The organism is Methanoregula sp., assembly GCF_050010295.1.
Classification (GTDB): Archaea; Halobacteriota; Methanomicrobia; order Methanomicrobiales; family Methanospirillaceae; genus Methanoregula.
The window spans coordinates 285,306-340,416 of record NZ_JBEKLH010000002.1; the positions used below are offsets into that span (position 1 = coordinate 285,306).

The 55,111-nt window shown below is 57.6% G+C and carries 60 protein-coding genes and 5 tRNA genes (1 of these 65 running past the window's edge); 37 read left to right on the forward strand and 28 right to left on the reverse strand.

Annotated elements, in window-relative coordinates; translation table 11 throughout:
* Window positions 1-118 precede the first annotated feature (118 nt).
* Window positions 119-487, reverse strand: a complete 369-nt coding sequence (locus ABSB80_RS04335; protein ID WP_428368542.1) for a DUF488 domain-containing protein — start codon at window positions 485-487, stop codon at window positions 119-121.
* 326 nt (window positions 488-813) lie between these two features.
* Between ABSB80_RS04335 and ABSB80_RS04340 the strand changes: the two genes are divergently transcribed.
* From ABSB80_RS04340 to ABSB80_RS04350, 3 genes are all read left to right on the forward strand, one after another.
* On the forward strand, window positions 814-1,134 hold the full coding sequence (locus ABSB80_RS04340) for a hypothetical protein (protein ID WP_428368544.1): 321 nt from the start codon (window positions 814-816) through the stop codon (window positions 1,132-1,134).
* Window positions 1,135-1,335: 201 nt separating this feature from the next.
* The gene (locus ABSB80_RS04345; protein ID WP_428368546.1) at window positions 1,336-1,692 is read left to right on the forward strand and encodes a hypothetical protein; all 357 of its coding nucleotides are present in this window, start codon (window positions 1,336-1,338) and stop codon (window positions 1,690-1,692) included.
* Entirely contained in the window at window positions 1,689-1,916 is a 228-nt protein-coding gene (locus ABSB80_RS04350; protein WP_428368548.1) for a hypothetical protein, read from the forward strand. Before ABSB80_RS04345 ends, ABSB80_RS04350 begins: the two co-directional genes overlap by 4 nt.
* A gap of 249 nt (window positions 1,917-2,165) precedes the next feature.
* Here the strand turns inward: ABSB80_RS04350 and ABSB80_RS04355 are convergent, their stop codons facing one another.
* Window positions 2,166-3,326, reverse strand: coding sequence for a cystathionine gamma-synthase (locus tag ABSB80_RS04355; protein ID WP_428368550.1), 1,161 nt, complete (start codon window positions 3,324-3,326; stop codon window positions 2,166-2,168).
* Window position 3,327: 1 nt separating this feature from the next.
* Window positions 3,328-4,308: a PLP-dependent cysteine synthase family protein gene (locus ABSB80_RS04360; RefSeq protein ID WP_428368552.1), complete on the reverse strand. Its 981-nt coding sequence runs from the start codon at window positions 4,306-4,308 to the stop codon at window positions 3,328-3,330.
* Window positions 4,309-5,064: 756 nt separating this feature from the next.
* Here ABSB80_RS04360 and ABSB80_RS04365 point away from each other — a divergent pair.
* Both ABSB80_RS04365 and cysS read left to right on the forward strand, forming a co-directional pair.
* Window positions 5,065-5,137 (forward strand) — tRNA-Cys (locus ABSB80_RS04365).
* Between the two features lie 23 nt (window positions 5,138-5,160).
* On the forward strand, window positions 5,161-6,420 hold the full coding sequence (gene cysS / locus ABSB80_RS04370) for a cysteine--tRNA ligase (RefSeq protein ID WP_428368554.1): 1,260 nt from the start codon (window positions 5,161-5,163) through the stop codon (window positions 6,418-6,420).
* A 992-nt stretch (window positions 6,421-7,412) separates the two neighbouring features.
* On the opposite strand, the gene ABSB80_RS04375 is transcribed toward cysS, so the two are convergent.
* On the reverse strand, window positions 7,413-8,081 hold the full coding sequence (locus ABSB80_RS04375) for a nitrogenase component 1 (RefSeq protein ID WP_428368556.1): 669 nt from the start codon (window positions 8,079-8,081) through the stop codon (window positions 7,413-7,415).
* A 91-nt stretch (window positions 8,082-8,172) separates the two neighbouring features.
* Window positions 8,173-8,364, reverse strand: a complete 192-nt coding sequence (locus tag ABSB80_RS04380) for a winged helix-turn-helix transcriptional regulator (protein ID WP_428368558.1) — start codon at window positions 8,362-8,364, stop codon at window positions 8,173-8,175.
* Window positions 8,365-9,025: 661 nt separating this feature from the next.
* On the opposite strand from ABSB80_RS04380, the gene ABSB80_RS04385 reads away from it, so the two are divergent.
* The 13 genes from ABSB80_RS04385 to ABSB80_RS04445 all read left to right on the forward strand — a co-directional run bounded on the left by ABSB80_RS04385 (window position 9,026) and on the right by ABSB80_RS04445 (window position 19,260).
* Complete coding sequence (locus tag ABSB80_RS04385) at window positions 9,026-9,598, forward strand: hypothetical protein (protein ID WP_428368560.1); 573 nt, start codon at window positions 9,026-9,028, stop codon at window positions 9,596-9,598.
* Window positions 9,599-9,738: 140 nt separating this feature from the next.
* Window positions 9,739-9,810 (forward strand) — tRNA-Cys (locus tag ABSB80_RS04390).
* A gap of 1 nt (window position 9,811) precedes the next feature.
* Window positions 9,812-10,081, forward strand: coding sequence for a hypothetical protein (locus tag ABSB80_RS04395; RefSeq protein ID WP_428368562.1), 270 nt, complete (start codon window positions 9,812-9,814; stop codon window positions 10,079-10,081).
* Window positions 10,042-11,037, forward strand: a complete 996-nt coding sequence (locus ABSB80_RS04400) for a radical SAM protein (protein ID WP_428368564.1) — start codon at window positions 10,042-10,044, stop codon at window positions 11,035-11,037. Before ABSB80_RS04395 ends, ABSB80_RS04400 begins: the two co-directional genes overlap by 40 nt.
* A gap of 636 nt (window positions 11,038-11,673) precedes the next feature.
* Window positions 11,674-11,744, forward strand: a tRNA-Cys gene (locus tag ABSB80_RS04405).
* Window positions 11,745-11,769: 25 nt separating this feature from the next.
* On the forward strand, window positions 11,770-13,134 hold the full coding sequence (gene pscS / locus ABSB80_RS04410) for an O-phospho-L-seryl-tRNA:Cys-tRNA synthase (protein ID WP_428368566.1): 1,365 nt from the start codon (window positions 11,770-11,772) through the stop codon (window positions 13,132-13,134).
* Between the two features lie 164 nt (window positions 13,135-13,298).
* The gene (locus tag ABSB80_RS04415; protein WP_428368568.1) at window positions 13,299-14,600 is read left to right on the forward strand and encodes an O-acetylhomoserine aminocarboxypropyltransferase/cysteine synthase family protein; all 1,302 of its coding nucleotides are present in this window, start codon (window positions 13,299-13,301) and stop codon (window positions 14,598-14,600) included.
* Between the two features lie 93 nt (window positions 14,601-14,693).
* A complete protein-coding gene (gene metX / locus ABSB80_RS04420) occupies window positions 14,694-16,169 on the forward strand; it encodes a homoserine O-acetyltransferase MetX (protein WP_428368570.1) in 1,476 nt (491 codons plus the stop codon).
* A complete protein-coding gene (locus ABSB80_RS04425; RefSeq protein ID WP_428368572.1) occupies window positions 16,166-16,711 on the forward strand; it encodes a threonyl-tRNA synthetase editing domain-containing protein in 546 nt (181 codons plus the stop codon). Before metX ends, ABSB80_RS04425 begins: the two co-directional genes overlap by 4 nt.
* Window positions 16,708-17,199 (forward strand): DUF1890 domain-containing protein, encoded by a 492-nt coding sequence (locus ABSB80_RS04430; RefSeq protein WP_428368574.1) that lies wholly within the window; start codon window positions 16,708-16,710, stop codon window positions 17,197-17,199. Before ABSB80_RS04425 ends, ABSB80_RS04430 begins: the two co-directional genes overlap by 4 nt.
* Window positions 17,178-17,465: a DUF1894 domain-containing protein gene (locus ABSB80_RS04435; RefSeq protein ID WP_428368576.1), complete on the forward strand. Its 288-nt coding sequence runs from the start codon at window positions 17,178-17,180 to the stop codon at window positions 17,463-17,465. Before ABSB80_RS04430 ends, ABSB80_RS04435 begins: the two co-directional genes overlap by 22 nt.
* Before the next feature lie 20 nt (window positions 17,466-17,485).
* Window positions 17,486-18,598 (forward strand): tRNA uracil 4-sulfurtransferase ThiI, encoded by a 1,113-nt coding sequence (gene thiI / locus ABSB80_RS04440; RefSeq protein ID WP_428368578.1) that lies wholly within the window; start codon window positions 17,486-17,488, stop codon window positions 18,596-18,598.
* Between the two features lie 152 nt (window positions 18,599-18,750).
* The gene (locus tag ABSB80_RS04445; protein WP_428368580.1) at window positions 18,751-19,260 is read left to right on the forward strand and encodes a hypothetical protein; all 510 of its coding nucleotides are present in this window, start codon (window positions 18,751-18,753) and stop codon (window positions 19,258-19,260) included.
* Between the two features lie 106 nt (window positions 19,261-19,366).
* Here the strand turns inward: ABSB80_RS04445 and ABSB80_RS04450 are convergent, their stop codons facing one another.
* The 5 genes from ABSB80_RS04450 to ABSB80_RS04470 form a co-directional block, all read right to left on the reverse strand.
* A complete protein-coding gene (locus ABSB80_RS04450) occupies window positions 19,367-20,089 on the reverse strand; it encodes a 4Fe-4S double cluster binding domain-containing protein (RefSeq protein ID WP_428368582.1) in 723 nt (240 codons plus the stop codon).
* A 233-nt stretch (window positions 20,090-20,322) separates the two neighbouring features.
* Window positions 20,323-20,727 carry a pyridoxamine 5'-phosphate oxidase family protein gene (locus ABSB80_RS04455; RefSeq protein ID WP_428368584.1) on the reverse strand — a complete coding sequence of 135 codons (405 nt, stop codon included), beginning with the start codon at window positions 20,725-20,727 and terminating at the stop codon, window positions 20,323-20,325.
* 159 nt (window positions 20,728-20,886) lie between these two features.
* Window positions 20,887-21,459 carry a methyltransferase family protein gene (locus ABSB80_RS04460; protein WP_428368586.1) on the reverse strand — a complete coding sequence of 191 codons (573 nt, stop codon included), beginning with the start codon at window positions 21,457-21,459 and terminating at the stop codon, window positions 20,887-20,889.
* A 427-nt stretch (window positions 21,460-21,886) separates the two neighbouring features.
* A complete protein-coding gene (locus ABSB80_RS04465) occupies window positions 21,887-22,573 on the reverse strand; it encodes a DUF4013 domain-containing protein (protein WP_428368588.1) in 687 nt (228 codons plus the stop codon).
* A 305-nt stretch (window positions 22,574-22,878) separates the two neighbouring features.
* Window positions 22,879-23,013, reverse strand: a complete 135-nt coding sequence (locus ABSB80_RS04470; protein ID WP_428368590.1) for a hypothetical protein — start codon at window positions 23,011-23,013, stop codon at window positions 22,879-22,881.
* Between the two features lie 126 nt (window positions 23,014-23,139).
* On the opposite strand from ABSB80_RS04470, the gene ABSB80_RS04475 reads away from it, so the two are divergent.
* The 4 genes from ABSB80_RS04475 to ABSB80_RS04490 all read left to right on the forward strand — a co-directional run bounded on the left by ABSB80_RS04475 (window position 23,140) and on the right by ABSB80_RS04490 (window position 28,521).
* A complete protein-coding gene (locus tag ABSB80_RS04475) occupies window positions 23,140-25,776 on the forward strand; it encodes an aminotransferase class V-fold PLP-dependent enzyme (RefSeq protein WP_428368791.1) in 2,637 nt (878 codons plus the stop codon).
* A 132-nt stretch (window positions 25,777-25,908) separates the two neighbouring features.
* Window positions 25,909-26,709, forward strand: a complete 801-nt coding sequence (gene thiM, locus ABSB80_RS04480) for a hydroxyethylthiazole kinase (RefSeq protein ID WP_428368592.1) — start codon at window positions 25,909-25,911, stop codon at window positions 26,707-26,709.
* A 9-nt stretch (window positions 26,710-26,718) separates the two neighbouring features.
* Window positions 26,719-27,375: a thiamine phosphate synthase gene (thiE, locus tag ABSB80_RS04485; RefSeq protein ID WP_428368594.1), complete on the forward strand. Its 657-nt coding sequence runs from the start codon at window positions 26,719-26,721 to the stop codon at window positions 27,373-27,375.
* A gap of 108 nt (window positions 27,376-27,483) precedes the next feature.
* Window positions 27,484-28,521: a PAS domain-containing protein gene (locus tag ABSB80_RS04490; protein ID WP_428368596.1), complete on the forward strand. Its 1,038-nt coding sequence runs from the start codon at window positions 27,484-27,486 to the stop codon at window positions 28,519-28,521.
* 106 nt (window positions 28,522-28,627) lie between these two features.
* Here ABSB80_RS04490 and ABSB80_RS04495 read toward each other — a convergent pair.
* Together ABSB80_RS04495 and ABSB80_RS04500 are read right to left on the reverse strand one after the other, a co-directional pair.
* Window positions 28,628-28,699, reverse strand: a tRNA-Thr gene (locus tag ABSB80_RS04495).
* Between the two features lie 118 nt (window positions 28,700-28,817).
* Window positions 28,818-29,111: a DUF3467 domain-containing protein gene (locus tag ABSB80_RS04500; protein ID WP_428368598.1), complete on the reverse strand. Its 294-nt coding sequence runs from the start codon at window positions 29,109-29,111 to the stop codon at window positions 28,818-28,820.
* 272 nt (window positions 29,112-29,383) lie between these two features.
* Between ABSB80_RS04500 and ABSB80_RS04505 the strand changes: the two genes are divergently transcribed.
* Window positions 29,384-30,055 carry a CRISPR-associated protein Cas4 gene (locus ABSB80_RS04505; RefSeq protein WP_428368600.1) on the forward strand — a complete coding sequence of 224 codons (672 nt, stop codon included), beginning with the start codon at window positions 29,384-29,386 and terminating at the stop codon, window positions 30,053-30,055.
* A gap of 111 nt (window positions 30,056-30,166) precedes the next feature.
* Here ABSB80_RS04505 and ABSB80_RS04510 read toward each other — a convergent pair whose 3' ends face one another.
* Window positions 30,167-31,072, reverse strand: coding sequence for an ATP-binding protein (locus ABSB80_RS04510; RefSeq protein WP_428368602.1), 906 nt, complete (start codon window positions 31,070-31,072; stop codon window positions 30,167-30,169).
* Window positions 31,073-31,409: 337 nt separating this feature from the next.
* Between ABSB80_RS04510 and ABSB80_RS04515 the strand changes: the two genes are divergently transcribed.
* On the forward strand, window positions 31,410-31,778 hold the full coding sequence (locus ABSB80_RS04515) for a hypothetical protein (RefSeq protein ID WP_428368604.1): 369 nt from the start codon (window positions 31,410-31,412) through the stop codon (window positions 31,776-31,778).
* A gap of 34 nt (window positions 31,779-31,812) precedes the next feature.
* Here the strand turns inward: ABSB80_RS04515 and ABSB80_RS04520 are convergent, their stop codons facing one another.
* The 4 genes from ABSB80_RS04520 to ABSB80_RS04535 all read right to left on the reverse strand — a co-directional run bounded on the left by ABSB80_RS04520 (window position 31,813) and on the right by ABSB80_RS04535 (window position 34,089).
* Complete coding sequence (locus ABSB80_RS04520; RefSeq protein WP_428368606.1) at window positions 31,813-32,745, reverse strand: nucleotidyltransferase domain-containing protein; 933 nt, start codon at window positions 32,743-32,745, stop codon at window positions 31,813-31,815.
* Between the two features lie 9 nt (window positions 32,746-32,754).
* Window positions 32,755-33,327 carry an L-threonylcarbamoyladenylate synthase gene (locus tag ABSB80_RS04525; RefSeq protein ID WP_428368608.1) on the reverse strand — a complete coding sequence of 191 codons (573 nt, stop codon included), beginning with the start codon at window positions 33,325-33,327 and terminating at the stop codon, window positions 32,755-32,757.
* Complete coding sequence (locus tag ABSB80_RS04530; protein ID WP_428368610.1) at window positions 33,327-34,010, reverse strand: DUF5612 domain-containing protein; 684 nt, start codon at window positions 34,008-34,010, stop codon at window positions 33,327-33,329. The genes ABSB80_RS04525 and ABSB80_RS04530 overlap by 1 nt, the downstream gene beginning before the upstream one ends.
* Window positions 34,011-34,018: 8 nt before the next feature.
* A tRNA-Gly gene (locus tag ABSB80_RS04535) sits at window positions 34,019-34,089 on the reverse strand.
* Window positions 34,090-34,530: 441 nt separating this feature from the next.
* Here ABSB80_RS04535 and ABSB80_RS04540 point away from each other — a divergent pair.
* Window positions 34,531-35,481, forward strand: coding sequence for a hypothetical protein (locus tag ABSB80_RS04540; RefSeq protein WP_428368612.1), 951 nt, complete (start codon window positions 34,531-34,533; stop codon window positions 35,479-35,481).
* 354 nt (window positions 35,482-35,835) lie between these two features.
* Here ABSB80_RS04540 and ABSB80_RS04545 read toward each other — a convergent pair whose 3' ends face one another.
* Window positions 35,836-35,994: a hypothetical protein gene (locus tag ABSB80_RS04545; protein ID WP_428368614.1), complete on the reverse strand. Its 159-nt coding sequence runs from the start codon at window positions 35,992-35,994 to the stop codon at window positions 35,836-35,838.
* 242 nt (window positions 35,995-36,236) lie between these two features.
* On the opposite strand from ABSB80_RS04545, the gene ABSB80_RS04550 reads away from it, so the two are divergent.
* The 3 genes from ABSB80_RS04550 to ABSB80_RS04560 all read left to right on the forward strand — a co-directional run bounded on the left by ABSB80_RS04550 (window position 36,237) and on the right by ABSB80_RS04560 (window position 39,390).
* On the forward strand, window positions 36,237-37,022 hold the full coding sequence (locus ABSB80_RS04550) for an FHA domain-containing protein (protein ID WP_428368616.1): 786 nt from the start codon (window positions 36,237-36,239) through the stop codon (window positions 37,020-37,022).
* A gap of 87 nt (window positions 37,023-37,109) precedes the next feature.
* Complete coding sequence (locus ABSB80_RS04555; RefSeq protein WP_428368618.1) at window positions 37,110-39,140, forward strand: protein kinase domain-containing protein; 2,031 nt, start codon at window positions 37,110-37,112, stop codon at window positions 39,138-39,140.
* A gap of 52 nt (window positions 39,141-39,192) precedes the next feature.
* Window positions 39,193-39,390 carry a hypothetical protein gene (locus tag ABSB80_RS04560; protein ID WP_428368620.1) on the forward strand — a complete coding sequence of 66 codons (198 nt, stop codon included), beginning with the start codon at window positions 39,193-39,195 and terminating at the stop codon, window positions 39,388-39,390.
* A 3-nt stretch (window positions 39,391-39,393) separates the two neighbouring features.
* On the opposite strand, the gene ABSB80_RS04565 is transcribed toward ABSB80_RS04560, so the two are convergent.
* The 3 genes from ABSB80_RS04565 to ABSB80_RS04575 all read right to left on the reverse strand — a co-directional run bounded on the left by ABSB80_RS04565 (window position 39,394) and on the right by ABSB80_RS04575 (window position 41,987).
* Window positions 39,394-40,599 (reverse strand): deoxyguanosinetriphosphate triphosphohydrolase family protein, encoded by a 1,206-nt coding sequence (locus ABSB80_RS04565; protein WP_428368622.1) that lies wholly within the window; start codon window positions 40,597-40,599, stop codon window positions 39,394-39,396.
* Between the two features lie 400 nt (window positions 40,600-40,999).
* Window positions 41,000-41,461 (reverse strand): YbhB/YbcL family Raf kinase inhibitor-like protein, encoded by a 462-nt coding sequence (locus ABSB80_RS04570; protein ID WP_428368624.1) that lies wholly within the window; start codon window positions 41,459-41,461, stop codon window positions 41,000-41,002.
* A gap of 73 nt (window positions 41,462-41,534) precedes the next feature.
* A complete protein-coding gene (locus ABSB80_RS04575) occupies window positions 41,535-41,987 on the reverse strand; it encodes a YbhB/YbcL family Raf kinase inhibitor-like protein (RefSeq protein WP_428368626.1) in 453 nt (150 codons plus the stop codon).
* A 119-nt stretch (window positions 41,988-42,106) separates the two neighbouring features.
* Here ABSB80_RS04575 and ABSB80_RS04580 point away from each other — a divergent pair, with 119 nt between their 5' ends.
* The 4 genes from ABSB80_RS04580 to ABSB80_RS04595 all read left to right on the forward strand — a co-directional run bounded on the left by ABSB80_RS04580 (window position 42,107) and on the right by ABSB80_RS04595 (window position 44,422).
* Window positions 42,107-42,595, forward strand: a complete 489-nt coding sequence (locus tag ABSB80_RS04580) for a TrmO family methyltransferase domain-containing protein (protein ID WP_428368628.1) — start codon at window positions 42,107-42,109, stop codon at window positions 42,593-42,595.
* A gap of 9 nt (window positions 42,596-42,604) precedes the next feature.
* A complete protein-coding gene (locus ABSB80_RS04585) occupies window positions 42,605-43,498 on the forward strand; it encodes an Mrp/NBP35 family ATP-binding protein (protein ID WP_428368630.1) in 894 nt (297 codons plus the stop codon).
* A 1-nt stretch (window position 43,499) separates the two neighbouring features.
* A complete protein-coding gene (locus ABSB80_RS04590; protein WP_428368632.1) occupies window positions 43,500-43,808 on the forward strand; it encodes a hypothetical protein in 309 nt (102 codons plus the stop codon).
* Window positions 43,809-43,966: 158 nt separating this feature from the next.
* Entirely contained in the window at window positions 43,967-44,422 is a 456-nt protein-coding gene (locus ABSB80_RS04595) for a hypothetical protein (RefSeq protein ID WP_428368634.1), read from the forward strand.
* Window positions 44,423-44,448: 26 nt separating this feature from the next.
* Here ABSB80_RS04595 and ABSB80_RS04600 read toward each other — a convergent pair whose 3' ends face one another.
* From ABSB80_RS04600 to ABSB80_RS04625, 6 genes are all read right to left on the reverse strand, one after another.
* Window positions 44,449-45,762: a YcdB/YcdC domain-containing protein gene (locus ABSB80_RS04600; RefSeq protein ID WP_428368636.1), complete on the reverse strand. Its 1,314-nt coding sequence runs from the start codon at window positions 45,760-45,762 to the stop codon at window positions 44,449-44,451.
* A 58-nt stretch (window positions 45,763-45,820) separates the two neighbouring features.
* Complete coding sequence (locus tag ABSB80_RS04605) at window positions 45,821-46,117, reverse strand: hypothetical protein (protein ID WP_428368638.1); 297 nt, start codon at window positions 46,115-46,117, stop codon at window positions 45,821-45,823.
* Window positions 46,118-46,234: 117 nt separating this feature from the next.
* Window positions 46,235-46,945: a sugar phosphate isomerase/epimerase family protein gene (locus ABSB80_RS04610; protein ID WP_428368640.1), complete on the reverse strand. Its 711-nt coding sequence runs from the start codon at window positions 46,943-46,945 to the stop codon at window positions 46,235-46,237.
* Window positions 46,946-47,092: 147 nt separating this feature from the next.
* Window positions 47,093-48,529 (reverse strand): proline--tRNA ligase, encoded by a 1,437-nt coding sequence (gene proS / locus ABSB80_RS04615; RefSeq protein WP_428368642.1) that lies wholly within the window; start codon window positions 48,527-48,529, stop codon window positions 47,093-47,095.
* 12 nt (window positions 48,530-48,541) lie between these two features.
* The gene (locus ABSB80_RS04620) at window positions 48,542-49,108 is read right to left on the reverse strand and encodes a stage II sporulation protein M (protein ID WP_428368644.1); all 567 of its coding nucleotides are present in this window, start codon (window positions 49,106-49,108) and stop codon (window positions 48,542-48,544) included.
* The gene (locus ABSB80_RS04625; protein WP_428368646.1) at window positions 49,101-49,949 is read right to left on the reverse strand and encodes a DUF63 family protein; all 849 of its coding nucleotides are present in this window, start codon (window positions 49,947-49,949) and stop codon (window positions 49,101-49,103) included. The genes ABSB80_RS04620 and ABSB80_RS04625 overlap by 8 nt, the downstream gene beginning before the upstream one ends.
* An 11-nt stretch (window positions 49,950-49,960) precedes the next feature.
* Between ABSB80_RS04625 and ABSB80_RS04630 the strand changes: the two genes are divergently transcribed.
* The 4 genes from ABSB80_RS04630 to ABSB80_RS04645 all read left to right on the forward strand — a co-directional run bounded on the left by ABSB80_RS04630 (window position 49,961) and on the right by ABSB80_RS04645 (window position 53,960).
* Window positions 49,961-51,040, forward strand: a complete 1,080-nt coding sequence (locus tag ABSB80_RS04630) for an NAD(P)-dependent glycerol-1-phosphate dehydrogenase (protein ID WP_428368648.1) — start codon at window positions 49,961-49,963, stop codon at window positions 51,038-51,040.
* 12 nt (window positions 51,041-51,052) lie between these two features.
* Window positions 51,053-51,499 (forward strand): UPF0179 family protein, encoded by a 447-nt coding sequence (locus tag ABSB80_RS04635; RefSeq protein WP_428368650.1) that lies wholly within the window; start codon window positions 51,053-51,055, stop codon window positions 51,497-51,499.
* 359 nt (window positions 51,500-51,858) lie between these two features.
* A complete protein-coding gene (locus ABSB80_RS04640; protein WP_428368652.1) occupies window positions 51,859-53,070 on the forward strand; it encodes an MFS transporter in 1,212 nt (403 codons plus the stop codon).
* 176 nt (window positions 53,071-53,246) lie between these two features.
* A complete protein-coding gene (locus tag ABSB80_RS04645) occupies window positions 53,247-53,960 on the forward strand; it encodes a hypothetical protein (RefSeq protein ID WP_428368654.1) in 714 nt (237 codons plus the stop codon).
* Window positions 53,961-53,992: 32 nt separating this feature from the next.
* On the opposite strand, the gene ABSB80_RS04650 is transcribed toward ABSB80_RS04645, so the two are convergent.
* The gene (locus ABSB80_RS04650; RefSeq protein ID WP_428368656.1) at window positions 53,993-54,877 is read right to left on the reverse strand and encodes a DMT family transporter; all 885 of its coding nucleotides are present in this window, start codon (window positions 54,875-54,877) and stop codon (window positions 53,993-53,995) included.
* Window positions 54,878-55,076: 199 nt separating this feature from the next.
* On the opposite strand from ABSB80_RS04650, the gene ABSB80_RS04655 reads away from it, so the two are divergent.
* Window positions 55,077-55,111: the 5' portion of a hypothetical protein gene (locus ABSB80_RS04655; protein WP_428368658.1), read on the forward strand. It continues 1,051 nt past the right edge of the window; only the first 35 of its 1,086 coding nucleotides appear in the window; its start codon is at window positions 55,077-55,079; its stop codon lies beyond the right edge, outside the window.

The following is a 55,111-nucleotide window of genomic DNA, read 5'->3' on the forward strand; positions in this document are numbered from 1 at the left end:
AATTGGTACTATCGACGCAGCGACCTTGTTGGCAGAGATCGGTAATTTCTGATATCTTCCCGTTGGGTGGATCAGAGCAGGCGGCCATTTCTCATTTTTCAGCCAATCCCGCCGGGTTTTACAATGTCGTCTGGACCGTGGAAGGCGATCCCAGCTCAGGAACTTCGAGCCCAATCGTTTCAGAGAACCATTCCGCGACCAGCCCGCGGTGGCAGTGCGTCCGTTCCTTCTCGAAGCAGAGGAAGATGATATCGTGACCTGCCCCGGCAACGTCCAGGTCCCGTAGGATCTCCTCGGGATCGAGGTTCGAGAGGATCTCCTCCCGGTACCTTCTCTTATATTCTTCCCAGTCCCCGAGTTTCAGCATCCCGGGTGTCGGGGCGAGCCTGAAGTATCTCGTGCCGGTATACCCTCGGGGCGGGAAGCGGGCTATCGAGACCGCACCGGGCTCTTGGGCACTCCTCGCGAAGTAGCTGGTCTTCAGCATCCTGCAGGTATTTCACTGGCTGTCCTGAATATTTTTGCGGAACTCGCATGCGTCTCTTTCTCCAGTCGCGGCCCGGCAGGAAAGGGGTACCCCCTCTCTCTCAGTGATAGGTGGGGAGGGGGGTGGTACCTCCACTGAAGGAGGGGTAGGGGAGGCAGGTACCCCTCTCAGCACAAGTGGGGTGGGTACCCCCCCTGACCAGAATCTGCCAGGAAACCGGGTTCTCCGACAACAACTCCACGCGAACCCGGACATGTGTGCATGCAACCTGAGGGGGGTAGCTACTCCTCCCACTGAGGGACTGGTGGGTAGGAGGGGGGGTGGGGGTGGTCTGCACGGCCGGCATTCTCGCGGGGATCATTGCGGTCCCCGCCGGGTGCTGGTTTGCCGGGCGGAAGGAACTCCCTCTTGCCTTCATCGGCGCAGCGCTCCTGTTCCTGCCGCTCTTCGTCTTCCTGCCCTGGTTGATCCGGTACGCGATGAACACGGACACGTACGCCGTGCTGGACGTGTTCGGGAAGAATGAGCAGGTGAAGAAAGTCTTCTGGGCCCTCTTCATCGCCACCGCTGGCCTTGTGCTGGCACAGGTGGTTGACCCGCTCACGGCACAGAAAATCGTCGGGATCATCACAGGGATGGTTCCGTAAACAGAATGGCAGGGAGTGATCTCCCTGCCCCAATCTCTTACGATTTTGATCTGACATCCCAACCGGAACCCACAGTTCCCGCATATTGATCGTGTCCCGTCGGACGGGGAATTTTATTTATTATCAAGGGTAATAAATCAGTGTAATTTTTGCCGCTAAATTATACCTTATATGCATAAAAGCCAACATGTTATACCAACCATGCAGACAACAATAGACCGCGAGAAGCGCCGGGAATACCGGCAGAAACTTCTCAACAACCTTTCCGCCATCGTCACCGCGGTTGACGAACTTGACAGGGCGGCAGCTGAAGCAAGGAACCACCTGCACCTGCACGACCGGTTCTTCTTCCAGCATGCAGCGAACCTCACTGAATATGAAACGTATGGCACAAACGATGATCTGGTTGAACTCTATCTCGATACAACCCAGGTCCTCGGCCGGCTCGAAAAGGCCCGCGCTCACATAACCGCTGTCTGCAGCCTCATGCAATTCTATGATTATTCGTCGAATGCCATCTTTCAGGAATTTGCAGCGAGGGAGGCGGAACACCTGTGACCTACGGGACCCTCGGGTACGGGTTTTTCCGGGATACCGTCCAGTTCCGGCGAAAGGTCCTGTACTGGCATATCATACCATCCTGCACGGAACTGGGATTCAGGAGCCCGGGGATACCCGCTCCTGAATCCATGGCATCCTTTGCAGAAGGCAGCCGGATACAGGACCAGCTGATCTTTACGGCATCCGCTGCGGAGATGGTAAAATGCAGATCCCCGGCCTGATGGCATGCACCCTGCTGAAAATCGCTGGGCATTCCCGGATGTTTTTTATGCGTATGCCCCCGGAATTTTCGGGATCTTTAAAATCGTCAGTTCCCGCCGCGAATAAACAATCTGTTCCGGGGAATTAAAAAAGAGGTTCCCCCATCCATATCAGGTCAGCAGCACCCGATCAGCCCGCGACACTGCCGGTCCTGATGCCGGGTACCGGACCTGCACGGGGAAGAACAGAAACACCCGGGATCCCCCTTCTCACAGCGTTCCCAGTGCCTGATCGAGATCCGCAATGAGATCGTCTGCGTTCTCGATCCCCACGGAGACCCGGATCAGGGCATCGCTCACGCCCACGTTCCTGCGTTCTTCCTGAGGGACGGAGGCATGCGTCATCGTCGCCGGGTGCTCGATCAGGGACTCGACGCCGCCGAGGCTCTCCGCAAGGGCGAACAGGTGCAGGTTGCGGAGGAATCTCTTTGCCTCCGCTTTCCCGCCCTTCAGTTCAAAGGAGAGCATGCCCGAGAACCCGGTCATCTGTTTCCGGGCAAGTGTGTGCTGGGGGTGCGAGGGGAGGCCGGGATAATAGACTGCGGTGACGTTCCTGTGCGCTGACAAAAACCCGGCCACGGCAAGCGCATTCCTCTCGTGCCGCTCCATCCGCACCGCCAGCGTCTTGATCCCCCGGGCGACGAGGAAGCTGTCGAACGGGGAGAGGATCGCCCCCGCCGTGTTCTGGTGGAAGCGGAGGTTCCGGAAGAGTTCCTCATCGGATGTGATTAACGCCCCGCCGATCGAATCGCTGTGGCCGTTGATGTACTTGGTCGTGCTGTGCACTACGACATCCGCACCGAGCGCGATCGGCTGCTGGAAGTACGGGCTTGCAAACGTGTTGTCCACTACAACCAAAGCCCCTGCATCGTGGGCGATCCCCGCGATCTCCCGGATATCGCAGAGTCTCAGCAGGGGGTTTGTCGGCGACTCAAGCCAGACAAGTTTTGTCTCCCTGCGGATAGCCGCCTTGACGTTCTCCGGATCTCGGGCATCGACATACGAGAAATGAATGCCATAACTTTCCTGGAAGACCCGGGTGAAGAGGCGCCGCGTCCCCCCGTAGAGGTCGTCGAACGCGACCACGTGGTCTCCCGCTTTCAGCAGGCTCAGGCAGAGCGTGGTCTCGGCAGCGAGCCCGGAGGAGAACGCAAGGCCGTACCGGGCGTTCTCGATCGCTGCCAGTTTCTTCTCGAGTGCAAACCGGGTAGGGTTCCCGCTCCGGGAATACTCAAAGCCCCCGGTCGGCTCATCGACATCCCGCCGGGCAAACGTCGATGCCAGGTGAACCGGGACGACCACATCCCCGCTGGGGTGTCCGGTGAAATCCGGTTCCTCGCCGGCATGAATCGCCTGAGTATCAAAACCCATCTCAAATCACATCCCCAAATCCGTTGGTCTTCATCCATTCATCGTTGAAGATCGTGCTCAGGTAATTGCGCCCGGTATCCGGGAGCAGCACCACGAGCAGGTCATCTTCGGTAAGCCCCTGTGCAACCCGGGCTGCAGCAGCAACGGAAGCTCCCGCTGTCCCGCCGACGAGGAGCCCCTCCTCGCGGGCCAGCCTCCGCGTCATACGAAAGGCATCTTTGTCCTCAATAACAATCACGTCGTCTACAATGCCCAGGTCCACGGTCTTCGGGATGAAATCCTCGCCGGTCCCTTCCACTTTGTAGGGATGGGATACCTGCTCCGTCCCGTAAAACACGTGGTGGTAGATCGAGCCTTCAGGATCCACCCCGATGATCTGTATATCCGGGTTCTTCTCCTTGAGATAGCGCCCGGTTCCGGAGATCGTCCCCCCGGTCCCGATACCGGCGACAAAATGGGTGATATGGCCCCCCGTATCCCGCCAGATCTCCGGGCCGGTGGTGGTATAATGTGCGCCTGGGTTGTTCGGGTTCTCAAACTGGTTTGGTACGAACGATCCCGGGGTCTCCCGCGCCACGCTCTCTGCAACCTTGTAATAACTGCGTTCATCTTCAGGGGGAACGTTGGTCGGCGTCCGGATCACGTCCGCCCCGTACGCCCGGAGCAGGATCTCCTTTTCCCTGCTCATCTTCTCGGGCATGGTGAAGATCACCTTGTACCCGCGCGAAGCCGCGGCAATTGCCAGCCCCGTCCCGGTATTTCCTGAGGTAGGTTCAACGATCGTTCCCCCGGGCAGGATATGCCCGGCCCGCTCTGCCTCGGACACCATGTTGGCAGCAATCCTGTCCTTGACGCTCCCCCCGGGATTGAGGCTCTCCACCTTTGCGAGCACCAACGGCCTTATCCCGGCCGGCATCACGTTATTGAGCCGGACGAGCGGGGTGTTCCCGATAAGTTCTCCGATATTCTCATAATATCTCATCGTCGTCCTCCTGTTTCTTCTCGCTCCATTTCTCCTGCTTTGTCTTGGTGCAAACCCCGTTCTTGGGGAAGATGCAAGTGCACGGGACTTCCTGCTTCAGCCAATAAAAAACGTGGTGGCAGGTGTCCAGCGGGGCAGTTACTGCCGACAAGCGGGAAACGGAGAGGGAAGAGGAGATGAAAAAAGGGTGTCGGAACCACCGTGACGGCTGGGTATGCCCGTTGCAGCGGCAGCGAAGCCACGCATTATAAAGGTAGTAGTGCCGGGAATGCCATTCCCTGTTCCCGGTCCGGTCTGTGCAGGCATCATGTTCACGATCGTGATTTTTGGTTACTACATGTTCACCATGGGGTTATAAAAATGTAGGGATTGCGGTGATTCCCAATCCCCCTCATGCGTGGAATGGGTGAAGGTAGCGTCCGATGGAAATGATGCCATTCCCCGCGGGAGATTATCTTGGATATCGCCTGAGAAATGCAGATGATAGTATTAATAGGAGAGATATCGTCAAATACTGCCTGTATACGAGGTTTTTAATCGCCAGAATTATTTATATTCTGGAGGTAATGGAAGTGCACGGCATGAGGGTGATCACCCGATCATCACCGTCGACGTCCGGCATACCGTTGCCGGGAAGTTTCCGTTGCTTCAGAACCATTGAGGAGACAGCTGAATACGTCGGATACGTCCGGCACGATGGTAGAATGGATGCAGCGATCCGTTGGTGTGTGGCGCAACGAGAAGCAGTAAAACAGGGCCGGCGTGGCAGAACGGTTAATGCCTTCGCCTGCAGAGCGAATGTTTGGGGGTTCGACTCCACCCGCCGGCGTCCGATGCAGAGAGACTGATACCATGGAACTTTACAGTACGTTGTCGAGAGCAGTAGAACCCCTGGAGACCCTTCACCCGGGCCGGGTGTACCTGTTCGTCTGCGGTCCTACGGTCTATGATTACTCGCACCTGGGTCATGCAAGGACGTATGTAGTTTTTGACGTACTGGTAAAGTACCTCCGGTGGACGGGAAAAGAAGTGTTCTATCTCCAGAATATCACGGATGTGGACGACAAGATCATCAACCGTGCGAATGCAGAAGGCGTATCCCAGAATTATCTCTCGAGAAAGTTTGAGGCCGAATACCTCCGGGACATGCGCTCCCTGGGAATAGACGCGGTGAGCTACTATGCGCGTGCCACTACTCACATACCGGAGATTATCAATCAGGTAGGGCGTCTGCTTGCGCGTGGTGTGGCATATAGTACAGATTCCGGGGTCTACTTCAATGTGGATACCTTCGGGCGTAACGGGGAACTGTCCGGCCAGGACGGGACGAAGCGTGTCAGCCGCGTGACGGATAACTCAAAGAACAACCCGCTCGATTTTGCGCTCTGGAAGCTCGGGGAGTACGGCGAATATACTTGGGACTCACCGTGGGGCCGGGGCAGGCCCGGCTGGCATATCGAGGACACGGCGATATCCGAGAAGTACTTCGGGCAGCAGTACGACATCCACGGCGGGGGGCTGGACCTGATCTTCCCCCACCACGAGGCGGAGATCGCGCAGATGGAATCCCTGGAAGGAAAGCACCCGATGGTCAGGTACTGGCTGCACACGGGATTCCTGACAGTGAAGGGAGAGAAGATGTCCAAGTCCCTTGGAAACTTCATCACCATCAGAGATGCGCTCCGGACCTGGAACAAAGATGTGCTCCGGTATTTCATCCTCCTCTCCCACTACCGGTCACCTCTACAGGCAACCGACGAAGGAATCGGGAATGCGGCCCGGGCACTCGAGCATATCCGCGCTGTTGCACAAAAAGACAAGGGAGAGAACCGTAAGGGAAGGAAAGCCTTCACCGACGCGATGGATTCGGATCTCAACACCCCGATGGCACTCGCAGCAATCCAGACCCTCGCCGCGAGCGGGGATATTGCGGCCTTGAAAGAGTTCGGCGCGATACTCGGGATCAATTTCCTGCGCGAGACGAGTGCACCCCTGAGTGTCCTCCACGATATCCGGGCAGAGCTGCGTGCCAGGAAACAGTTTGAAGTTGCCGATATGATCCGCGAACGGATGGCCGCCGCCGGCATTACCATCACCGATGCGCCCCTGTGAGCGTTTTTCAGTCAGGGGATTGCAAATTTCATGCAGGAAGGAAGGGCGGATTACTTATCCAGCCATTCGTTCCGTTCAAATTCCGCCCTTGTTATCACGGTCCCGATGGTAAAACGGGGTTCTTTTGCTACTGGCGGTTCAACGGAGGGGGACGGCAGCTGATCTTGGGTTTCAGGGGGGGTTGGTATTGCAATCATGAGGAGTTCCTCCCGGGCGTACTCTTTTGCCCGACTGGTGAGTAGTCACTATCGGTCGTTTCGGTATCGGCCGGGCACGCATATGACTGCACATCGGTAAGCCTCCTGGTGTTCAGTGATGGAAATTGTTCCTCTGTCGGTCCCTCGCGTTTCTTCAGGCTCATGGGGGTCATCCGGAAAAACCGGGTCGGTCCGCCTGTCAAAAAATCCGGACGGGTGCCAATGAACCGCGGTAGTGTGGATACGGTATCTCAACTCTTGGAGGTCCGGGGGGATAAGGACTTCAAAACAGGCAATGCTTGCTCAAAAAATGACAGGAATGATAGGGACCGGAAAACCCGGGTCCTCCTGAGGTTGACGGCAGGAGGGGGCACCCATGCTCAGGATTCAGGAGTTCATCAGGATTCCACGGTAGGATGGGTAACCCGGATACGTTTTTACCGTGGACGCAGGTGAACGCGTGCGTCCTGGTAATGAGTACACTTTTCCGGAGCCCTGCAAAAACACTTGTGGCAATATACGGCGTTCCCGTCCCGGAGGGGCCCGTAGAGCCGGTACCTGCGCTGGCTGTGACGCCTTACGGATCGCAGGGACATACATAGTGCTTGGGGTGCACGCTATAATAATATCAGGAAATGAGCAAAAATTTCCTTCACATCCGAGCTTTCAGGAGAGAGATTCCCCTGGTCCGTAATGCAAAATACCGATATCCATCCTTCATCACCTGCCCGTGGAACCGGGAGGTCTGCCCGGACCCTGGTCCGGAAAAAAGTGTGGATACCCCCTGGTGCATCCTCAGAACGGAGCGACAATTGCGCTCAGCATATCCTCGATGAGTGTCGTTGCACCCCGGTAACCTGCATATCCCCGGTCGAGCACGACCCGGTCGGTCACAGGGAACGATACGCTCAGCCTCCATGCCCCGATCCCCCCTGCCGCTTCCTTGTCGAGAGAACTACCCAGGATAAATGCGGGCTTCTCCTTCTCCACCGCGTCCCGGATCTTCCACGAATCGGATTCATAGATGATCTTCGGGGTGATCCCTTTGCCGAGGTTCAGGATATCGTGGAGGGCTGCCCGGTGCTGTTCGGGAACCTGGTCCGTGACGACCGCAACCGAGGGGAGCCAGCCGATGTCCTGTACCAGGAAGCGGTTCAGGGCCACGGCATAATTGGCATCGCTGATCGTTGCAAAGTGCAGCTGGACATCGAAGTCCACGAGGAAGTCCGCGATCCTGTCGATGTACTGGTAAACCCGTTCCTCCTCCCGATTCGTAACTGCGGTTGTCCTGATCTTGAGAGCAGCGCCAACCTTCCTGACGAACGCGTTGGTAGTTGTCACCCCTATCGGCAGGGGATGCACGATATACGGCGTCCCGAAGCGCTCCTTCAGCCGCTCTGCAACGGAGACCCCAACCCATGGCGAGAGTACGATGTTAAGAGCCGCAGCACCGGCTTCTTCCACCGGAAGACCGTGATGAGGCGAAGGTGCCGGTATCAAAACCGCATCTGGTGGTATGGGATTTTCGTGCCTGTCGGACGCATGTGGAGCCGCATCATACAGCAACCACCTCCCTCTGTGGCTGGTTCAGGCCGTAGAGACTCTGGCGGGCGTCAATGAAATAATGACGCTCGATGAGGACCTTTTCTTCCTTGAGCCGGTTCAATGCGTACCGCACGGTCCGGGACGGCAGGGAGGTCTCGCGGATGAGATCCTTCTGTGTCAGCTGGCCGCCGTGTTCAAGCACTTTGTACACGAGCTTTGCCGATGGAGGCAGGTGCCCGATGTTTCTGGTGTTGTTATTCTCGTTTGTGTTTACGACAAAAACGATCCCTCATAGTGGATCACCATAACAACATGGCAATTCACAATTGTTAAGTATTTCGGTTCTCAGGATCTTGTCCAGCTCAGGGTTCACAGGCTGAAAACCAGATAATATCGCATTTTTTAACCATTTGCCAATAATTCTGGGTTTTTCTGGGTGTGAAGAACAAATCTGTAATTATGCATAGGGGTTATAATAGATCCCCTTCTCATTCCCGGCGCGCATCTATAACATCTTTGTTGCCCGGTTGAAGCAGTGGCATTGCGTGGTTATCTAGCTCATTATCTGGCATTGTGCGTCATGGGGGCACCATCCCGGGATCCGGTCCCGGGCAGAGGCTGAATCTTGTCCCATCAGGGAATAAAACAACGGCATTCCCCGCCGGGAAAAACCATAGTAAAGACGATTTCTGCGCCGGATCCTGCGGAAAATGGATCGTAATGACATGATCAAACGTTGGGGACGGTCCCTGAAATATCACCATGAACGAGCAAATATCGCCCTGTTCGTACACCAATCGGAGAGTTCCGTCAATAGTTGCCGCAGAGTAAAATGAGGTTCCGGCACGATCTGACACTATTGTATGGCTTCTGCCAAGAGCTTACCATCTTTAATAAGTTCCCAAGGTAAGCAATTTCAAGCATGGACGCCGGTAACCGCGTTCAATGAGTATTTTTCCCTTCTGGTAATAGAGAGGCAGGAATTATACTTCCTATTTTCTGATAGAAGCACTGATTCTGAACGCCGCTTCGTTTCCGTAAAAACCCAGATTATTTTTTCACATGCGGCATATTTTGCCCCAAGGTGCAGCATTATTGCAGGAACAGGAGAAATCCACATTGCATTTTCATCAGAAAAAGGACTTATGAAAGAAAACGGCAGAGAGTTCAGGAATACCAAGAGTTATCGCATCTGGATCGACAAAAACGGAACCGGGCATATACGAATAGTAAAACGGATCAACTTCAGCACATTTATTTCACTATGCCGTGAAACATACCTCGCAATTGACCGAACTACGGATTTGTCGATCAGGATCATTATCTACGTGCCGCGCTCGCTTTATGATGTAATGTCGGAAAATGTGCGGGAATTTATTATGTTCTGCCGATCCTGCACGGATGCAGTCTTCGAGCTGAGTGTAATCGGGGAATAATATGGATTTCCTGTATATCCCGGTTCAGCAATCCCAGTTTCAGTCCCGCAATTTTTTGCGGCAAAAAATGCCCGTAAATCAAACTATTAATAACAATTTGGTCAATGATAGAATGCATTGTCACAATTGTGAACATCATTGCCAAGGTGGCGGAGTGGCCACGCGGCTGACTGCAGATCAGCTACATCCCGGTTCGAATCCGGGCCTTGGCTCTTGGAGAGGTGTATCAACACCTCGACAATGAGAAGAACTGCGCAGCAGTTCTTCGAATTGAAAGAGATATTTGAGAACCTCGAAGAAAAGAAAAAGTGCTCGAAACATCTTCGGACTCCAAGATGTGTTCCAACACTTCGAAGGGGAGAAGAGAGGCTGAAAACCGTGTCTTTGAATTCTGGTAATTCAGCCTTGAGTGAAAAGCTCATCCTTCCCAGGAGGGTGGTTAAATGGACCGGGGCATTACTGCTGAAACAAAAGCTCTCCTGATCAACATCGGCAGTGCTGATATTGATCCCTGCCTCCTGCCTGCCGGTTTCAAAACAACAGCGACCGCGGGGCCAGGCGCTGGCGGGACCTCGTTTTTCATCCGTTCGGGCGACCATCGTGTCCGGCTTTCCATAAAACCGGACTCACCTCTTAAGGTAATCCCATGGAAAGAGGGGGTTGCGGTGCAAAAGGAAGGGCGAATCATAGCCTATGGTACATTGGAACTGCCACTCTGTCACTGCCCGGAACAGGCCTATATTACGGTCAGTGAGCGCTGCATCTTCGATTGTAAATTCTGCCCGGTCCCAAAACTGAACGGCCATGTAAAGACGATCGAAGAAATTATTACCTTGGTTGAACAGGCTCATGCCTGCGGGAATCTGCGGGCGATCTCCCTGACCAGCGGGGTAGCCGAGTCTCCTGAAAAAGAAGCGCGGTACATGACAGAGGTTGTACGATGTCTTGCGGAAAGATTCGATTTACCCATCGGTGTGTCAATCTATCCTACTGCTACCTCAACTGAAGATCTCCATAATGCAGGTACCGTTGAGATCAAGTATAATGTCGAGACCATGGACCGTTCGATCTTTGAAAGGGTCTGCCCGGGGCTATCTCTGGATTACATTCTGTCTGCGCTCGAAAACGCAGTCAGGGTATTTGGGAAAAACCGGGTCTCCTCCAATTTCATTATCGGCCTTGGTGAGACCGATGAATGCGTACAGGAGGGGATCGAAACGCTCACCGGAATTGGAGTCATCCCAAATCTCCGCCCGATCTCGCCGCACCCCCTGAGGAAAGGTGAGATTGTTGTGGAACGCCCGTCTCCCTATCGTCTCATGCTTCTGACACGGCTCAACAAATCCGCGCTCGAACGTCACGGGCTTGATGTGAGAATGGCACAGACCATGTGCCTTCCCTGTACCGGTTGCGATCTCACCCCCCAGCGGGACCTGTAAGAACCGATAATTTTCTCTTATTTCCATCGGGATCACTATTTTTTTTACAACCGGATCTTCCCTCTCCTCTATTCCGGAGATCAGGAAAAGTTTGCCGGTAAATTATCCTATAAATAATTCCTGTGCCAACGATAGTAGGCGATGTCACCATTGTGAACATCCGTGCCAATGTGGCGGAAAGGCTACGCAGCTGACTGCAAATCAGCGTATCCCGGATCGATTCCGGGCGTTGGCTCTACGAGCGGTTCGTCAGAACCGCGAGTTAGAGAAGAAGTGCATCAGCACTTCTTCGATTTTGGAGAGGTGTATCAACACCTCGACCATGAGAAAATTTACGAAGTAAATCTTCGACTTTCAGGAAGATATCGGAACCACGAGGAGGAGAGGATGACTCCCGCCTCGTTTTTCGCTCAACGCTTTTCTGCAAATTTTTTGTCCGTGACCTCCTCCATTACCTGTTGGCGAGGTCGGTCTGCCTTTCTGGATTATCATTCCCATAGAAGACTTAAGAACCTGAAAAGAAAGAAAATTCACGACGTAAAAACAGGATCAGGAAAATGCTGCCGATTGGAGAACTATTATATGGTCACGATTGGTATCTAGTATAGTTGAATTCACAATCGTGAATCACGACGTGCCAATGTGGCGGAAAGGCTACGCGGCTGACTGCAGATCAGCGTATCCCGGTTCAATTCCGGGCGTTGGCTCTTCGAAAGAAGCAGGAGAAACACCATGAGTATCAGGATCCAGAAAACATTCGAAGCACTCTTCGAGCTCGAGGAGATCCGGGGGCTCTTCCGCGAGGCCCTCCCGACCGGGTTCGACACGGAAGAGGAAGCCGCGTTCAGCCAGCGGATTGCTCGGCTCAAGGCAATCATTGCCGACCTCGAAACCGGCACCGGCACTCCTAAGGTGACGAAAATTGCTGGCAACTTGGATGTCAGGTCGCGGGAGGAACAGTATATCAACATCCACCCCATCCAGGCCGCGGGGAGGCTCACAACGGAAGCACGCAAAGCCATCATCTCCTACGGTGACGGATACTCAACCTGTGACTTCTGCCGGAAACCCTTCAGGCTCGATAAGATCACCAAGCCGGGCATCGCAGAATTCCACGCTGAACTTGCAAAATGGCTGAACATGGACCAGGCCCGGGTCGTACCGGGTGCACGCCGAGGGTTCCAGGCAGTCGCAGGGACGCTGGTGGAGAAAGGCGATAGCGTCATTGTCTCCGCTCTCGCCCACTATACCGAGTTCCTCGCCGTGGAAAATGCCGGAGGAATAGTCAAGGAAGTGCCGCTGAACGCCAACAATATCGTTACCGGTGAAGCAACGGCACAGAAGATCGAAGAGGTCAAGCGGGAGACAGGAAAACTCCCGGTGCTCGTCATGATCGACCACTTCGACTATCAGTTTGCAAACGAGCACGAGATCAGGGAGATCGGAAAAGTTGCACACCAGTATGACATACCCTTCCTCTACAACGGGGCGTATACCGTCGGCGTCCAGCCGGTAGACGGGAAGAAGATCGGGGCAGACTTCGTGGTCGGCTCCGGACACAAGAGTATGGCATCGGTCGCACCGTCCGGGGTACTTGCAACGACCGATGAATGGGCGCCAAAAGCGCTCCGTACCACCGCGATGGTCGGCGACCTCACCAAACGCAAGTTTGGTATCAAGGAAGTGGAACTGCTCGGATGCACGCTGATGGGCGGGACCCTGCTCTCCATGATCGCATCGTTCCCGACCGTAAAAGCCCGGGTATTGAAATGGGACGAGGAAGTGAAGCGGTCCAACTACTTCATCGACCGTCTCCTGAAGATCTCCGGCAGCAAGGTGCTCTCCGAGTACCCGCGAAAGCACACGCTCACGAAGATCGACACCACCGGCAGCTTTGACACGGTTGCAAAGACCCACAAGCGCCGCGGGTTCTACTTCAGCGACGAACTGTCGTCCCGCGGGATTGTTGGGGAGTTTGCCGGTGCCACCAGGACCTGGAAACTGAACACCTACGGCCTCAACGAAAAGCAGATCCGCTTCCTTGCGGACGTCTTCACCGGGATCGCGGAAAAATACGAGATCTCCGTTGCGAAGTAAGTGCGGCAGGACAGATTCACCGTTCGCTGACCAGCGGACCATCAGGACACATCATGACAAGTAATATTCCGGGTTTCTTAGCAAAGATCAACCCGTTTCGGAAATCAAAAAAAGAACACACGGAAGAAGAATCCCCCCAGAAAGAAACAGCAAAGGAATCCATCATGTCAAAGAAGAAGTTCAACCTTGGAACCCTCGCCCTTCATGCAGGGCAGGTCGCCGACCCCACTACCGGGTCAAGGGCAGTACCGATTTACCAGACCTCCTCGTACGTTTTTAAGAATGCGGAACATGCAGCGAACCTGTTTGGTCTCCGCGAGCTCGGGAACATCTATACCCGTCTCATGAACCCGACCACGGACGTGTTTGAGAAGCGTGTTGCAGCCATCGAAGGTGGCAACAGCGCGATCGCAACGGCATCAGGCCAGGCCGCGATCACTTACGCGCTCCTGAACATCACCCAAGTGGGTGATGAGATCGTCTCCGCGGACAACCTGTACGGCGGTACGTACGAGCTCTTCCACTACACCTTCCCGAAACTCGGAAGGCACGTGATCTTTGTCGATTCGACAAAACCGGAAGCCTTCAAAAAGGCAATTACTCCCAAGACCCGGGCAATTTATGCCGAAACCATCGGGAACCCGAAGCTGGATGTCCCGGACTTTGAAGCCATCGCAAAGATCGCCCATGACGCGGGAATCCCGTTCGTGGTTGACAATACTACCGGTATCGGTCTCGTGCGCCCGATCGAACACGGCGCCGATATCGTTGCCAACTCCGCTACCAAGTACATCGGTGGTCATGGCAACTCGATCGGTGGAGTGATCGTCGATTCCGGGAAGTTTGCGTGGAACAACGGGAAGTTCCCCGAGTTCACGGAACCCGACCCGAGCTACCACGGTCTCAAGTACTGGGACACCTTCGGTAACTTCGCAACCTTCGGCAACGTGGCCTTCACCTTCAAGATCCGCATCTCCCTCCTGAGAGATACCGGTGCGGTACTCAGCCCGTTCAATGCCTGGCTCTTCCTCATCGGTCTCGAGACCCTCCACCTCAGGGTGCCCCGCCACTCGGAGAATGCCCTCGCGGTTGCCGAGTTCTTAAAGAAACACCCGAACGTTGCATGGGTCAACTATACCGGACTTCCGGAACACCCGAGTTATAAGCTCGCCCAGAAGTACCTCACCGGGGGATACGGTCCTCTTGTCTCATTCGGAGTCAAAGGCGGGGAGAAGGCAAGCACGAAGTTCATCGACAGCCTCAAGCTCTTCAGCAACCTCGCCAACATCGGGGACTCCAAGAGCTTGGTCATCCACCCGGCAACCACGACCCACCAGCAGCTCACGCCGGAAGAGCAGAAGAAGACCGGAGTCACCCCGGACCTCGTCCGACTGTCCATAGGAACTGAAGACATCGAAGATATCATCGCGGATCTCAGGCAGGCCCTCGAAGCCGGCAGCTCGTAATCGCGTATATTAAGGACCTGCCAGAGAACGTATTACCATGAAGATATCTGTTGGCTATCCCGGCACAAGATTTGAATTTGAAGGCGCTTGTCGATGATCAAAGGATCAGTTGGGATCGTAACAACCAGTTTTTATCATCATTCAGCCCCGCTCCCGCTCGAGAGCGGGGAGATCCTCCCCTCACTTTCTGTTGCCTACGAGACCTATGGCAAACTCAACAAGGACAGGAACAACGCAATTCTAATTTGCCATGCCCTTTCAGGTGATGCCCATGTTGCGGGATACCATGTGGGAGAGAAGAGAGCCGGCTGGTGGGATGCCGTTATCGGCCCCGGAAAAGCCTTCGACACCGACCGGTATTTTGTGATCTGTTCAAATATTATCGGTGGCTGTAAGGGTTCGACAGGCCCGTCTTCGGTCAACCCTGCAACGGGAAAACCCTACGGCATAACGTTCCCGGTCATCACTATCAGGGACCTGGTGAATGCCCAGAAGCTGCTCATCGATCATCTCGGTATCGTCCAGCTCTATGCGGTTGCCGGCGGATCGATGGGCGGCATGCAGGTCCTGCAGTGGACGGTCTCGTACCCGGTGACGGTCAAAAAAGCGGTCGTGATCGCCACGTCGGGATACTCGACACCCCAGCAGATCGCCTTCAATGAAGTGGGCAGGAAAGCGATCATTTCCGATCCGCACTGGAACCATGGTGACTATTACGGGAAGGCGCTCCCGATCCACGGCCTTGCCCTTGCCCGGATGGTCGGGCATATCACCTACCTCTCCAACGAGTCCATGCACGAGAAGTTCGGGAGGGCCCTGCAGGGAAAGGACCGGATCGGGTTTGACTTCTCCACGGATTTTAAGGTCGAGAGCTACCTCCACCACCAGGGGGACACGTTCACGAAACGGTTCGATGCCAACTCCTACCTGTACATCACCAAGGCGATCGACTATTTCGACCTGACAAAGGACGGATCGCTTACCACGGGGCTTTCCGGGGTAAAAGCAGCGTTCCTGGTGATCTCGGTATCCTCCGACTGGCTCTACCCTCCGTACCAGTCGCAGGAGATCGTCTCGGCGCTGACCGCAAACGAGGCCGAGGTCCATTACTGCGAGATCCGCTCCAACTACGGGCATGACGCGTTCCTCCTGGAGTCCGGCCAGATCAACTACCTGGTGGGAAAGTTCCTCTCCAGCACGGTTGTTGGCGATCTCATGGTCCGGGAAGTCCAGACAATCGAGGAAGGGACGACGATCGCCGTAACAGCCCGGCGTATGATCAATACCGGTGTAAACCACCTGCCGGTCCTCTCGAGCGGGGGACAGCTCGTGGGAATTGTCACCTCATGGGATATCGCAAAAGCGGTTGCATCCAACTTCCTCTGGCTGGACGAGATCATGTCCCGCAACGTCATCACTACGACTTCCGATGAACTCATCGAAGAGGCGGCAAAGAAGATGGAAGAGCACGCGATCTCGGCACTGCCGGTCGTTGACGGGGAGAACGGGGTGGTCGGGCTGATCACGAGCGATGCGATCAGTATCCTGGTCGGGAGGGGGAACCCGTGAGGATACTCTCGATCCATGTAGACTCCATGTGGTACCATGCCACCCAGAAGACGAAGATGGCAGAGCCTGCCGGTACCCGTGAAGATACGATGAAGAATTGCGTTGTCCTCTTCTGCTGCGTGGAGAAACTGGATGAGAAGAACCCGGCGCATGTGATTGCAAGCGCCACAAAAAATGTGCTGGTGCGCCTCTCCCGGCTGAAGGTGGACCGGGTGATGATCTATCCGTACGCCCACCTCACAACAGCTCTTGGATCCCCGCAGGTCGCCCTCTCGATCTTACAAGGGCTCGAGGAATCCCTCAGGAAAGAATCAATCGACGTAAAGCGGGCTCCGTTCGGCTGGTACAAGGAGTTTGATATTCATGGCAAGGGACACCCGCTTGCGGACCTCTCCATGACGATCTGCCCGTATGAGGGGACGGAATGCGATTTCACGTGTCCCTATTGTCACCACCCGATAAAGGAGGCGGACATGGAGCACGCCTGTTCAGGTGCGGCTGTGTGCACTCCCGGGAAGACAGCGACTGGTGAGAAAATATGACAACGGAAGAACCGGCACAGCACAATATAAAGAACGCGATCCTCCTGCTCGGGTGCCCCGAGGTCCCGGTGCAGATGGCAATCGCGCTGCACATAGCGTACAACCTGCAGAAGCGGGGAACCGAAGTTCTTGTTACGGGCAACCCTTCGGTGCTCAACCTGCTCAAAGTCTCGGATCCAGAGAAGCATTACATCCCGAAGATGATGGTGCTCGAAAAATGTATCGAAGAGGTGGTCGGGAAGAAGCGGGACTGCGACCTCTGCGTGGTGTTTGCGCACAACGATGCAGCCATCCAGTACGCGGCGACCATGGGTTACCTTCTGCCGAAGAGCAGGCTCGTCGTGATCGTATTCGGAAGAACCCCCGAGGTACTTGAGGAGACGATCACGTTCCCCTGCGAGAAGATCGTCGACAAGGCGGTCCACAACCCGATGCAGCTGAAGATGAAGATCAACGAGGTGTTCGGATGGGCTGCATCGAGAACCTGAAGTACGAGATGATCCTCCCGCTCGGCGCCTCCTTCAGGGAGTGCCGGGAGTACGTGGAGAAGAATTTCAGCGAGGTCTGGTATGTCGATCCCGGCTACAAGATCTTCGACGAATACCTCATCGGCCTCCCCCCGATCGCCCTCGGGCTTGACAGCGGAAAGATCGTCTTCCCGTACACCAAACCCTGCCACGGCACCTATCTCCTGGGGATCGAAGATGCCGACGAGGCTGACCGTGTCAGGAAAACGGCAAGAAAGAAAAAATAATCCTCTGGTGAAATGACGTCATGAAAAAACAATGGCTTGTGCGGTATTCTGAAATTTTCTTAAAGTCAGATCCGGTCCGGAGGCAGTGGGAGAACGTGCTCATTGCAAATATCGTCGAAGTGATGCCCGGCATCCACGTGCGGAACGAACGGGGCAGGATCTGGCTTGACGGCGACGTGAAGCAGGAACTCCTGAAGAAGATCTTCGGCATCGTTTCGTTCTCCGAGGTGGAGCACATCAATCTCAGGGAGATTGCATGGTACCTTCCCGATTACTGCCGGCGGCACGGCCTGAACGAGGCAAAAACGTTCGCAGTCCGTGTCAGGAGGGTGGGCAAACACACCTTCAGTTCCAATGACAAGGCGATCGAGTACGGTGACCTCCTCCGGCACGAGTTTCCCCACCTTAAAGTGAACCTTGCGACACCCGATAAGGAGATCCATATCGAAATCCGGGCAGAAGAGGCGTATCTCTATGACTCCGTGACAAAGGCGGTCGGCGGCCTCCCGCTTGGGGTCGAGGGGACGCTTGTCGCCCTCGTCTCCGGGGGCATCGACTCACCGGTCGCCGCGTGGATGATGATGAAGCGCGGGTGCAGGATCATCCCGCTCTTCGTCGCGCTCGATACCTTCCTCGACGAGACTACTGTTGCCCGGGCACAGCGGGTCGTGGATGTCCTGGCAACGTACCAGCCGGGCATCAGGCTGACCGTCGTCCGGGACTCGTACCTTGCGGCCGCAAAGCAGGAACTGGTCAGCAGACACCTTGAGAAATACACCTGCATCTTCTGCAAGCGGAGGATGTACAGGGTGGCTACAGCATTTGCACGGCAGGCAGGTGCCAAGGGGATCGTTACCGGGGAGTCGCTTGGCCAGGTGGCCAGCCAGACGCTCGACAACCTCCTCGTCCTTACAGATGCAGCGTCCGACGTCCCGATCTACCGGCCCCTGATCGGGTATGACAAGGAGGAGACAATGGCGATCGCACGCGGGATCGGGACATTTGCCGAGTCTACGTCAAAGGCATCCGGCTGCAAGGCGGTGCCCGTCGGCCCGTCAACAAAAGCGAAGCTTGCGACCATCCGGGAGATCGAGGATACCCTGGAAGCGACAAAAATGCCGCTGCCGGTATGATCCCGGGCGTATCCTGCCGTGCGCGGGGATACATAAAACGTTGGTAGTTTCCCTTCGGATGTACCCGGATCCCATCATTGTGGGATCATGGGAATATTCAATTACCGATGTGATGAATTTTAATTATGGAAAGAAGTGAAATCTGGATTTTTTTGGTTCTCATTCTCGGATTTTCCTTCGCTGCCGGGTGTACCGGGTCCCCCACTCCCGGCCAGGTAAACCCGGCTGAAACAATCCCTGCCGCCCTTCCCATCACTCCGCTCCCTGCTCCCTTTGTTGTCACGACCGCAGCCTCCACGGAACTTGCAGTCATCCAGTCCAAAGGTGCCGGGTTCAACCCGGGCACAGGGTATACGTTTGAGTATCCCGGGAATATAGCGGTTGTGAACGGGGTGTACAATTCCGTCGGGATCGTGATCCGGTATTCCGACGGCATGGAATACCGGTTCGATGCCAGGGGTATGGGCGGGTCCAATGTGACGTTAAAACCCTATAATATCTTCCCGTCGCCTGCCTACCGGGGCCAGTACCCGACGAATTTTATCATACTCGATGGCATGAGATACTCGACCATCCACCAGTACAACAATGGCGCCGACTGGTGGGTTGCCACATCGGACACTATCGTGGGGCCTGACCAGGCGCCCCTGCATTCATCCTGAAATGGGTCCAAATCTCCCCCCTCTTTTGTTCCTCTCCATGCTGATAAGCCTGCTACTACTCGCGCCAGGAGCACCTGCCGTCATGGCAGGCAAAAAAGAGATCCGGTCATATACCCTGTTGTTCCGGCGTCCGCCCATAGGGGCAGACATAGAGACAGAGGCCGCAGACCGGCGGGAGCCCCGATCGTTCCCGTTCCCTGAAGTACTGGTCGCATGCCATCGCATCGAACCGTGCCTCGCGGGGTTCGTCCCGGGAGAACGGCCTGCCAGTGAATGCATGTACCGGGCAGATATCCACACAGGCAGTGCATCTTCCGCACCGGGGTTCCATGGGCAGTCCGGAGGGCGCCAGCGGGGCATCGGTGAGGACCGAGACCCAGCGGACCCTCGGGCCATGGTCAGGAGTCACGAGCAGGCAGCTCTTCCCGATCCACCCGAGTCCGGCCAGGTTTGCAGCGAGTTTCTGGGAGAATATGCCGGCAATCTGGTCGTCGCTTGTCCGTTTCGAGGCCGGGACAGGGAAGGCCCGGAACCCTTCCCGCTGGATGGCGTTTGCGACCTGAAGTGCCATCTGGTCGAGGGCCTGGTTGACCACATCATAGGCGTGGTGACGGTACAGCATCGCACCGGCGTCGTCGTTCCGATCGGGAAGGAGATCGACGAGGGTGTCCAGAAGCCTGACACCCATGGCCACGGCACGGGGATAGTATGCGACCCGGCTGCCGCCCTGCATCAGGATAACGTCATGCGCATCGGTCAGGTCGGCAATCCCGTAGTAATCCGCACCAAGCGATTTCGCAAGGGTTTTGATCCTGCCTTCAGGTTCCATGGGGTCTCTCCGGGAGATATGCGTCCTGCGGGATTTTCAGGTTTATGGTCGGAACTTCACGCAACGAGTCTCAGTTCGTATCCCGGCAATGGCAGGACTGCACCTCAACGTGACCGCCTTTAATGCCGGTATCAAAAAATGGAAATGAAGACCGGTCCTCCGGCAGCAGGACCGGGAAGAAACCGCCCGGTAACCTGAAACTGCTGCCGGATCCCGGCACCGGGTAAATCCGGTCAGAGAATTTTTGCTCCGGCAGTCGGGCCGGGCTTGCACTCGAAGACTTCCGTGATCTTCACGATGACCAGCGAGCGGGCGGGCAGGGCCGGGTTCTTCTTGTTGATCTTGTCCTTCATCGATTCATAGTCCGGCCCGCTTGTCCTGATGGATGCCACTCCCTTGATCTGGAAGCACCCCTTGATCTCGGGCCCCCAGACATACAGGGCGATCTTGGGGTTGGTCCGTAAGTTCGAGAGGGTCTTATTCATGAAATTGTCGGTGATCCAGAGGGTCTCGTCGTCCACGAGCTCGACGATGGCGATGGGGATCACGTTCGGCGTCCCGTCCTTAGTCGCGGTCGCGACGGGGAAAACTTTCATCTTGGAGACTGCCTCTTTCAGTTCTGCAGTTAGCTTCACCATGGTACCTTCACCATCTTTCCGTCAGGATTGCGTTCGTATATACTTTGCTGTTGATGGTGCTGTTGCGTTGTCGGGACCTGATGAAAATGATATCGTCGTAGCCCATCGGTGTTGAGACAATTTAAACGTCCCGACAACGCAAAACCTCATTTCCGTATATCATAGAATATAGGGAATCAGGGCTTTTACATCTCGTTTGAATTGAATATATTCCTCACCGAACTTCTCTAGCAGGATATCCTCTTCCGCTTTTATCTTCAACCAAAGTCCGATAACTATGATACCGACTGCGATGAACGCCACCAGTTTACCAGTTACGATCGCAGACCCCGCGAATGCTACAAGCATTCCGGTATACATCGGATTCCGAACGATCCGGTATGGGCCGGTCCTGATGAGATGGTGGCCGGCTTTGATCATTGGCATGCTGCTCCAGAATTTCCCGAGGTGGATTCGTGCCCAAGTGGCAAACGCGAGGCCGGCGGTGGTTATAACAATACCCGCCACTCCACTCAGCACGGTGTCGGGAATGACCCGAAGAAGAAGGATGCCGGGTTCGAACCGCTGGATCACAATTATTGCGATGATTGCAAGGACAAAAAGCAAAAATGATCGCTGGATATACCACTTTGAGATCCGTTCGGTCTTTCCACCGTACACAAAACCGAGTGAAAAGATGAAGACCAGAAAGACGATCCATTCTCCGGCGATTATGTAGAGTACAGTATCCATGATTTTCTCCTGTTTATGTGAATATCTTCCGGACCGGAAATTTTGACGTACCTGATGCCGTTACCTTCAATTTTTTATGAACTGCTCCTAGAGTATCTCACGGTGAGACGAAATAAAACATCTGCGGGCCGGCGAACCCGGTTATCGATCAATGCTGCAGGAGGTACGTGGTGTCAGGGATCCTCATGTATCAGGTCCGCTTCAGGGTATCCTGGTGCCTGGGTCCTGACGGGTTCTGCAGTTGATGACCGTATTTCACCTCGATGAAATCTACGATCAACCGCCAACGCATCGTCATCCGTTGTTTGGTCCTGATAGGCTGGTGGTTGTTGATCAATTTTTCACCCCGGTAAAATACCCGATCAACCGTCAACATACAAGGAACCGACAAGCAACAGAACCCTGTCCTGAATAAAATAAAAAGAGATTATACGGTTCCGGCACTCTCATAAACCTGGGTGTAACACCGTGCCTCGAAAACCGCGATGATCGGGATGACGATGAGCAGGATGATTCCTGCAAGAACAAGTCCGACGATTGGGAGGGCAATTATCAGTGCTGTGAGAATGGCCCAGAGAATGAGAACCGGGATACCGACAACGATGGTAATGATAATAAGTGCAAGAATATACGAGAGCCAGCCGATCTTTTTTATGGTAGCCATAATCTCACCGAAATTAAAGGCCTCGGCAAAGTTCCCGGTTCGTGCAAAGCGGATAATCCCGATGGGCGCAACAAGGGCGATGATGATGGCGACAAGAATCAGGATAACCGCAAGGATACCGGCACCTGCAAGGGCTGTCATCATTGTTGTCGGGTGGCTCCCCATTCTGGTCACAAAGGCTGCACCGATAATAAGGAATTCTAATATAATTATAGGGATTGCATAGATTATCCCGACAATCAAGAGGAGAATTCCATCAACGATGAGCTTGCTCCAGCCGCCCACTTCGGGGGCGGGTCTGGTTCCCCGGTATACGCTTATGATATACCCCATCAGGGGTATTGCCAGGATGAGCGTGGCGATCATCAGGAGCAGCCAGGTGTTCACCTTGTCGATTATACCCTCTTTTACATAGGTAAAAGAGTCCCCGATCATAGTTCCGTAATCCATTTCATTCACGCTGAAAAGTCATAGTACGTTTCTTATGATAAAATAGGCGCTAAAATTGTTGTTACCTTCCTTTTATGTGCAAAAAAATATGGGCTCTATGGAAACGCAGTTTCTGATAAGTTGACGGGACTTTGTGGAAAAAATTGGAGAAACGGGAATTTTCACGACATAATGATTTGCCGGAATAATCCTGAGTCCCGCGAAGTTATCAGCACCGCATTCCGAAATCCTCAGGTATCAATCGCCCCTGAAATGCACGTATGAGATTACCATTAAAAAAGTGGGGATGGTTCATTGGCTGCGAATCAGGCACAGGTACCAACTATTCCAATCTCCTTTTTTTTCACGGTTAACAAGGTGTTAATCTGATGAGTTCTCCGGTTTATCCCCACTGAAACGACAATCAATTCCCTGCCGCCGGGGGATTTAACAAGGGTCATGGGGGTGCTCCCTGCGTTGCCTCCTCCTCTGGACAGAGAGGGGCGGGGGTCACCCTCCCAATGGAAGGAATGGGATTGCCCCCGATCGCTTCTCTTATCTCCTGACCAGATCCATTTCTCTGTGTGATGCGCGAGCCGCCGGTAAAAAAGATCCTCTACTGGTGTGAACACTGCAATGTCCCCCTGATCGCAAAGAGCTGTGCGTGCGGGAACGAGGGAAATAAGATCGAGCTCCTGCAGCCCTATGATCTCCGCCCGGCCCTTTCCGCGGACAGCGCCCTGATCCGGGACCTCGTGCAGGAGCAGTTCGGTGACGTGCCGCTTTCACGGGTCATCCTCCTGAACAAGACCGGCGGGACCGACCGTGCAGACCTCGTGATTATGAACGGCGAACCGTTCGGGCGGCTCACCTTCGATCCGGTTGCACGGAAGTTCAGCCTTGATATTGGACCGGAAGCACTCCCGTTCATCCTCCCGTATATCACGAAGGGGATCGTGGACCTCGACCTCTGTACCGACATACGGAGGGAACCGGGCCGGGTCGGGGGGAAACGGATCCCACTCAAAGCCCCTCTTCCGGACGGGTCAGTGGTCGTGAAATATAAAAACCGGTACGGGACGGGCATGGTGAGGGACCGGACTGTCAAGGTCAGGGAGCTCAACCCTGTTGTCACCCGCACCCTGCCGGATCCCGGCTGGGATGAGGTCATCGAGAAGAACCGCTACCACCTGAAAAACCTGGAACGGAATGCTGTCCGGACCATCCGGCAGCACATGAGCGACCGCCCCACGGTCAATGTCTCGTTCTCGGGCGGCAAGGACAGCACCGCGGTCCTCCACCTCGCCCGGAAAGCCGGAGTCACCAAAGCATTTTTCATAGACACCACTCTGGAGTTCCCCGAAACGCTGGAATTTGTCCGTTCGCAGGGAGTGGAGGTTATCGAAAAGGCCGGTGACTTCTGGCAGGCCGTGGAGAAGGCGGGCCCGCCGGGAAAGGACAACCGCTGGTGCTGCAAGTTCCAGAAGCTCCGCCCGCTCAAGCTCTACCTCGCGGAGATCGGTCCCTGTGTCACCGTGCAGGGGAACCGCTGGTACGAGTCATGGAACCGGGCCGGCCTTGAGGAGGCGAGCCAGAATCCCGACAACCCGCTGCAGCTCAACATCTCCCCAATCCGGAACTGGCGGGCCCTCGAAGTATTCCTGTACCTCTGGTGGCAGAAGGCGGAGATGAACCCGCTCTACGAACAGGGGATCGAACGGATCGGGTGTTTCCTCTGCCCTGCCATGCTCGAGAGCGAGTACGAGATGCTGCGGGTCATGCACCCGGAGTTTGCCCGCTGCTGGGATGCATTTGTCGAAAGATGGGCGGAGAAGAAGGGCTTCCCGGAAGCCTACTGTCGCTGGGGGCTCTGGCGGTGGAAGGCCCTTCCCCCCAAGATGCGGGAGCTCTGCGCCAAAAAAGGCGTCGCGGTCAACGACGACTATACCCTCCGCGGAGTGCCGCAGGGAGAAAAGAAGCATGAAATGGTTGATATTTCAGGAGAGAGAAGATTGGACAGGAAGATGACGGGACAGACCGGGCAGGACTATGCCGTACAGGAAATCCGGAAAGACTTCCCGCTCGTTTCCGAGATCGTCTATTTTGATAATGCAGCCACCAGCCTCTCCCCTGAGCCCGTAATACAGTCGCTCGTGGAGTTCGAACACAACTACAGGGCAAATGTCGGGCGCGGCGTCCACCGCCTCACCCAGATCGCATCGCAGCGCTACTGGCATGCCCACGAAAAGGTTGCCGGGTTCATCGGGGGAAAGAGCGGGGTTACGGTCTTTACGAAAAACACCACCGAGTCGATCAACATGGTCGCTTACGGCCTTCCCTGGAAAGCGGGAGACCGGGTGGTCACCACCATCCTCGAGCACCACTCGAACCTCCTGCCATGGTATAACCTTGCCAAACGGGGAGTGGGCGTCGATGTCGTAGGGATACGAGACGACTACTCCATCGACCTGTCTGAATTCGAAGCAGCCATCACCCCGGAGACAAAACTCGCTGCCGTTACCCACGCGTCCAACGTGCTGGGCGTGATAACCCCCCTTGCCGGGATCGCGAAGATCTGCCGGGACCACGGCGTCCTCCTGCTTGCCGATATGGCCCAGACCGTCCCGCACATCCCAGTCGATGTATCCGGGATCGGCTGCGACTTCTGCGCATTCTCCGGCCACAAGATGCTCGGCCCGACCGGTACCGGCGTCCTCTGGATGAAGGAACCGCTCATCGAACCCCTGCTGCTCGGCGGGGGCGGGGTCGAGACGGTGAAAGGCAGGGAGTTCGTGCTGTCCGAAGGGTACCAGCGGTATGAAGCCGGGACCGGCAACATTGCCGGAGGGATCGGCCTCGGGGTAGCGGTGGATTACCTCCGGGCGATCGGGATGGACAAGATCCGGAGGCATGAGCAGGCCCTGGCCACCCGGATCATTGAAGGTCTCCGCGGGATTTCCCGGGTGCATCTCTATATCACAGAACCGGCGGACCGCCGGGTCGGGGTCATCTCCTTTGTTGTCGACGGGTTCCATCCGCACGAGGTGGCCCAGCGCCTTGACGAGACGGCCGATATCATGGTGAGGTCCGGGCACCACTGCTGCATCCCCCTGATGGAACGGCTCGGCCTCCCGGACGGGACGGTCAGGGTCAGCCTCGGGCCGTACAACACTGCTGAAGAGGCGGACCTGTTCCTTGCGACCATGGAAGAGATCGTCAGGTAGTCCCCGTTCAGTCCTTTTCACAACCGTTGCCCCCTCCGGCAGAGACGTTATTATCATGATTTATAAGAACAGACCGATATAGTTCTGGTACCATAAGGGGGCAGTTCTGCTCCCGGTCCTGAGTGACCTGCCATGAAACCAAAACACCTCGCCGATATCTTCGCCCTGGTCCGCGAGAGACGGCCTCTCGTGCACCATATCACCAACTACGTGACTGTGAATGACTGCGCCAATATCACGCTCTGCGCTGGCGGCGCCCCGGTCATGGCCGATGCACCGGAAGAGGTGGAGGAGATGGCGGCTGTCGCAGGGGCGCTCGTCCTGAATATCGGGACCCTCAACACGGCCCAGATCGGGTCCATGCTCCTTGCCGGCCGGATGGCAAACGAGCGGGAGATCCCGGTCATCCTCGACCCGGTCGGGGCCGGCGCCACCCGGATGAGGACAGCGTGCGCCCGGCGCCTGCTCGACGAACTGGAGATCGCGGTCCTCAAAGGCAATGCCGGCGAGATCGGTGTTATCGCAGGGGCGGAAGGGAGAGTCAGGGGGGTCGACTCCCACGGCCTCGAGGGCGATCCGGTCGCCGTTGCCAAAGGCCTGGCCAGGTCCCTTGGGATTACGGTAGCAGTGAGCGGGGCCACCGATATCGTGACCAACGGCCGGCGTGTCATCCTCGTGGACAACGGCCACCCGATGATGGGCAGCATCTCAGGTACCGGCTGCATGGCAGCGTCCGTGACCGGGACATTTGCCGCGGTATCCCATGACACCCTCGCAGCGTCAGTTGCCGCTTTCGCCGCGTTCGGTATTGCCGGGGAACGGGCGGCTGCCGCATCCTGCGGGCCCGGTTCGTTCAAGCAGGCCCTCTTCGACGAGCTTGCAGCCCTCGTCCCCGCGGACCTCTCGTCCTGTGCACGCATCCGGTCACCCTGAGTCCCCTTTATGAAATACGAGCTGTACGTGATCACGGACGAGGCCCTGTCCGGCGGACTCCCGCACGAGGTCATCGCGGAACGGGCAGTCCGCGGGGGTGCCGACGTTATCCAGCTCCGGGACAAGTCCCGCAGCTGCCGGGACCTCGTCCGTATCGGGAGGCGGATCCTTTCCGTAACCGGCCCCGCCGGTACCGGGTTCATCGTAAACGACCGGCTTGATGTCGCCCTCGCCTGCGGGGCAGACGGTGTCCACCTCGGCCAGGGGGACCTCCGGCCCGGTGTCGCACGGCAGATCGCCCCGCCCGGGTTCGTCATCGGGGTCTCGGTCAGCAGCGTTGAGGAGGCAGTCTCGGCCGAAGAGGAAGGGGCGGACTATGTGGTCATCAGCCCGGTCTTTTCCACGGGTTCGAAATATGACGCGGGGCCCGGGCTCGGCCCCGCCCTGATCAGGGAGATCCGCATGAATGTAACGGTCCCTGTTCTGGCTATCGGGGGCATCGGCCCGGAGAATGTCTGTGACGTAATCGATGCCGGCGCCGACGGGGTTGCCGTGATCTCCGCGGTGGTGGCCCAGCCGGATATCACCGCGGCAGCCCGCAGGCTTGCGTCCCTAATCGAGGGGAGGAAACGGGCGGGGGACGCTGACCGGAAACGGCAGTCATGAACCCGAAATGCCGGATCCAGAAAAAGATATCGCAGTCTCAAAACAATATTTAATAAATCTCCGGAACCATGTTCAACAACGCATCAGGAAGCACGAGCTGATCAGGACATGAAGACCATATCATCGCAGACCACATTCTGGCTTTCCATCACGGCACTGCTCACGATGGGGATTATTCTCGTCTCCATCTTCTCCTTAAAGAACGGCTATTACAGCATCTTCCCGTATTTCTATATCCTCCCCATCTTCCTGATCGCATATTTCTCCCCGCGATACGCCGTCTATTTCACAGTCCTCCTCGGCTGGATATTCCTCGGTCTCGTCTACCTGTACGGGTCGCCAGACATCCAGCTCTACGGATCGAGCATCGCCTTCTTTTACGTCTTTGTCTCGCTTGGCATCGTGATCTCCGCCTTCTCCAGCCAGCTTGTGCAGGAGAAGAAATACCGGGATATCGTTGAGAACTCGCAGGCCGGTATCTTCACCTTCAGCCCCGGGACATCCCGGATCCGGGAGTCCAATGCACGGGCTGCCGGCATTCTCGGCTATTCTCTGGAAGAGATGAAGGACCTGGAAATCTCGGCGCTCTGGTTTGACGCGGACCAGGAGAGCAGGTTCATGAAAAAATTACGGCAGGACGGGAAGATCGCCGATACAGAGATTGCCCTGCGAAAGAAGGACCGGGCCGTGATCTGGGTACTTGCCACGGCATCCCTGATACAGGACGGGATGGCAAACTGTTCGATCGCTGATATCACGGAAATGAAACGGATCAAGGACGAACTCATCGAGTCCGAGCTCCGCTACCGCACGCTCTTTGACGGGGCGAGCGATGCGATCTTCCTCCATGACCTCGATGGCAAGATCTTCGAGACGAACGTGATCGCCAGCCGGTACCTCGGCTACACGAAGAAGGAGTTCATGCAGATGAGGCTCCACGACCTGGACACGCACCCCGAAACCCTGCTGACGCCGGAAAAGGTGCAGGTCCTCCTCTCCCGGGGCCACCTGCTCTTTGACACGGTCCAGAAGAAGAAGGACGGCACGACGGTAACGGTCGAGGTCAGCAGCCGCATGACCGAGTACTTCGGGATGTCCGCGGTCATGAGCACGGTGAGGGACGAATCGGAGCGGAAATACTCGTGAGGCAATCCGGTACCTCCACGGGCCGGGATGACTATACCGAAGGGTGACGGCCGGTGGGTACATGCGCATGTCAGGATATTTTCTTTCAGCTGAACAGTGGAAGAAAAGCCGCCGGGGGGACTTGAACCCCCGACCTGCTGATTACGAATCAGCCGCTATACCGCTAAGCCACGGCGGCGCGATACCTCACAATATCGGTGTCTGCGCTAATAAAATATGTGTATCGGAAAACGGTGGGCGAGCCGGCGCGATACCCTGCATACCTGATAAAAATCTCTCTTGTTCTCCCTGCCGGATTACGAATACCCGCTCAGCGCAGTGACGTTCTCCTTTCCGGCATTTTCCTTCGGGGCGATAGTCCCGAACTTGGCCTCGTAGTCTGCGACTGTCTTGGTGAGCACCCCGAGAAGGTTCTTGGCATGTGACGGCGTGATCGAGACGATGGCTTTTGCCCGCGCCTGGTTCACCTGCGGGAGCTGGTGGAGGAACATGAACGTGAACTCGTCATCTTTGTACGCGATCTGGATCATGTTGCTGTAGACCGGGTCGAGGGTGGGCGGGATATTGACCGAGATTTCCTGTTGTGCCATGGAGATCAGGTATGCCCTGCTGCGAGATAACAGTTGATATTGGGGGGCGGGAAGGGCATCTCTCCCGCTCGAAGCCTGAAGGCTTCTCGACCTCGTGGTTTTAACAAACCACTCGGCACTCGAAACCTGATGACTTCTCGACCTCGTGGTTTTAACAAACCACTCGGCACTCGAAACCTGATGACTTCTCGACCTCGTGGTTTTAACAAACCACTCGGTTCGGCAAAACTATAACCCGAATTGCTTCCCAGATTGGATGAGGAATCATCCTGATGTCCCATGGGGAACATGTGACGGTCTCGGCCCTGGTGCGGGTTCACGCCTGCCCGGTCCGCTATTATTATGAACGCAACGACCCGCTCGCGGAGTCCGACCGGTATGCGGTCTGCAAGCAGCTCTCGTACCACCTCGGGAACCCGCTCGACCCGGAGGCGATCTGGGGCGAAATTTTCGCTGTCCGCCCGACCGTTGATCCGGCTCTCCGTGAATTCCTCGCCTTCTGTATTGCCTCGTGCACTAAGTCCGAATGGAAACCTGCGCGGGAATGCGATGTGAAGGTAGTGTCAGTAAAGCACGGAATCGTCGGGATGATCGACCGTATAACCCAGGACGGGGCTTTTTCCATCGTCCGGGCCGCCGGCGCCATGCCGTTCGGGACCTACGCGGCCGACCGGCTTCGGGTTGCGGCGCTCGCGCTCTGCCTCGAGGAGATGACCGGCAGGATTGTCGAGGGTGGATGCGTGGAATACATCCCGGACGGGGTCTCGCGGTACCACGCGGTCCAGCCTCGCGACCGGCGGCAGGTGATCGCTGCCCTGCACAGGATCCGGTCCATCCACGACGGCGAGATGCCCAGACGCCTGCTCAATGCTCCCTGCAACCGCTGCAAATACAAGGAGCGGTGCGAGAGCAGCGGCGGCCACCGGCTCAGCGAGTTACTCTGATGGAATTCCCTGCACCGCGAATGCGGGGGTGGCAGGTGGCAGCCGGACGTCTCTTTCGGATCTGGTCGTGAACCCGTCTCCGGTTTGGAAAAAAGATTTTTTTATCGTTCGTCAGATGCGACGGTATTCCCCTTTTGGGACATGGATCTCGAAGCGTGCCCCCTTCCCGGGCAGGCTGGTCTCCTTGATGATGATATCCGTGGTATACAGGATCTGCTTGATGAAGAAGAGGCCGTAACCGACATGCCGCCCGTACTCGGCAGGGAAGAGGGCTCCTTTCTTGTCAGCGGGGATACCGGCTCCGTCATCCTCGCAGACGATGACGAACTTGTCCTCTGACTTGCGATCGTAGAACCGTATCTTCGTCAGCTTCTCGCCGCCATGTTTCAGGGCGTTGTCGATCATGTAATAGAACGCTTTTTCGAGAAGCCGGTCAGCATAGATCTCCACGTTCTGGATCTCGACCTCGACAGTGACCTTCCCGAGCTGCACGCCAACCCGTGCCCGCATGATGGTGTCCACAACGTTCTGCCATTCCGGCGGGCTGACACCGATGTCCTGGTATTCCTTGATGAACTTGATCTGGCGGTGGATCCGGGTTATCGCGGCCTGGATCTTCAGGATATTGGGGGTCTTCTCGGCATGCTCCAGATCACCGGAGAGCTCGGTCAGCTCATCGAGAATGTCCTGCCGCGTCACACTGTTGAGGAAGGTGAGTTTCGCGTTGGTATGGTTCAGTGCCCTCTCGAGGCGCCCGTGCTCCCTCATCCCTGCAGCAAGGATATGCCAGAGCTGGATCGCGAAGACGGCAAGGGCGAAGACGAGAAAGATGCTGACCACGAGGAGTTCGTCCAGCTGGAAGGACTCGAAACCCGAGAGGGTGGCGACAAGGTTCTCGGCAAGGTTCAGCCGTGCCGAGACGAAGAAGACGAGAACAGAAAGAACAATAATTACGGCAAGGCTGGTGATCACCCTGAAATACGGCAATCGTTGTTTTTTAATCGAATCATCGCTCATATCCGTTTTCCTGTATCAGTTGTATTCTCCAATCAGACTTGAATATTGCGGAAAAAAGGCGGCTTTTCGCGAAGGGTCTCCCGGGTTATCCGACACGGAAAACAGCCCCGGTACCGGCATCCCCGGTTGTTCTCCGCTCCGCAGGATCCTCCGCTCCGTTATTCCTGGGCGTCCATACGGCCGTATCCCCGGGGTTATCCTTGAGCCCCCCACTGGTCTGTACTTTCCTGATCCCCGGGTGTTCCCTGCATTCGGCACTTTCACAGTGCGCATTCCTCCTCCTTTTATGGCTTCCTCAACAACAATCAGATCCGCAGAAGAAATAGGGGCGAATCACATGGGAGCACAACGGATCGAGAGTGGCACCCCGGAGGGTGACGCGCTGGGATTTTCTGAAGATCTCTTCTCCGGTTGGCTGGAGGTGCGGGACGACAACCGGCTCTACCTCCACTACATCATCTCACGGCGCCGTTGCGAGGGCAATACCCAGGACCTGATCCGGACCTGGCTGTCTATCGGGTACGATGTACGGGTTGTTATGCCCCGCCCCATCATGCAGCACATCCTCCGGAAGTTCCGGTTCGTCGCGTCCCTTGAATACCTTCCCCGCCAGTACGAAGACTGCATCGAAGTCTGGTACCGGCCGAAGATCCCGGATCATCCCTTCCTGAAACGTCATGAAGTAAAGGTCGCTGCCCTTTCCTGAGTGCGCGTGTGCAAAAGTATCCCGCACTCAGCAGTCAGAACTGATGTCCCAGGAGGGTCTTCGAGACGATATACTCCCCCCTGGCCTCCCGGGTCGTACCCACGACCAGCCAGAGCTCGGCGCCGTGGCGCTCGCAGACGCCGCAGGCCTCGATGGTCTCTCCGGCGAGCGCCTGCCCGCTGTAGGTATGGGTGAAGGAGAGGACCCGGGAGACCGATTCGTGCTCCACCTCATAGACAGCCGGGCTGTCGAAGGCAAGCGACGCATCGGTCACGTCTGCTTCGATGGTCATCTTCCCGATGACTGTCCCCTTGCCTGCAGGGGCTCTCCGGATCTCGTCGTAGGACCGGGTGTAGAGGATGTCGAAATAGGTCCCCCCGATCTGCCCCCGGTTCCACTTCCGCTGTTCGTGGAGAACAAATTCCTCGTAGCTGATCTCGGGTCTGCGTTTCTCGTACACCTTCCTCCACATCGGTCCGGAGAGTTTTTTGATTCTGCCGCTCCGGATTCCCTCCCGGACCCGGGCCTGCGCCTCGAACCAGTGCCTCCCGTACACGACCAGATCGATGTCCGAACTCTCGTTCTCGAGACCGCAGAGGAGTGAGCCGGTGCACCCGACAGTACCCGCCGGTAGCGAGAAGAGGCTGACGAGTTTCTGCACTCCCGGGTGGGCAGCGGCGATCCGCCCGATCTCGTGATCGGGTTTCAGTACCCTCTTCACGTCCCCGTGAGGGACGTGGTGGAGGAGCCCGGCATACTGCGGCTTACGGCGGGAGATGAGGTCATAGGCCTCTTCAAAATCGTATTTGGTATAGTGCCTGCCTTCCGCATTGACCCGTTCACCCTGCTCATCAGGGACGTACCTGAGCACGCACCCAATCCGCTCATCGTTGTCATACGTGGAGACCGCGTAGAGCCACCCGTCTTCATCTTCAATGAAATCGCGAAGGCGGACAGGTCTCGGCATATCCCGGCCTCAATTCCCCGAGAGGAACGCTTCGACCTTGTCTGCCATGGCCCCCTTTCGCACGATTGTCCGTCCCGTGAGATCGACCACCGTGCTCGGCACCCCGGGCAGCATGCCCCCATCGATCAGAAGGTCCCTCGGGACCGTGCACTCGTCCGGTGTCCGGGGGTCCTTCGATCCGTGGAGGTTTGCGCTCGTCGCCGTTATCGGGGAGTCGAACCGTTCGATCAGCCGAAGCGCGATATCGTGGGCAGGGATCCGGATGCCGATCATGCCGGTCCCCCCGGTGAGGATCTCCGGCACGCAATTCCGGGCGGGGAGGACGACGGTCACCGGCCCGGGGAGGAATGCCTGGATGAAATCCTCCATCCACGGCTCGGTGCGGGAGACACAGAAAAGCATCTCAAAATCCGAAACTGCGATGGAGACCGGCATCGAGAGCGGGCGTTGCTTTGCCTCGTACACCCTGAGGATGGCCTCATCGGAGAACGCGTCCGCCCCGAGACCGTAGACCGTCTCCGTGGGATAGACCACGATCCCGTCATGCATCAGGAAGGAGACTGCCTTTTCGATGATGTCCATCAGAACTCACGCCCGCGGACGCGGTTGATATCGAAGACAGCCTTGCTGGAGATGTGCATCACGGCAAATACGCCTGCCTGGATCGGGTCGGTGACCACGAGGTCGGCGTGGTCCGGCACGGTTCCCGCCATCCTGAGGGCTATCACCGGGATCCCCGCTTCCCGGACGCGGTCCACTGCCTTCGAGATATCCCCCCCCATGATCGAACCGGCCAGCACGAGAATGGACGCCCGGGGCAGGCGTGCGACTGCGTCCACCGCAAGCGCGAGCGTCCGTTCGCCCACGAGAGGGATGGTGTCCACCGAGATCCGCTCGCCGCGGATGTTGTGCCGGTCTGCCTCGTTCACCGCACCGAGCGCGACCTGGGCAACCTGTGCCCCCCCGCCGATGATGATCACCCGTGACCCGAAAATATGGCCGAACGGCTGGTAGGATCTGACGTCCCTGACAGAGGCGATGCTATTCAGGTCACTGATGAGGCGGTCGTGATCGCGGACCTCAGCACTTTCGTATTCAAAATAGAGTTCAGCAAGGCCGATGTACGGCCCGGAATCGAAGACTTCCTGGTTGATCATCACGATGTTGGCATCGTGATCGGCAACGATCGTGGCGATGTCCCGCAGGACGCCCCTGCGGTTTTCCGCTATGATCCGGATTGCCGAGCGCTCAGGTTCAGATTCCATGCAAATGATGCGATAACCGGGGATCGAACCCGGGTTAGAAGCTTGGGAAGCTCCTGTCCTACCGCTAGACTATTATCGCACGGTGATGTTGCTGTTCTCTTATATTGCGTGTTTTTAACATAAATATAGTGTTTTTTAAGGATTCCCATTTATACTCGAAAACCCGGCTTTTATTACAACTTGGGTTTTCTCAAATAGTGTTAACACAGCTACTTCTTAAATAGACCAATCTCCGCCCCTTTTGAGGCTACAATTGGTCATAATTGTTCTGTTCAACACTATAAAACCAAGCTGGGACCCGCCCCGGTCCTGGAGTTGGGCGCGGGAAGAAAGACAACAGCCGGCACGATCTCTTTTGTTTTGGCTCTTTTCGATATTATTAAGAAAACCGGGACAGAGTACATACACGACAGTCCTTTTCAGTCCCCTTTCCGGCAGGACGACAGGGAAACCCTACCCGCAAGCCTGAAGGAGCCCCGCAGCTCCTGCAGCTCCCGGGAAGTCAGTACAGGAGAATATCATGACGCTACGGAAATTTCTCATATACCTCTTCATCGCAGTCTGCCTGCTGGCCATCGTGCCGCCGCTCCATGCTGACGACAACCAGCAGGTGAACGTGATCTACCAGAGCACGTTCTCAACGGATCCCCGGTGGATCACGAACAACCCGTCGACCGATTACTGGGACCCGAACCGGGGGATGTACCATTTTTCCATACAACCAAGCACGGGCGCCTATGCCTATACGGAAGTCAACTATAACGGGGGCCCGTTCACGCTTGAATACGATGTCATGTTCACCCGGATCGACGACGGTGCAACCTTCCGCCTCGGCTTCTCTGGAGCAGAGATGGACCCGGGCAAAGGCCCCAATGTCCTGACAGAATTTACCAACGCCAAATTCGGCCAGATCATGTGGCTGCACATGGTCACGCCCGGCAACAAGATGGTCGAGGTTGACAGTCAGCATGACGATACCCTGACCAGCGGCACCATCGCGTACGAGGGGCCAACTGCCAAATACGAAGTGAACACGACGTACCACGTTACCGTGAATTATGATAACGTTACGAATATCCTCAGCATGAGGGTAAACGATAGGAATACCGGAACTGAGATCTGGGGCTATTTCATCAATACTATCGACCCGCTGTACGGGATGGACCGGATTTACCTTGGTTCAATAGGCGATTACGGGCAGATGTACATCTATGCCGAGGGATACATCGACAGTGTCCGCCTGACCACTCCGTCCACGGTTACGCCGGTGCCGACATTCGCCGCCACCCTGACTCAGACCCCCGCTCCCGGATCGGCCCTGACAAAGGTGACGACCCATAAACCGACTCTGACGGTACCGACGCCATACCCGACGGCCACCCCGCAGTCCCCCTTGCCGGGAGTCCTTGCCATTGCGGCACTCGGTATTGCAGCCCTCTGCAGCTGGCTTCTTCCGGTGAGAAAGAAATAACTTTTTCCCGTGTTCCCCCATTTGAAAATCCCGCCGGGCCTTCGGCTGAGGTATTTTTCCCGGTGTGTGCAGCACCGGATTTATCCGTACGGTCCGAGGAATTGCCTGATGACAAACACTGCCGGGAACGGAAGGGTTCAGGTCAGCGGTTTACAGCCATTCTTTTCACCGTGACCGGCGCCGGACGATCGTAAAAAAAGTGGAGACTTTGCATGTATGACCCGGCAGGGATCTTTTCGTATCCCTCCCGGCCTCTGGAGAGAGAGATTACCGCGGATGTACGGGGCGATCTTGGTGTACTGCTGGCTGATTTCTTGGCCCTCTGCAGCGAGGAGGGGGAATGTACGTGGGCGGTCATCGTTCAAACGGGCAGGTGACTTCTGACGGGGAATCCCGTGCTGTCCATGGCGGCAGGGTCTGCGCTGCATCCACCAGGGTCCGGTCCTCGAGCGGAAACAGGAGCAGGAGGATGAGTGAGAACCCGATGATGATCTTGCCTGTGTCCATGTCCATGTCCCCCTTCTTGCGGTTCCTGGGTCGGTGACACTCCGAACTGTGCTCGTGCATCACCTGCTTATACTTTTTTTCTGCTCCTGCAGATAAATACCCCAAATCGTCCTGGTTTGTTGGTATAACCGCGGGGTTCAACAGAAAACCACGGTGGTTATCCTGTGAGGAGGTAATATAAACCGTCATGACCCAATCTTCCGGTGACTACATGGTGACACCAACAGAGAGAATCCGGATGGGGTGCTATGGATTCCGCGGATAAGTCTCCCACGATAATTGTCCATGAAGGAGCCGATTCGCTGGAGGAGCTCTCGGAATATCTTGATGTGCTCTCGAGCAGCGCACGGCTCAGGATATTGAAATTCCTCGGGAAAAAGCCCCGCGACGCACGGGCGATCTCAAAAGAGATCGAGACGAGCTATGAAAATACCAAAAAACATCTCGACAGGCTCCTGAGTATAGGCGTCATCAAAAAAGAGGCCGGCCTTGGCGCCCCGACGTCCAAGGGAATACACCCGGTCTGGGAATATTCTCTCGTCCCCGGCGGGATGGAAGTTATCGTCAGGAACCTCGGGCTCTTCTCCAATACCCGGGTCCAGGTCGTGGGAAGCGAGATCTCAAAACGTCTCGGCGAAGTAAAAGGCACCCTCTCGAAGGAAGTGCTGGGAAATGTCCCCGCAGCAATCGTGCTTGGCGGACCTGACGACGGGAAAGTATTCTCACTGCGGGACAGCACAGTCAGCATCGGCAGGAATGACCCGGAACACGCCTCGTCATACCGCCCTGATTCCGATATCGTCCTCTCCGACAGTTACACTGCCGTGACCCGCGTCTCCCGCCCGCATGGCAGGCTCGTACATGACAAAGGGACCTGGTTCATCGAAGACTGCGGGAGTACCGGCGGGACCCAGCTGAACAACACGAAGCTCGAAAAGAATGTCCGGACCCCGGTCCGGGATGGTGACCTCATCGAGCTCGCAAAAGGAATTTCCGGCGTGAAACTGCTGCTGATCCTTCCAGGGAATAGCTGATGTATCCTGTCTCCGTACCCGGAACAAGCTTCCCCGCTTTTCATGCCGCACCGGCACCCACGACCTTCTGACCCCCCTGTGATCCCGATGCGCCGCTTTCTCCCCTCCCTGCTCATCATCGCCCTTACCCTTGCCTTCCTGTGCTTGCCGGTCACGGCAGCAGAACACACCGTCGCCCCATCCGGTGCCGATTTCATCACCATCAAGGATGCGATCGACTGGTCTGCCAGCGGGGACACCATTCTGGTAAAAAGCGGGACCTATACGGAGAACCTGAAACTTGACAGGCAGGTCTCCCTGATCGGTGTTGATACCGGAGGCGGAGCCCCGGTGATCGAGACCGGGCGGGGAGATGCCATCACGGTCCTTGCCAAAGGGTGCACCATCGAGGGTTTCACCGTGCAGTCAGGTACCTCATCAGGCGGGATCCGGATCATGTCGGACGGCAACACAATCCAGAACAATACCATCCGGGACACTGCGCAGGGCATCGCAATTGTCTCGGGCGGAAAAAACACTATCACCGGGAATGAGATCTCCGACAGCAACAAGGCAGGCATAGCCCTCGAGTCCTCCAGCGGGAATCTGATCGAGAAGAATGTCCTGCAGAAAAATACTGTCGGGATCTCCCTGGACGAAAGTTCGCTCGCAAATTCCATATACCGGAACACGTTCGTCAATCCTGAAAACGTGGTCTCGAAGAGCCCTGATTCCGTATGGAGCTCTCCCGCCCCGTTCACGTATACGTATCTCGGCCTGATGGAAGAGAGCCGGATGGGCAATTACTGGAGCGACTATTACGGCCAGGACAAGAATGGCAATGGCATCGGGGATACACCCTATGTCATCAGCCTTTCGGCCGGCAGGAACGGTCCGGGGGGGGCCCCGCAGGATATCGTTGATTCGTTCCCCCTGATGGACCCGCCGGAATATTATACCGGTGTTGCCCAAAGTTCAGCGCTCATGCCCATCGTCCCTGCCGCCAGTACGTTCCCTTCAGAGAATCCCTCTGCGCCTGTTCCGGCAAGGACAACGGCGCCCTCAGCACAGGGCCAGTTCCCCTTCGGGAGCGCCGGCCTTGCCGTCTCCCTGCTTCTGGTTGCGGCAACAGCCGTGGGAGTGTATTTCTTTGCCCGGAAAAAGGGGGGTACTCCTCCCGATGCCCGGGTCCAGGCAGCTTCCACGGTAACCCGTGTGCTCAATACCGTGGCCAGGCGCACCCGTTCCCTGCTTACTTTCCCCGCTGATAGGACCATCCACGTGGACGAGACGGCTTCATCACCACTCCCGTCCGCAACCGACCAGAAGAATTACTTCCCAAAGGAACTTGAGAACAAGTATACTGGTATCAGGTTCGTGGGGCGTGGCGGGATCGCCTGGGTCTTCTCTGCCTGCCGCAAATCGGACAGTGTCAGAGTGGCGGTCAAGATCCCGATCAGCTTTGACGAAGTGACCGGGAAGTGTTTCCTGAATGAGATCGCGGCCTGGGAGACCCTGCGGCACCCCAATATCGTCGAGGTGACCGCAGTCAATATCCTGCCGGTCCCCTACGTGGAGATGGAGTTCGTGGCCGGTTCGCTCGAGGGGGTCGGGAAACCCATGCCGGTCTGGAAGGCGGTCCACCTCATCACGGGAGTGGCTGAGGGCCTGCGTTACGCCCACGGGCACGGGTTCATCCACCGGGACATCAAGCCCCACAACATCCTCCTCACCGAGGAGCTCGTGCCCAAGATCACCGACTGGGGGATGAGCAAGGTGCTTGCGGCCGACGTGAAAAAGTCGAGCGTTGCCGGGTTCTCGCTCTCCTATGCCGCACCGGAACAGGTCTCCCCGTCTGAGTTCGGGAGGACGGACGAACGCACGGACATCTACCAGCTCGGCGTGGTCTTCTACGAACTGGTGACCGGGTCGATCCCGTTCGGCGGCGAGAGCATCGTGGAGGTCGGAAATGCCATCCTCCGGGAGACGGCGGTCGCCCCGAGCGAGTTCAACCCCGAAACCGAGGCCGTGGAGAAGATCATCCTGAAGTGCCTTGAGAAAGACCCGGCTCAGCGCTACCAGTCCACGGCAGAACTCCTCGATGCCCTCCACGGCTACCTCGACGAGGACGAGGACTGATGTACCGCTCTGCTGCCGGTAACGGCTATCGAGGATATGCGAATGAAGGTGGATGGTTGTGACGGATAACGGGAAGACCTACGAACCCGCCACCTGCGGACACTGCGGGGGGGAGGGCTGCATCTACTGCAGCAGGACCGGGACCGTCCTTGTCGCCGCCCCGAAGAGGCCCTGCCGGCACTGCGAGGGCGTGGGCTGCATCTACTGCGGGTTCACCGGCTGGGCTGAGCCCAAGGGAAAATACGACTGACGTTCAGGTCCGTTCCAGCTGGCTGCAGAACTTACCCTCGGTCCTGCGGGGGATCACGCACTCCTCGTACCGTTTTGCAAAGTACCGGTCGGTCATACCGGCGGTGAAGTCCCTCACCAGTTCGGCAGGCGTTGCAGACGCGAGATAGCGGGAACTGGTCCAGCCTGACGCGATAAAATCCGTAAAGATCCTTGCGCTTTTATCGTCCCTTTCGATATCTTCGAGACAGGATAAGAACAGGGTTGAGTACATCCGGCGGATCTTGCCCCGTTCCGCGGTCAGGACCGGGTTGTCGTAGATCCGCTCCCTTGAATAGGTACGCAGGGCGATCAGGGCGGACTCGACGTCCCTGCTGTAGGAGATGTATCCCTCGTTCTCGGTCTCGCTGTTCTCCAGCAGGTCGTAGATCAGGGTGTTGATGATCTCACGGTTTGTCCCGCCGAGGACCTCTTTCGACCGCTCCGGGATCTCCTCGCCGGCCCCGATGAGGCCAACTTCCCGGGCATCCTGCAGATCGCGCCCGATATACGCGATGGTGTCGGCGAACTTAACCACGCATCCCTCGAGCGTCATAGGCGAGCGGGAGCGCCTTCCGTCAGCGTTGTCCTGCACTTTCTTGTCGAACGCGAGCCAGCCGGTACCGGGCTCTGCCCGTATCCGGACATCGTCGGCCTCGCCATTGTGGCAGAGGACGCCGTCCAGCACCTGCATGGTCAGGTCGCAGTCCTCGATCTGGTCGAGAAACCGGACGCTCTGGACGTTGTGGAAGAACTTCCCGATCCCGTGCTGCCCGCATATCTCAGAGAGGCAGGACTCGCCGAAATGGCCGTAAGGGATATGCCCGATATCGTGGCCGAGTGCTATCGCTTCGATCAGGTCCTCGTTGAGCCGGAGGCACCGCCCGATCGTCCGTGCAATCTTCGAGACCAGCTGGACGTGGATGACCCGGTGGGTGATGTGGTCGTTCTCCACGAAGAAGAAGACCTGGGTCTTGTCAATGTACCGCGTGTACGCCCGGGTGTGGATGATCCGGTCTGCATCGCGTGAATAGGGGGTCCGGATATCATCCGGTGTCCGGTTGTGCCTCCGGACCGCATCGGCGCCCGTAGTTGCGAGCGGGGAGAGGAGCGACTCTCGTTTTTGCGACATAGCCTTGATGGAAGAAGTCAGTCCCGTATCAGGCACTCGTGTCCGTGACGGTTTTTTCATGCCGGAGGAGAGTCAGTGCCGGGGGGTATTAAGGGTGGTGCCGGAATGAAAAGGAAAATAAATGAAAATGGTGGACGTGGGAAAATTTTGCACACATATATATCGAAGATTCAGATGGTTTATCGTCCAATACAAGATAATTGTAAGGATGTGCTTTTCAGAGAGCACTCGATATTCCGCCAAAACACATTATTCAGATATTTCGACGAGATGAGTACACTTACATTTCCGATACGATGAACGCCGCCGCCCCCGACGGGGCGCCCCCGCGGCGGATCAATTACCGGAAAATTCACCAAAAAATGAGGTTTTTGTGTGAACCACCGTGCCTCGGAGAGGCCCTGAGGCGGGGAGACCTCGTAAATCCGGAAAATTTTTAAAAGGTTTTCTGGTTTGCAATTTACCTCCCGTAGGTGACATAGGTCTCCCCGTACTGGACGACATGTCCCTGCATGGCCCCCGCCAGCTGGTCTTTGGTCGCCCCGCCCTTCAGCGGCAGTTCAGCGTCCAGCCCGTACACCTTGAAAAAGTAGCGGTGGGTCTGCCCTTTCGGTGGGCAGGGGCCGTTGTACCCGATCCTGCCGAAGCTGTTCTTCCCCTGAACCGCCTTCATGGGGAACGTCACTTCCGGGGTCTTGGGGATCTTCTCCGGGATGAGCCTTGCCAGTTCCATGTTCCACGCGATCCAATGGACAAACCCACCCCCGCCGGGAGCGTCCGGGTCGGTGAGGATAATGGCAAGGCATTTCGAAAGTGCCGTGTTCACTCCGCCGACCCCGATCTCCGGCGACCGGTCCTCGCCGTCGCACGTGTAGTCGCTGGGGAGAATTTTGACTGAAATCGTTATTTTTAGTTCTTCCATTCCCAAACCTCCGTTACAGGCAATAAGCACGGATATGCTCTTAAACATGACGTTTGGGACAGGCAGCCGATCGCTATCGCGAACAGACGGCAGCAGTCTCTCCGAACTGAAGGACATGCCCTCTCATCGCGGCGACGAGTTCGTGCTTGTCCGAGCCGGGGGCGAGGTCAAGCATGGCATCCAGCCCGTAGACCTTGAACTGGTACCGGATCATCTGCCCCGGTGGCGGGCAGGGGCCGGTGTAGCCGACAGTGCCATAGTCGGTGGTGCCCTGCACAGCAAGGACCGGTACAGTCACGACCCCTTCGTGGGGGATGCCGGCCGGAATGACCGGCTGAGCAGGGAGGTTCCAGCAGATCCATGGCGTGAACGAACAGCAGGACTTCTCGAACGGGTTGAAGACCATGACCGCGACCGAGGCTGCATGCAGTTCCCTCAGCGTTATCCGCGGCGAGAGGTTCTCACCATCGCAGGTGTGCGTAGGGGGAAACTCCAGGAAGTCGAGCACGGCAACAAGGCGCTCCATGAGAACGACCATGACCCAGGAAGATATGAAGGTTCCTTTCCTTCACCTGCCACCAGAACCTTGATGTCCGGGAACGGAATGGATTTGTGTATGAATATTGCAGAAGGATTCCGCACTCCGTGCAAACTCCGGCCAACCGGTGTGATCCGCTCGCCGTTCCGCGGCGGGGGAAAGCCCCCCGTCAGGGAAGGTTTTCGGACAGGGAGCCGCCCATCGGGATACCGCCGGAATTTGCCGACGGCCTGCTGGACGTGGGGAAGCATCCCTGCCTCGTCCTGCTCTACTGGCCCGGCCGTGCCGACCGGTACACCCTTTTTGCGATATCCCCGGGAACCGGCACAGAACACGGTGTCTTTGCCACCCGATCCCCGGACCGCCCGAACCCCCCCGGCCTCTGCGTAGCCGACATCGTCAGGAAGGAAGGCAAACGGCTCGTGGTGCGGGGCTGCCTGACGGGCTGGACGGGACGCCACTCACCGGCATCAGGCCGTATCCAGCTGAATCGACTGCATCCCGGACTGACTCTGCAGCCTGACGGGATGCCCCGATCTCCCACCTTTATTGTCTTGCAGGGACAACTGGTGAAAGTACAGATTGGTTTTTTGTGAGGCATCCTGATGGCAAAGAGAAATTCCCAGAACCAGCAGCCGGATGAAACGTGCGAAAAAGAGTGCTCCAGCTGTCCGACTGCCGGCACATGCCCGTCAGCAAAGAGCGGGGCGGCCGGCCTTCCGCCCAAGGCAGAGATCGACGTGAAACACGTCATCATGGTCCTGAGCGGGAAAGGAGGGGTCGGCAAGTCCACCGTATCGGTCAACCTTGCCTACGCTCTCTCGAACCATGGCAAGAAGGTCGGGCTCCTCGACCTCGACATGCACGGCCCCAACATCCCCAAGATGCTCGGGATCGAGGACCACAAGCTCCAGGTGATGGGCGACCGGATCGAGCCCGTCCATGTCACCGGCATGCTCTCGGTCATCTCGATGGCGTTCCTGCTGCCTGATACCAGCACTCCTATCATCTGGCGCGGGCCCATGAAGATGGCCGCGATCCAGCAGTTCCTCTCCGAGGTCAACTGGGGCTCCCTCGACTACCTCGTGGTCGACCTCCCCCCGGGGACCGGCGACGAGGCCCTCACCATCGCTCAGCTCGCCCCCAATGTCCGGGGAGCGGTCATCGTGACCACCCCGCAGGACGTAGCCACGCTGGACGCCCGCAAATCGGCAAAGTTCGTGGAGAAACTCGGCCTCCCCGTCATCGGGATCATCGAGAACATGAGCGGCATGCTCTGCCCCCACTGTGGTGGAGAGATCGACCTCTTCGGCAAGGGCGGCGGGAAGAAGATCGCTGAAGAGCTCGGTATTCCGTTCCTCGGAGCCATCCCGATCGATATCGAGATGCGCAAGGCCGGGGACGAGGGCCGCCCGTTCATCATCCGCCGCGGCGACAGCCCCACGTGGAAGAGCGTGGACAAGGTCATGGAAGAGCTGATCCGGGTTGTCGAGGGATAAGATGGACTTCCAGCGGGTCCTGACCGGCAAGGAAAAGCCGCTCCCGATCTACAAGGGCGTGGTGGCGTGCCTCGAGAACCCGCAGGTGTTCCCCGACCTCCTCGAACCGATCTACCGGGAAGCGATGGGACTTGATGACGATACGCTCGACCGGTTCCGTTTTTCCTTGATGAGGCTCCAGCTGTATGCCGATATCCACCGGAACGAGGACCTCGAGAAAGCGATGTACATCAAGTTCGTCGCGCAGGTCCTCGAGAAAGTGATCTTCGGGTCGCTGATCATGGAGCCCACGGAGCCATCCGCGGACTGACTTTTTCCTCCCGACCAGAAAGCACTTATCGGGGAAAATGTGCATTGGTGATACCTATATGTGCAGACCCGATCAATACTAGGAAAGATACCATTGCCGGGACGGATCATTCTACCGGCCCGGATGAATACCCTACGTCAACCACGACCGGAGCTACCATGACATCACGTATGCAATCCCCTCACACGACCTGTCCGGGGTGCCAGGAAGAGGTGTTTCTCGACGAGCTCGTAGGCGGGAAATGTCCCCTGTGCGGCTGCTCGCTCGAGGAGTTCGACGAGTCGTTCGGGGAGTACGAAGGGATCCTCGATCGCTCGGACCTCTCGTGGCTCATCTTCAACTACTTTGTCTTCAAGAAATTCGTCGACCTCGGGGTTCCCCCTCACCAGATCATGGAGTTCGTCTCCACCTATGAGCAGAATGTGGAGAAGCCCCCCGAGGAGTGGGACAAGACCGGCTTCGTGCTCGAGATCCCGATGAAGGCGCTGGCCCGTGTCATGCCCAAGCGCTGCTCGAAATGTAACCGCTGGTTCTTCCGCGGCGGGAAAAAGCAGATCCGGGGCGACATGCGGAAGACAGCCCTTGCGATCGAGTACGTCTGCGACCGGTGCTGAAACCCGAAACAGACGTTTATATTTTTTCAGTGCCGGTAGTCCAGCTCCGTGACATTGCCGGTCCGGATATCGACCCAGCCGGTCGCGGCCGGGAGGGATGCGTTCGCCCGGATGATGTCGTCGTCGAAGACCACCTTCCAGCGGAGGGGGATGCTGCCCGGCCGCTGGATGATGCCGGGAGGGTGCCGGTTCTGCCAGAGGATCTCCTCCGAGAGGATACGGATACTCGCCGTGGACCCAGGAGATACGTTCCCTGCTGCCCGGATGACGGCGACCCCGGCATCATAGCTCGTCAGGGACGGCCCCATGGTCTCGGCGAACGAGTAGTCCTGCGTTGTCCAGAGCTGGTCGTACCCGATCACCTGCCCGCTGACAGCGTCGACAGCCACCATGAATCCGTCCTCGTCAGTGGGGTACCCCGAATATATCCGCCTGTAGGTGAAGCGGTACTCCCCTGCGACCGGGCTGGCCGCAGTCCCCCATGGCTCGTACCGGGATACCGTCAAATTGACGGGATGGGCGCCGATCGTGTGGTCGGAGATGTAGCTGCCGGCGATATCCTGCGCCTGCTGCAGGTTGAAAACGGGGATTGCCGGCCTGCCGGCGGCAGGGACCGTAAGGGAAAACGTGGCGATCCCCCCGGACGTGGCATCCATGCTCCCGTTCAGGAGTTGTGTATTTCCGGAAGAGAGAGTGAACGCCCAGATCTTCCCCCGCTTGGGATCATCGCTGTACCGCACGTCAACCCTGTCCGGGTTCAGGGAGGGGAACACCGATCCCGCGATGAATTTTGCCTGTCCTGCCGATACCGGTGAGGTGTCCTGCCCGGGGGTCCAGGACTCACCGCTCGCGGCATCGATGAACTCCGTGGACTCGTCCCCGGCTCCCCCACTGACCGGGCGGATGACGAACCCGAACAGGGTATGGCCTGACATAGTGGAGAGGTTGACGCTGAGGATGGCGAACTCCTCCGCCGGGTAGGATCGGCGGAGTGCCACAACCGCGTCTGCGAGGGAGATATTCCCGGCAGAGGGCTGCGATGGGACACCGGGCCCGACGACAAAACCCGGTGCGGGGGTCGCCGTGACATTCAGGACAGGGGAGATGGTGGCCGCGGGAGGAGCCGGCACGGTCACAGGCTGTTGCGATGAGAGTGCCGGTACATGCACCCAGCCGGGGGACGGGACGCCGGAGAATAGAACTGCCGCCGCAATGATAGCGATGAAGATACCGCCAAGGATAGCCCGCCTGACGAGGCGCCGCCGCCGGTTTATCATAACTTTCTGCCGGTAGCGCTCCGGCAGGTATGGCTTGTCGAAGTCTTCGGAATCCCCGCTCATCGCTGCCGCCCCATGCTTCGTACTACCATATTCCCTGCAGGGGTTAAAAAGACCGGGCTTACCGCCCGGAAAAATACGGGATGCCCCATGATAGCGGGCCGGGCATGGTCGGGCCGCCTACTTCGAGTTCGAAGATCCTGACCGGCGCCGGGGCAGGGCGAAACTGCACCGGTACCGCCGACTCATTCAGGATACCGGCGCTTATATTGAGGTCCGGGCCGCCCGCCAACTTTTGCATCCCCGTAGTGCTACCTTGTCCCGCTCCAAGGGCAGCAGGCACCGCCACGAGACCTATCGCCATAAGGAATGCGATGATCACGTGGGCGGGCCCCGCCCCACCTCTCCCAATACCCATGATTGTTCCCCAGCAGCTGTTCGGGCGACATGGCCAACAGGTTTGTTGTCGGAAGATCTTCGCTTCCCGTGTCCGTTCCGCCCGGGGCACGAAACGGGTGGGTCGGGTCAACCCCGCTCACAGGTTTTCCAGTGCCCGGAGGCTCTTCATGACCCCGTCCAGCGTCCTGACCTCGATGACCGCAGTCGCACGTTCCCGCTGCTGTGCAGCCATTACCGCACGGAAATCGATCGTGCCTTCCCCCACGGGGCTGTGGGTGTCCCGCCTCCCGTCGTTGTCGTGGAGGTGCATGTGCACAAACCCCTTATCGAGGAACCCCGCGAGGCAGTGGTTGAGGTTCGCATGGCCGGTATCGAGGGTGAACCCGCTCCCGTCGATCAACCCGAGGTCCTCCGGCGTCCGGAGGTTGAAGAAGTGCATGTCTCCCATGTTCTCGAACCAGAACGTGACCGACCTTTCCTCTGCTGCCTCCCTGAGCTCGTCGAGGGACTTCCTGAACTGCCGGTCGGCCTGACCGCGCTCCTGATCCCAGGCAAAATATCCCGGGTGGAGGACAACGGCAGCGCCGATCTCTGCCGCAACCGCGAAGCAGTCGATCATGACCTCCACGCTCGCCCTGCGGATGGACTCGAAGAGGGACGCGACATTGATCCCGTGGTAGGGGGCGTGAAAGACGAAGTCCCCGGAATAACTCGCGAACAGACCGGGGTCGTCCACGAAATGCGGGCCCTCGTCCATCACCTCGATGAGGGTGGTCATGGCGGAGAGCCTGTCCAGCGCAACGGGAAGCGGCTCCTCAAGGAGGCAGTAGGTCGAGATCCCGATCATCATGAGCGGTAGCGTGAGACGGGATAAATAGGTATGGGAGTGGGCAGGGGGGTACCCCTCCCATGCCCGGTGAGGTAGGGAGAGAGGAACCCCTCTGAAGATGGATGAGGTACCCCCCCTCCAGTCAGGATGGTGCGGGTTGGGGGGTTAATACGTCCTGCCGACCAGCGTCGCCTTCCCCGGTTTCCCGCAGACGATGCAGCACCCTTCCGTGCAGGTGATGTATTCCGAGCGCACGTCCGTCCCGAGGATGCTCGAACTGGCCTTCTCCTCGATCGCGTCCCCGCAGCCCCGCTGCCCGCACCAGTGGACGACCGCAACTTTCCCGTCATTGAGGGCGGCTACGAGCGCCTCCATCGAGTCCACGGTGCAGAGGTGCGACTGCGTGTGCTCCTCCGCACGGGCCCTGATGGCAGCGGTGATCTCGGCGAGCATCCGGGTCACGCCGTCAGTGACGGTCGCAAGCTCGATCTGGCTCTTTTCACCGGTCCGCTTCACGGCCATCACTTTCCCGGCGTCCAGGTCCCTCGGCCCGAGTTCGAGCCGGAGCGGGACGCCCCTGAGCTCCCACCAGTAGTACTTCGCGCCGGGCCGCATGTCGCGGGTGTCGGTCTTCACCCGGAATCCTGCGGATTTGAGGTCTCCCTCCAGCTTCTGCGCAGCAGAGAGTACGTCTTCATGCCGTTTCCCGATTGTGATCGGGACGATGACTGCCTGGACCGGTGCAACAGCGGGAGGGAGGATGAGCCCCTTGTCGTCGCCGTGCAGGCTGATGAGGGCCGCGATGCACCTCTCGGAGATCCCGTAGCAGGTCTGGTTTGCGAGCCGCTGCTCACCGTTCCGGTCCTCGTACTGGATCGAGAAGGTCTTCGAGAAGTGGGTGCCGAGGTGATGGACGGTGCCGATCTGGAGGGTCCTGCCGTTGGGCATGATCGCGTCGACCGCGATCGTGTAATCGGCGCCGGGGAACTTGTCCCAGTCCGGGCGCCTCGAGATGGTCACCGGGATGCAGAGCCCATCGTAGAACTCGCGGGTGAGGGCGATTTCGTACTCCACCTGCGCCTCCGCCTCGTCCCACGTGGCGTGGACGGTGTGCGACTCCATGAACGAGGTGATCTCCCGGAGCCGGATCAGGGGGCGGGTCTGTTTTGTCTCGTACCGGAATGTATTCACGATCTGGTAATATTTCATCGGGAGGTCGGCGTGCGAGCGGAGCCAGAGCGCGTACATCGGGTAGATCGCGGTCTCGCTCGTGGGCCGGAGGGCGAGCTTCACGTCTAGCGGGGTCGTCCCCCCGTGGGTCACCCAGTAGACCTCGTCCTCGAACCCCTTGATGTGCTCCGCCTCCTTCATGAACTCCTGCTCGGGGATAAGCAGCGGGAAGAGGGTCTCCTGGTGGTCCCGGTCCAGCAGGTCGCGGAGCCGCTGGTACACGAACTTGCGGATCGCAAACCCGTACGGGTACCAGACATAGAGCCCCTTGACCGGGTAACGGACGTCCATGATCCCGGCACGCCACAGGAGATCGTTGAACCATCCGGAAAAGTCCTGTTTCAGCGGCAGGGCGCCCGCATCGTCGTCCATGAACAAAATCCTCTAAGCTACTAGATGTATGACCACCGGCGTAATAAATGCCTCGACGCACGCGGCAACGGCAACGAGCGGCAGGACGTACAGGAGGAAGGTCCGGGCATATTTTCCCGCATCGGCTGCAGCGTCCCCGCTCCCGTACCATTCCGCGGTCAGGGACTGGGCCAGCAGGATCCCGAGGGCCCCGGCGATGATGAAGGCCGGGATCTCGAAGATGCCGTGCGGGAGGATCGCGGCGGCCACGAAGAGCGGCGAATGGTCAAGGTGCACGATCTCCATGATAGCACCGATCACGATCCCGTTCAGGCTCATGATGAAGATCGTGAGGATGCCAAAGGAAGCTCCGCCAAGGAAAAGGAGGATGCAGGCCTCGAAGTTGTTTGCGAAGAGCTTGAGGAACATGTCAACGCTGTCCTTGGTCGACATCTGCCCGGCAACCTCTTTCTCGAACAGCGTCATGAGGTTCTGGCCGATCGCGGGGTTCTGTGCCGACCCCAGCCAGCCGACCGTAAGCGTGGTAAAGAAGAGGAGGAATGTGATGATGATGGCATTCGTCAGTGCGGAATTAGACATAAATGACCATCCGTACCATGTCCCGGATGCCAGGCGCGAACCCGACCACGATCATCGCGAGGAGGACGAGGTGCCAGAACGCGGGGTTCGCCTCTTTCCGGTACATCTGCATGATGTAGATCGCCGGGAACAGGACCGCCAGTTTCAGGGGGAACATGATGAACGCGGTGTGGGCCCAGTCGATCAGGGCCGACCCCACCACATGCTGTTCGATATAGTGCACCGAGGGGTGGAAGTCGATGCCGTAGCTGGTTGCGCTGGCGTCCAGCAGCTGGCCGAAGAGGAGCGTGATGTAGAGCGGGTCGGTTACGTACTCCCAGCGCAGCAGGTACCGCATGCAGGCAAAGACGAGAAGCGTCGATACCGTTGCCATCAGCAGGATGATCGCAAGCACGACGAGGTCGATCCGGGTATGGGTCGTTGCCCACGCGATGAGCACGAGCGCCGCACAGAAGATTGAGAAGATACCGATACCGGCATAGACTTTGAGGTAACTGTCGCACAGGCCCTGCCGCTCGAGGGAGCGCGAGAGGAGGAGCATCCCGAAGGTGTAAAAAAATATCACGAAATAGATGAACGGGGTGACGATCGCGAACTGGATATCCCCCTGGATCATGTGGGTGTCCTGGACCACCCTGAGCACGCCGCCGAAGATTATATAGGGGATCGTGGCCAGCACGAACGGGCCGTCAAGGGGGAACCCAGACTTCCTGAACCAGCGGTAGAGGAGGTACACCGCTACGATGAGGATGAGCGCGTAGGTGATGGTCTCCACGGTATTATAGGGCTGCTCGTAGCGTATGGGATCAATGTAATATTTGTAGAGGAAATCACTAATCATCCATGAGTACAATGAGCGCAGATGCAATAAAATTACTCAAACCCAGGGTCTTTGACAAGTCCAAGTGGATGCAGCTGCCCCGCGACGTGGTGATCGGGCACGATGTCTTCGGGCAGCTCCCCGCGGTCTGCAACGACCTGAAACTCGGCCGCTCTGCGCTGCTCGTCTCCGGCAGGGGCACGATGGGGCTGGCCGGCGAACGGGTCAGGGCCGTCCTTGCAGAAAAGTACGAGGTCACCCCCTACCTTGCCGGGGAGATCAGCGCCAGGGTCATCAAGGACGCGGAGAAGGCGGCATCCGGCATGGACTTCCTGATCGGGGTCGGGGGCGGAAGGGTGATCGACACGGCCAAGATTGTCTCGTACAACCTCGACCTCCAGTTCATCTCGGTCCCGACGGCGGCGTCCCATGACGGCATCGCATCCGCCCGGGCCTCGGTCCCCATGGAGGAAGGCCACTCGTCGCTCGAGGCACAGCCTCCCATTGCCATCGTTGCCGACACCGGGATCATCGCCTCCGCTCCGCACCGCCTCCTCGCGGCCGGCTGTGCGGACGTCATCTCCAATTATACCGCTATCCTCGACTGGGAACTTGCACACCGGGTGAAAGGCGAGCCGATGAGCGAATATGCCATGGCCCTCTCGAAGATGACCGCCGAGATCCTGGTGAAGAACGCCAACCTGATAAAACCGCACCAGGAGCAGTCGGCATGGATTGTGATCAAGGCGCTTGTCTCCAGCGGTGTCGCGATGAGCATCGCGGGCTCGTCCCGCCCGGCGAGCGGGGGGGAGCACAAGTTCTCCCATGCCCTGGACCGGCTCGCACCCGGGAAGGCGCTGCACGGCGAGAGTTGCGGGATCGGGACGATCATCACCATGTACCTCCACGGGGGCGACTGGCGCAGCATCCGCTCCTCGCTCAGGAGCATCGGGGCGCCGGTGACGCCAGCGGAGGTCGGCATCGATGATGCGACCGCGGTCGAGGCCCTCCTCATGGCAAAGGATATCCGTCCTGAGCGCTTTACTATACTCGATATGGGGCTCACGCGGGAGTCGGCCGAGACCCTCGTGCAGATGCTCTACAAGGAGTGAGGTGACGACTGCATGGCAGAATCCAAGACAAAGGTGACGCTGGTGGGGACCGTGCTCGCAAAGCAGGGGGTGGAGTTCATCTATGAGGGAGAGGTCGCTGCCTGCGACATCTGTAAGGTGAAGAAGGCCTGCCACAACCTCCAGAAGGGAAGGAAATACCGGATCGTCTCGGTCCGGACCACCCACCACGAATGCAATGTCCACCTGAACGGTGCGACTGCAGTCGAGGTGATGGAGGCCCCGGTGACGATGCTCATCAGTCCCGAGATGGCGATTGTCAACTCCAAGATCAAGCCCGAGCTCTCCTGTTACAAGAGTGACTGCCGGAGCTTTTCGCTCTGCCGCCCCGACGGTGTGGTCGAGGGAGAGAAGTACGTGGTCACCGAGGTGCTGGGCAATGCCCCGGACATCTGCGAGAAGGGGCGGCCCCTGAAGCTGGTGGAGATCCGCCCGGCGTAAGGATAAGGATTGGAACCAGCATTCTGTTTTATTCATTGCATTTTCACCTTCCGTTCTATGCCGGATAATGGACACGGAACTCGTGAGATAATCCAATCCCCTGACACGCCCTGGGGTTGCGCCTCCGGTCTGCCCTTCCTGCCGTGGCGCCCCCTGTTATGAAAGTGCCGTATCTCCTGAATCAGACCCGGTAATCCCCCCTTCCTGTCATTGTCCGGATCCGGTTTCCGGGCCGGATTTTTCCGGCAGCCTGATGGGCAGGAGGGGCCCGCCGGTCCGGCACCGCGGGGTCCTGTTATTGTTTGACGAAACTTACAAATAATCCCGGCTACCATTGCATTGCATTACGGGGTGCGTCTGTGCAGGGGAGCGAAAGTTACCGGTACCGCTGGGCAATTCTCTTCGCTGCGTTCGTCGCCGGCATGGCCGGGCCGATCGCACTCTTTGCGATGCCGCCGCTCTTCCCCGTCCTGACCGTTTTCCTCGGTGTTTCCCTCTCCGATGTCGGGTTCGCCACCATGACCGGTTTTGGTATCGGTATCTCGATCATGGCGATACCGTTTGCGATCCTCTCCCCCCGGCTCGGCTGGAAATCTGCAGGGATCGCCTGCCTCGGGACGATCCTGTTCGGCACCATCGTCACGGCAGGGTTCCCGACGTTCTGGGGGATCTTCACCGGCCGGTTCATCACGGGCCTGGGCTTCGGGATGGCATTCACGTGGCCGGTGAGCGCCCTTTCCATCTGGTTCCGGAAGGACGAAATGGGCCTTGCGACCGGGATCTGGTCGACGACACTCCCTGTATCAGGGCTGCTCATCTTCGTACTCGCCCCGGTCCTCATCGCCTCGTACGGCTGGATGTCGGTCCTCTGGTTCTCCTTGCTCTTTGCGATCGCGTCCCTCGTCCTCTGGGCGGGTCTCGCAAAACAACCGGCGGACGACGGAATGCGATCCGGGGGGTATTTCGCCGATGAGCGGGCGGCCTGCCTCTCCCATGACTGCCTTGAGTCCGTGTTTCTCGACCGCGAGATGTGGCTCGTTGCTGTCGCATGGTTCGCGGTCAACTATTATATGCTCGGGATAACGTCGCTCGCACCCGCGTATTTCACGACGGTTCTCGGGTTTGATCTCTTTACGGCGTCCGTGCTTGCGATCCTCCCCGTCTCGATGATCATCTGGGCAGCCCCGGTCACCGGCATGGTGTCGGACAGGTTCTGCACCCGGAGAACCTTTATCCTTGCATCGATGGCGGCGGGGCTCCTGCTCTGCGCGGTGATCTTCTTCCTTGGCCGGGGTTTCCTGCCATGGGCACTCTTTTTTGCCGTCCTCGGGATTGTCTGGGGGATGACGCCGGCAATGGTCTTTGCCTCACCCCGGGAGATCGTCGGCCCGGAACACGCCGGTCCCGCATCCGGCATCCTGAACCTGATGGTCGGGCTCGCCGCCCTTTCAGCTCCCCTGATCACCGAAAGCCTCGTGCCGGTCATCGGGTGGCAGGGAGCGATGGCAAGTACCGCGCTGCCATCGGCTGCGGGCGTCCTCGCGATGGTGAGGATAAAAAGACTGAGATAAGAGGGAGGTGGTTCTGACAGTACTACGGACCTTCAAAAAATTGCCAGGTCCGGAAGTGGTTGAATTTCCTTCTTTGGAACATCCGCCTTTTTCGTTCACATTCTTTCACCGAAAGGGAAATGTATATATATTTTCTAATTTTAGTATATATTTAAGCAATAAACTCTATTCACATCATGCAAGCCGTTGAACGCTGGACACATTTGACCCACTGGGATCTTGCCGATGTTGCAGCTCTCCGCAGGGGCCTCTCCCGGCCCCAGCGGAAGATCCTCAGGCGGAGTGTCCTGGTGCCCGACGGCTGGGGCATGCTTGACAAGGTGCGGCACTATATGCCGCTCTGTTCCTTTTTTGCCGGCGAACTGACGCGGGACGCGATACGTGAGGCCGGTACTTCTGCCCGGGAGACCGGCGCACTGGTGAAACTCGGCCATGCGATGCACTTCCTGCAGGATGCGGGCAACCCGTGGCATGCCCTCCCGCTGCTGCCGTTATGCCAGAAGAATCATTCCGTTTATGAAGACTATGTAGCAAGGAACATGCGGGACGGGTTCTGCTTCCGCCGCGCCCTCCAGGATATAACTGACGGGCGGATTCCTCACCCGGAATTCACACAGCGGATCGGAGATGGCGCCGCGCACCTTGCCCGGCAGGCCGTAAAAGAATTTCCGTTCCTCGATTCATGCATCCGCACCGACCCGGCATGGAGGGAGAGCGAGGAGGTCGCGGCAGTCACCCTCTCAATGCTCACTGCGTGCATGCAGATGTGCGAGACCCAGATCCATTCGTTTACTATCCGGGCGCCATCGCAGGAACCGCGGCCGATCCGCCTTCCGGTCGCGGTGACCTGGACATTCCTTGGTTCTGACAGGCGAAGGCTCGCGGTATGATGATCCGGTGAACCTGGTGCTCCGGTATTCGCCTAATTCAGTCCCTGGCCGGCCCAATGGTCCCGGATGACGATCATTGCACCGGCAATGAAGAGGGGCAGTGCAGCCCAGAACTGGTTCCCGAGTGGATCGGCAAAGAGCAGAAGGGAGACAATACATCCGATGAACGGGGCGGCGGCGTACACGGCGCCGGCCCGGGCCGCACCCATGGAACGCAGTGCCGAGATGAGCAGGACAAGGCCCGCACCGAAGGAGAGAAAACCGGTTACCAGGGCAAACACGATCGGCATCCATCCGGGAAACGGCTCGTGGAGAAGGAAGACCAGCACCCACGCGATGCTCCCGCCGCACAGCCCCTTGACCACGACGATCATACCCGGCCGGAGCGCTGAGACACGCCCCATGAAATTGTTGTCCAGACCCCACAGGAGACAGGAAAGGATGATACCGGCAGCGCCGATTGAAAAATCAAAGATACTGCCCCCGTTCCAGCTCAACAGGACACTGCCGGCGAGGATTGCGGCAAGTGCGACACCGGTTCTCCGGTCTATCGGTTCGCGAAAGATCAGGTATGCAATAAGTACCGTCGACACGATCTCGAAGTTCAAAAGTACTGACGCAGCGGCTGCAGGAGTCACGGCAAGGGAAGTAAACTGCACGAACGGTGCGACAAGGCCGCCGATCACCACCGTGCCTGCCAGCCAGTACCGCTCTCTGCCGCGCAGGGATGGGAGTGCCAGTCCGGCAAAACCGGGTTCGCTCACGGCTAGCCAGCACAGGACCCCCCCGCCGGCACCCAGCGAGAGGAGTGCAACGAGGAGGATGGGCGCGATTGCAGAGAGCAGTACTTTCAGGACGGGTGTGGTAATCCCAAAGAGCACGGCTGCCGCAATAATTGCGGTAACAGGGTCCCGCATCCACGGTCGGCTGGAACCATTCATGATATATCAACGGTATCTTCGGTATACTGTTTGTTTATTTCAGATTGTAATTGTGCCCTACTCTATGTTTTCGAAAGTGTATATATAGTTCAAATAAAAAATACTGTGATACGCCTCTGACCGGTTTTGCCGATGCGGGATTAGCCAGCGATACCATTGAAAGGAACAGCGACGAATGGGATCAGTATTTGTTTCACCACTGAACTGGGG

Bases quoted from the DNA above. Each gene is read 5' to 3' on its own strand.
- ABSB80_RS04560 (WP_428368620.1), top strand. From the start codon at position 39,193: ATGGTTGTGACGGATAACGGGAAGACCTACGAACCCGCCACCTGCGGA.
- thiI (WP_428368578.1), top strand. From the start codon at position 17,486: ATGAAAAAACAATGGCTTGTGCGGTATTCTGAAATTTTCTTAAAGTCA.
- cysS (WP_428368554.1), top strand. From the start codon at position 5,161: ATGGAACTTTACAGTACGTTGTCGAGAGCAGTAGAACCCCTGGAGACC.
- ABSB80_RS04515 (WP_428368604.1), top strand. From the start codon at position 31,410: ATGGGAGCACAACGGATCGAGAGTGGCACCCCGGAGGGTGACGCGCTG.
- ABSB80_RS04610 (WP_428368640.1), bottom strand. From the start codon at position 46,945: ATGATCGGGATCTCGACCTACTGCCTCCTTGAGGAGCCGCTTCCCGTT.
- ABSB80_RS04570 (WP_428368624.1), bottom strand. From the start codon at position 41,461: ATGGAAGAACTAAAAATAACGATTTCAGTCAAAATTCTCCCCAGCGAC.
- ABSB80_RS04335 (WP_428368542.1), bottom strand. From the start codon at position 487: ATGCTGAAGACCAGCTACTTCGCGAGGAGTGCCCAAGAGCCCGGTGCG.
- ABSB80_RS04530 (WP_428368610.1), bottom strand. From the start codon at position 34,010: ATGGAATCTGAACCTGAGCGCTCGGCAATCCGGATCATAGCGGAAAAC.
- ABSB80_RS04625 (WP_428368646.1), bottom strand. From the start codon at position 49,949: ATGATTAGTGATTTCCTCTACAAATATTACATTGATCCCATACGCTAC.
- pscS (WP_428368566.1), top strand. From the start codon at position 11,770: ATGAGTATCAGGATCCAGAAAACATTCGAAGCACTCTTCGAGCTCGAG.
- ABSB80_RS04600 (WP_428368636.1), bottom strand. From the start codon at position 45,762: ATGAGCGGGGATTCCGAAGACTTCGACAAGCCATACCTGCCGGAGCGC.
- metX (WP_428368570.1), top strand. From the start codon at position 14,694: ATGATCAAAGGATCAGTTGGGATCGTAACAACCAGTTTTTATCATCAT.
- thiM (WP_428368592.1), top strand. From the start codon at position 25,909: ATGAAACCAAAACACCTCGCCGATATCTTCGCCCTGGTCCGCGAGAGA.
- ABSB80_RS04565 (WP_428368622.1), bottom strand. From the start codon at position 40,599: ATGAAAAAACCGTCACGGACACGAGTGCCTGATACGGGACTGACTTCT.
- ABSB80_RS04455 (WP_428368584.1), bottom strand. From the start codon at position 20,727: ATGGTGAAGCTAACTGCAGAACTGAAAGAGGCAGTCTCCAAGATGAAA.
- ABSB80_RS04345 (WP_428368546.1), top strand. From the start codon at position 1,336: ATGCAGACAACAATAGACCGCGAGAAGCGCCGGGAATACCGGCAGAAA.
- ABSB80_RS04545 (WP_428368614.1), bottom strand. From the start codon at position 35,994: ATGGACATGGACACAGGCAAGATCATCATCGGGTTCTCACTCATCCTC.
- ABSB80_RS04540 (WP_428368612.1), top strand. From the start codon at position 34,531: ATGACGCTACGGAAATTTCTCATATACCTCTTCATCGCAGTCTGCCTG.
- ABSB80_RS04415 (WP_428368568.1), top strand. From the start codon at position 13,299: ATGTCAAAGAAGAAGTTCAACCTTGGAACCCTCGCCCTTCATGCAGGG.
- ABSB80_RS04525 (WP_428368608.1), bottom strand. From the start codon at position 33,327: ATGGACATCATCGAAAAGGCAGTCTCCTTCCTGATGCATGACGGGATC.
- ABSB80_RS04430 (WP_428368574.1), top strand. From the start codon at position 16,708: ATGACAACGGAAGAACCGGCACAGCACAATATAAAGAACGCGATCCTC.
- ABSB80_RS04505 (WP_428368600.1), top strand. From the start codon at position 29,384: ATGTCCCATGGGGAACATGTGACGGTCTCGGCCCTGGTGCGGGTTCAC.
- ABSB80_RS04555 (WP_428368618.1), top strand. From the start codon at position 37,110: ATGCGCCGCTTTCTCCCCTCCCTGCTCATCATCGCCCTTACCCTTGCC.
- ABSB80_RS04360 (WP_428368552.1), bottom strand. From the start codon at position 4,308: ATGAGATATTATGAGAATATCGGAGAACTTATCGGGAACACCCCGCTC.
- ABSB80_RS04470 (WP_428368590.1), bottom strand. From the start codon at position 23,013: ATGACCCTTGTTAAATCCCCCGGCGGCAGGGAATTGATTGTCGTTTCA.
- ABSB80_RS04465 (WP_428368588.1), bottom strand. From the start codon at position 22,573: ATGGATTACGGAACTATGATCGGGGACTCTTTTACCTATGTAAAAGAG.
- ABSB80_RS04510 (WP_428368602.1), bottom strand. From the start codon at position 31,072: ATGAGCGATGATTCGATTAAAAAACAACGATTGCCGTATTTCAGGGTG.
- ABSB80_RS04590 (WP_428368632.1), top strand. From the start codon at position 43,500: ATGGACTTCCAGCGGGTCCTGACCGGCAAGGAAAAGCCGCTCCCGATC.
- ABSB80_RS04435 (WP_428368576.1), top strand. From the start codon at position 17,178: ATGGGCTGCATCGAGAACCTGAAGTACGAGATGATCCTCCCGCTCGGC.
- ABSB80_RS04595 (WP_428368634.1), top strand. From the start codon at position 43,967: ATGACATCACGTATGCAATCCCCTCACACGACCTGTCCGGGGTGCCAG.
- ABSB80_RS04400 (WP_428368564.1), top strand. From the start codon at position 10,042: ATGGACCGGGGCATTACTGCTGAAACAAAAGCTCTCCTGATCAACATC.
- ABSB80_RS04635 (WP_428368650.1), top strand. From the start codon at position 51,053: ATGGCAGAATCCAAGACAAAGGTGACGCTGGTGGGGACCGTGCTCGCA.
- ABSB80_RS04605 (WP_428368638.1), bottom strand. From the start codon at position 46,117: ATGGGTATTGGGAGAGGTGGGGCGGGGCCCGCCCACGTGATCATCGCA.
- ABSB80_RS04500 (WP_428368598.1), bottom strand. From the start codon at position 29,111: ATGGCACAACAGGAAATCTCGGTCAATATCCCGCCCACCCTCGACCCG.
- ABSB80_RS04630 (WP_428368648.1), top strand. From the start codon at position 49,961: ATGAGCGCAGATGCAATAAAATTACTCAAACCCAGGGTCTTTGACAAG.
- ABSB80_RS04475 (WP_428368791.1), top strand. From the start codon at position 23,140: ATGCGCGAGCCGCCGGTAAAAAAGATCCTCTACTGGTGTGAACACTGC.
- ABSB80_RS04585 (WP_428368630.1), top strand. From the start codon at position 42,605: ATGGCAAAGAGAAATTCCCAGAACCAGCAGCCGGATGAAACGTGCGAA.
- ABSB80_RS04575 (WP_428368626.1), bottom strand. From the start codon at position 41,987: ATGGAGCGCCTTGTTGCCGTGCTCGACTTCCTGGAGTTTCCCCCTACG.
- proS (WP_428368642.1), bottom strand. From the start codon at position 48,529: ATGGACGACGATGCGGGCGCCCTGCCGCTGAAACAGGACTTTTCCGGA.
- thiE (WP_428368594.1), top strand. From the start codon at position 26,719: ATGAAATACGAGCTGTACGTGATCACGGACGAGGCCCTGTCCGGCGGA.
- ABSB80_RS04650 (WP_428368656.1), bottom strand. From the start codon at position 54,877: ATGCGGGACCCTGTTACCGCAATTATTGCGGCAGCCGTGCTCTTTGGG.
- ABSB80_RS04490 (WP_428368596.1), top strand. From the start codon at position 27,484: ATGAAGACCATATCATCGCAGACCACATTCTGGCTTTCCATCACGGCA.
- ABSB80_RS04355 (WP_428368550.1), bottom strand. From the start codon at position 3,326: ATGGGTTTTGATACTCAGGCGATTCATGCCGGCGAGGAACCGGATTTC.
- ABSB80_RS04550 (WP_428368616.1), top strand. From the start codon at position 36,237: ATGGATTCCGCGGATAAGTCTCCCACGATAATTGTCCATGAAGGAGCC.
- ABSB80_RS04460 (WP_428368586.1), bottom strand. From the start codon at position 21,459: ATGGATACTGTACTCTACATAATCGCCGGAGAATGGATCGTCTTTCTG.
- ABSB80_RS04620 (WP_428368644.1), bottom strand. From the start codon at position 49,108: ATGTCTAATTCCGCACTGACGAATGCCATCATCATCACATTCCTCCTC.
- ABSB80_RS04385 (WP_428368560.1), top strand. From the start codon at position 9,026: ATGGCTTCTGCCAAGAGCTTACCATCTTTAATAAGTTCCCAAGGTAAG.
- ABSB80_RS04450 (WP_428368582.1), bottom strand. From the start codon at position 20,089: ATGGAACCTGAAGGCAGGATCAAAACCCTTGCGAAATCGCTTGGTGCG.
- ABSB80_RS04645 (WP_428368654.1), top strand. From the start codon at position 53,247: ATGCAAGCCGTTGAACGCTGGACACATTTGACCCACTGGGATCTTGCC.
- ABSB80_RS04520 (WP_428368606.1), bottom strand. From the start codon at position 32,745: ATGCCGAGACCTGTCCGCCTTCGCGATTTCATTGAAGATGAAGACGGG.